The organism is Flavivirga jejuensis (assembly GCF_030540765.1).
Lineage (GTDB): Bacteria > Bacteroidota > Bacteroidia > Flavobacteriales > Flavobacteriaceae > Flavivirga > Flavivirga jejuensis.
Genome location: NZ_JAUOEL010000005.1, coordinates 115,344 through 173,014, shown reverse-complemented (window position 1 = coordinate 173,014; position 57,671 = coordinate 115,344). Strand labels below are relative to the sequence as shown.

General features: G+C 31.2%; 50 protein-coding genes and 1 tRNA gene (1 of these 51 only partly in view). 29 read left to right on the top strand and 22 right to left on the bottom strand.

The window, feature by feature from the left end:
* The 8 genes from Q4Q40_RS14695 to Q4Q40_RS14660 form a co-directional block, all read left to right on the top strand.
* Positions 1–689, top strand: the 3' portion of a protein-coding gene (locus Q4Q40_RS14695) for a universal stress protein (RefSeq protein WP_303302645.1). It extends 160 nt beyond the left edge of the window; 689 of the gene's 849 nt are visible here — the last part of the coding sequence; the start codon falls outside the window, past its left edge; it ends in the stop codon at positions 687–689.
* The gene (locus tag Q4Q40_RS14690; protein WP_303302643.1) at positions 686–2,893 is read left to right on the top strand and encodes a SulP family inorganic anion transporter; all 2,208 of its coding nucleotides are present in this window, start codon (positions 686–688) and stop codon (positions 2,891–2,893) included. Before Q4Q40_RS14695 ends, Q4Q40_RS14690 begins: the two co-directional genes overlap by 4 nt.
* Before the next feature lie 442 nt (positions 2,894–3,335).
* Complete coding sequence (locus tag Q4Q40_RS14685) at positions 3,336–4,196, top strand: MBL fold metallo-hydrolase (RefSeq protein WP_303302642.1); 861 nt, start codon at positions 3,336–3,338, stop codon at positions 4,194–4,196.
* 19 nt (positions 4,197–4,215) lie between these two features.
* Positions 4,216–5,823, top strand: a complete 1,608-nt coding sequence (locus tag Q4Q40_RS14680) for a S8 family peptidase (protein WP_303302641.1) — start codon at positions 4,216–4,218, stop codon at positions 5,821–5,823.
* A gap of 91 nt (positions 5,824–5,914) precedes the next feature.
* Complete coding sequence (locus tag Q4Q40_RS14675) at positions 5,915–7,741, top strand: M1 family metallopeptidase (RefSeq protein WP_303302640.1); 1,827 nt, start codon at positions 5,915–5,917, stop codon at positions 7,739–7,741.
* Positions 7,742–7,917: 176 nt separating this feature from the next.
* Entirely contained in the window at positions 7,918–8,313 is a 396-nt protein-coding gene (locus Q4Q40_RS14670) for a hypothetical protein (protein WP_303302639.1), read from the top strand.
* Between the two features lie 25 nt (positions 8,314–8,338).
* On the top strand, positions 8,339–8,647 hold the full coding sequence (locus tag Q4Q40_RS14665; protein ID WP_303302638.1) for a hypothetical protein: 309 nt from the start codon (positions 8,339–8,341) through the stop codon (positions 8,645–8,647).
* A 6-nt stretch (positions 8,648–8,653) separates the two neighbouring features.
* On the top strand, positions 8,654–9,103 hold the full coding sequence (locus Q4Q40_RS14660) for an HAD family hydrolase (RefSeq protein WP_303302637.1): 450 nt from the start codon (positions 8,654–8,656) through the stop codon (positions 9,101–9,103).
* A gap of 13 nt (positions 9,104–9,116) precedes the next feature.
* Here the strand turns inward: Q4Q40_RS14660 and Q4Q40_RS14655 are convergent, their stop codons facing one another.
* Positions 9,117–9,323, bottom strand: a complete 207-nt coding sequence (locus Q4Q40_RS14655; RefSeq protein ID WP_303302636.1) for a hypothetical protein — start codon at positions 9,321–9,323, stop codon at positions 9,117–9,119.
* A gap of 95 nt (positions 9,324–9,418) precedes the next feature.
* On the opposite strand from Q4Q40_RS14655, the gene Q4Q40_RS14650 reads away from it, so the two are divergent.
* From Q4Q40_RS14650 to Q4Q40_RS14635, 4 genes are all read left to right on the top strand, one after another.
* Positions 9,419–9,643 carry a helix-turn-helix domain-containing protein gene (locus Q4Q40_RS14650; protein WP_303302635.1) on the top strand — a complete coding sequence of 75 codons (225 nt, stop codon included), beginning with the start codon at positions 9,419–9,421 and terminating at the stop codon, positions 9,641–9,643.
* Positions 9,644–10,065: 422 nt separating this feature from the next.
* A complete protein-coding gene (locus Q4Q40_RS14645; protein ID WP_303302634.1) occupies positions 10,066–10,494 on the top strand; it encodes a hypothetical protein in 429 nt (142 codons plus the stop codon).
* Between the two features lie 334 nt (positions 10,495–10,828).
* The gene (locus Q4Q40_RS14640) at positions 10,829–11,173 is read left to right on the top strand and encodes a hypothetical protein (protein ID WP_303302633.1); all 345 of its coding nucleotides are present in this window, start codon (positions 10,829–10,831) and stop codon (positions 11,171–11,173) included.
* Positions 11,174–12,264: 1,091 nt separating this feature from the next.
* Positions 12,265–12,771: a hypothetical protein gene (locus Q4Q40_RS14635; RefSeq protein WP_303302632.1), complete on the top strand. Its 507-nt coding sequence runs from the start codon at positions 12,265–12,267 to the stop codon at positions 12,769–12,771.
* On the opposite strand, the gene ltrA is transcribed toward Q4Q40_RS14635, so the two are convergent.
* Positions 12,761–14,008 (bottom strand): group II intron reverse transcriptase/maturase, encoded by a 1,248-nt coding sequence (gene ltrA / locus Q4Q40_RS14630; protein WP_303302631.1) that lies wholly within the window; start codon positions 14,006–14,008, stop codon positions 12,761–12,763. The two genes, Q4Q40_RS14635 and ltrA, sit on opposite strands and share 11 nt — an antisense overlap.
* Positions 14,009–14,557: 549 nt before the next feature.
* On the opposite strand from ltrA, the gene Q4Q40_RS14625 reads away from it, so the two are divergent.
* The 4 genes from Q4Q40_RS14625 (at position 14,558) to Q4Q40_RS14610 (ending at position 18,750) form a co-directional block, all read left to right on the top strand.
* Positions 14,558–15,049 (top strand): DUF3592 domain-containing protein, encoded by a 492-nt coding sequence (locus Q4Q40_RS14625; RefSeq protein ID WP_303302630.1) that lies wholly within the window; start codon positions 14,558–14,560, stop codon positions 15,047–15,049.
* 552 nt (positions 15,050–15,601) lie between these two features.
* Complete coding sequence (locus tag Q4Q40_RS14620) at positions 15,602–16,933, top strand: leucine-rich repeat domain-containing protein (protein WP_303302629.1); 1,332 nt, start codon at positions 15,602–15,604, stop codon at positions 16,931–16,933.
* Positions 16,934–17,531: 598 nt separating this feature from the next.
* Positions 17,532–17,987, top strand: a complete 456-nt coding sequence (locus Q4Q40_RS14615; RefSeq protein WP_303302956.1) for a TlpA family protein disulfide reductase — start codon at positions 17,532–17,534, stop codon at positions 17,985–17,987.
* 13 nt (positions 17,988–18,000) lie between these two features.
* Positions 18,001–18,750, top strand: coding sequence for a thioredoxin family protein (locus Q4Q40_RS14610; protein ID WP_303302628.1), 750 nt, complete (start codon positions 18,001–18,003; stop codon positions 18,748–18,750).
* A 392-nt stretch (positions 18,751–19,142) separates the two neighbouring features.
* On the opposite strand, the gene Q4Q40_RS14605 is transcribed toward Q4Q40_RS14610, so the two are convergent.
* Positions 19,143–20,339: a succinylglutamate desuccinylase/aspartoacylase domain-containing protein gene (locus Q4Q40_RS14605; RefSeq protein ID WP_303302627.1), complete on the bottom strand. Its 1,197-nt coding sequence runs from the start codon at positions 20,337–20,339 to the stop codon at positions 19,143–19,145.
* Positions 20,336–22,192 (bottom strand): glutamate-cysteine ligase family protein, encoded by a 1,857-nt coding sequence (locus Q4Q40_RS14600; RefSeq protein WP_303302626.1) that lies wholly within the window; start codon positions 22,190–22,192, stop codon positions 20,336–20,338. Before Q4Q40_RS14600 ends, Q4Q40_RS14605 begins: the two co-directional genes overlap by 4 nt.
* A gap of 137 nt (positions 22,193–22,329) precedes the next feature.
* On the opposite strand from Q4Q40_RS14600, the gene rnpA reads away from it, so the two are divergent.
* From rnpA to Q4Q40_RS14580, 4 genes are all read left to right on the top strand, one after another.
* Complete coding sequence (rnpA, locus tag Q4Q40_RS14595) at positions 22,330–22,701, top strand: ribonuclease P protein component (protein WP_303302625.1); 372 nt, start codon at positions 22,330–22,332, stop codon at positions 22,699–22,701.
* 18 nt (positions 22,702–22,719) lie between these two features.
* Positions 22,720–24,354: a S41 family peptidase gene (locus tag Q4Q40_RS14590; protein WP_303302624.1), complete on the top strand. Its 1,635-nt coding sequence runs from the start codon at positions 22,720–22,722 to the stop codon at positions 24,352–24,354.
* A gap of 66 nt (positions 24,355–24,420) precedes the next feature.
* Positions 24,421–25,275, top strand: a complete 855-nt coding sequence (locus tag Q4Q40_RS14585) for an OmpA family protein (RefSeq protein ID WP_303302622.1) — start codon at positions 24,421–24,423, stop codon at positions 25,273–25,275.
* Positions 25,268–26,677, top strand: a complete 1,410-nt coding sequence (locus Q4Q40_RS14580) for a T9SS type B sorting domain-containing protein (RefSeq protein WP_303302620.1) — start codon at positions 25,268–25,270, stop codon at positions 26,675–26,677. The genes Q4Q40_RS14585 and Q4Q40_RS14580 overlap by 8 nt, the downstream gene beginning before the upstream one ends.
* A 173-nt stretch (positions 26,678–26,850) precedes the next feature.
* Here Q4Q40_RS14580 and Q4Q40_RS14575 read toward each other — a convergent pair whose 3' ends face one another.
* From Q4Q40_RS14575 to dinD, 9 genes are all read right to left on the bottom strand, one after another.
* Positions 26,851–27,297 carry a GNAT family N-acetyltransferase gene (locus tag Q4Q40_RS14575; protein ID WP_303302619.1) on the bottom strand — a complete coding sequence of 149 codons (447 nt, stop codon included), beginning with the start codon at positions 27,295–27,297 and terminating at the stop codon, positions 26,851–26,853.
* Between the two features lie 115 nt (positions 27,298–27,412).
* Positions 27,413–28,330, bottom strand: a complete 918-nt coding sequence (locus Q4Q40_RS14570) for a cation diffusion facilitator family transporter (RefSeq protein WP_303302618.1) — start codon at positions 28,328–28,330, stop codon at positions 27,413–27,415.
* Positions 28,331–28,765, bottom strand: a complete 435-nt coding sequence (gene rpiB / locus Q4Q40_RS14565) for a ribose 5-phosphate isomerase B (protein ID WP_303302616.1) — start codon at positions 28,763–28,765, stop codon at positions 28,331–28,333.
* Positions 28,766–30,116: 1,351 nt separating this feature from the next.
* Complete coding sequence (locus Q4Q40_RS14560) at positions 30,117–30,641, bottom strand: OmpH/Skp family outer membrane protein (protein WP_303302615.1); 525 nt, start codon at positions 30,639–30,641, stop codon at positions 30,117–30,119.
* Positions 30,642–30,869: 228 nt separating this feature from the next.
* Positions 30,870–31,724: a class I SAM-dependent methyltransferase gene (locus tag Q4Q40_RS14555; protein WP_303302614.1), complete on the bottom strand. Its 855-nt coding sequence runs from the start codon at positions 31,722–31,724 to the stop codon at positions 30,870–30,872.
* A gap of 78 nt (positions 31,725–31,802) precedes the next feature.
* Positions 31,803–33,674, bottom strand: coding sequence for a tRNA uridine-5-carboxymethylaminomethyl(34) synthesis enzyme MnmG (mnmG, locus tag Q4Q40_RS14550; RefSeq protein WP_303302613.1), 1,872 nt, complete (start codon positions 33,672–33,674; stop codon positions 31,803–31,805).
* A 342-nt stretch (positions 33,675–34,016) separates the two neighbouring features.
* Positions 34,017–34,427 carry an rRNA maturation RNase YbeY gene (gene ybeY / locus Q4Q40_RS14545; RefSeq protein WP_303302611.1) on the bottom strand — a complete coding sequence of 137 codons (411 nt, stop codon included), beginning with the start codon at positions 34,425–34,427 and terminating at the stop codon, positions 34,017–34,019.
* Positions 34,420–37,878: a DUF4175 family protein gene (locus Q4Q40_RS14540; RefSeq protein WP_303302610.1), complete on the bottom strand. Its 3,459-nt coding sequence runs from the start codon at positions 37,876–37,878 to the stop codon at positions 34,420–34,422. Before Q4Q40_RS14540 ends, ybeY begins: the two co-directional genes overlap by 8 nt.
* 56 nt (positions 37,879–37,934) lie before the next feature.
* Positions 37,935–38,774, bottom strand: a complete 840-nt coding sequence (gene dinD, locus Q4Q40_RS14535) for a DNA damage-inducible protein D (protein ID WP_303302609.1) — start codon at positions 38,772–38,774, stop codon at positions 37,935–37,937.
* 226 nt (positions 38,775–39,000) lie between these two features.
* Between dinD and gltX the strand changes: the two genes are divergently transcribed.
* The 3 genes from gltX (at position 39,001) to Q4Q40_RS14520 (ending at position 42,700) form a co-directional block, all read left to right on the top strand.
* On the top strand, positions 39,001–40,512 hold the full coding sequence (gltX, locus tag Q4Q40_RS14530; RefSeq protein ID WP_303302608.1) for a glutamate--tRNA ligase: 1,512 nt from the start codon (positions 39,001–39,003) through the stop codon (positions 40,510–40,512).
* Between the two features lie 323 nt (positions 40,513–40,835).
* Positions 40,836–41,600, top strand: a complete 765-nt coding sequence (locus Q4Q40_RS14525; protein WP_303302607.1) for a DUF6577 family protein — start codon at positions 40,836–40,838, stop codon at positions 41,598–41,600.
* A complete protein-coding gene (locus Q4Q40_RS14520) occupies positions 41,597–42,700 on the top strand; it encodes a nucleotidyl transferase AbiEii/AbiGii toxin family protein (protein ID WP_303302606.1) in 1,104 nt (367 codons plus the stop codon). The genes Q4Q40_RS14525 and Q4Q40_RS14520 overlap by 4 nt, the downstream gene beginning before the upstream one ends.
* A gap of 83 nt (positions 42,701–42,783) precedes the next feature.
* On the opposite strand, the gene Q4Q40_RS14515 is transcribed toward Q4Q40_RS14520, so the two are convergent.
* The 3 genes from Q4Q40_RS14515 to Q4Q40_RS14505 form a co-directional block, all read right to left on the bottom strand.
* Positions 42,784–42,996 (bottom strand): helix-turn-helix transcriptional regulator, encoded by a 213-nt coding sequence (locus Q4Q40_RS14515; protein ID WP_345027377.1) that lies wholly within the window; start codon positions 42,994–42,996, stop codon positions 42,784–42,786.
* A gap of 44 nt (positions 42,997–43,040) precedes the next feature.
* Positions 43,041–44,162, bottom strand: coding sequence for a glycoside hydrolase family protein (locus Q4Q40_RS14510; RefSeq protein WP_303302605.1), 1,122 nt, complete (start codon positions 44,160–44,162; stop codon positions 43,041–43,043).
* A 92-nt stretch (positions 44,163–44,254) separates the two neighbouring features.
* Positions 44,255–44,935, bottom strand: a complete 681-nt coding sequence (locus Q4Q40_RS14505; protein WP_303302604.1) for a hypothetical protein — start codon at positions 44,933–44,935, stop codon at positions 44,255–44,257.
* 78 nt (positions 44,936–45,013) lie between these two features.
* Here Q4Q40_RS14505 and Q4Q40_RS14500 point away from each other — a divergent pair, with 78 nt between their 5' ends.
* Complete coding sequence (locus Q4Q40_RS14500; RefSeq protein ID WP_303302603.1) at positions 45,014–45,943, top strand: SPFH domain-containing protein; 930 nt, start codon at positions 45,014–45,016, stop codon at positions 45,941–45,943.
* Positions 45,936–46,463, top strand: a complete 528-nt coding sequence (locus tag Q4Q40_RS14495; protein WP_303302602.1) for a hypothetical protein — start codon at positions 45,936–45,938, stop codon at positions 46,461–46,463. Before Q4Q40_RS14500 ends, Q4Q40_RS14495 begins: the two co-directional genes overlap by 8 nt.
* Positions 46,464–46,520: 57 nt before the next feature.
* On the opposite strand, the gene Q4Q40_RS14490 is transcribed toward Q4Q40_RS14495, so the two are convergent.
* The 6 genes from Q4Q40_RS14490 to Q4Q40_RS14465 all read right to left on the bottom strand — a co-directional run bounded on the left by Q4Q40_RS14490 (position 46,521) and on the right by Q4Q40_RS14465 (position 54,633).
* Complete coding sequence (locus tag Q4Q40_RS14490; protein ID WP_303302601.1) at positions 46,521–46,967, bottom strand: hypothetical protein; 447 nt, start codon at positions 46,965–46,967, stop codon at positions 46,521–46,523.
* A 144-nt stretch (positions 46,968–47,111) separates the two neighbouring features.
* Positions 47,112–48,272 carry a GNAT family N-acetyltransferase gene (locus Q4Q40_RS14485; protein WP_303302600.1) on the bottom strand — a complete coding sequence of 387 codons (1,161 nt, stop codon included), beginning with the start codon at positions 48,270–48,272 and terminating at the stop codon, positions 47,112–47,114.
* 67 nt (positions 48,273–48,339) lie between these two features.
* Positions 48,340–48,825 (bottom strand): DUF1761 domain-containing protein, encoded by a 486-nt coding sequence (locus Q4Q40_RS14480; RefSeq protein WP_303302599.1) that lies wholly within the window; start codon positions 48,823–48,825, stop codon positions 48,340–48,342.
* 84 nt (positions 48,826–48,909) lie between these two features.
* The gene (locus Q4Q40_RS14475) at positions 48,910–50,133 is read right to left on the bottom strand and encodes a hypothetical protein (RefSeq protein WP_303302598.1); all 1,224 of its coding nucleotides are present in this window, start codon (positions 50,131–50,133) and stop codon (positions 48,910–48,912) included.
* Positions 50,120–52,615, bottom strand: coding sequence for a DUF2339 domain-containing protein (locus Q4Q40_RS14470; protein ID WP_303302596.1), 2,496 nt, complete (start codon positions 52,613–52,615; stop codon positions 50,120–50,122). The genes Q4Q40_RS14475 and Q4Q40_RS14470 overlap by 14 nt, the downstream gene beginning before the upstream one ends.
* A gap of 11 nt (positions 52,616–52,626) precedes the next feature.
* Entirely contained in the window at positions 52,627–54,633 is a 2,007-nt protein-coding gene (locus tag Q4Q40_RS14465; RefSeq protein ID WP_303302595.1) for a glutamine--tRNA ligase/YqeY domain fusion protein, read from the bottom strand.
* Positions 54,634–54,801: 168 nt separating this feature from the next.
* Here Q4Q40_RS14465 and Q4Q40_RS14460 point away from each other — a divergent pair, with 168 nt between their 5' ends.
* The 4 genes from Q4Q40_RS14460 to Q4Q40_RS14445 all read left to right on the top strand — a co-directional run bounded on the left by Q4Q40_RS14460 (position 54,802) and on the right by Q4Q40_RS14445 (position 57,222).
* Positions 54,802–54,999 carry a zinc ribbon domain-containing protein gene (locus tag Q4Q40_RS14460; protein WP_303302954.1) on the top strand — a complete coding sequence of 66 codons (198 nt, stop codon included), beginning with the start codon at positions 54,802–54,804 and terminating at the stop codon, positions 54,997–54,999.
* A complete protein-coding gene (gene folB / locus Q4Q40_RS14455) occupies positions 55,000–55,362 on the top strand; it encodes a dihydroneopterin aldolase (protein ID WP_303302594.1) in 363 nt (120 codons plus the stop codon).
* A gap of 53 nt (positions 55,363–55,415) precedes the next feature.
* Positions 55,416–55,486, top strand: a tRNA-Cys gene (locus tag Q4Q40_RS14450).
* Positions 55,487–55,788: 302 nt separating this feature from the next.
* On the top strand, positions 55,789–57,222 hold the full coding sequence (locus Q4Q40_RS14445) for an RICIN domain-containing protein (protein ID WP_303302593.1): 1,434 nt from the start codon (positions 55,789–55,791) through the stop codon (positions 57,220–57,222).
* Positions 57,223–57,671: the final 449 nt, after the last annotated feature.

The following is a 57,671-nucleotide window of genomic DNA, read 5'->3' as shown; positions in this document are numbered from 1 at the left end:
GTGCCATCCTTAAAAGTTTTGAAAAAGACCATTTAGATTTTGAGGTTGTTTTTAAAACTGGTGATCCTGTTAATGTTATTTTATCTACTTCTGAAGAAAAAAAAATAGATCTATTAATTCTTGGAGCTGTTCAACGAGAGCGTTTTTTAAAATACTATGTGGGCTCTATTGCAAGAAAAATTACGCGACAAGCTAAATGCTCCATCTTACTTTTAATTAAGCCTTCGGTAGAAAGAATTCCGTGTCAACATATCGTTGTAAACGGTTTAAAAGATCCAAAAACAGAGCAAACCATTACCTCAGCATTTTACGTTGCTAAAAAGTTGAAAGCTAAAAAAATCACCATCGTAGAAGAAATTAATGAACAAGAAGTTTCTGTAAAGGTTAATGATAACAAATCACTTAGAAAGGCAACCATCATAAAAGAGCGTATCGAGCTTAGAGAAAATTCTAGAATAAAAGAAATAATAAGCCATATTCCCGAAGAATATACTAAAAACAAAACGGTTAAACTACAGCCTATTTTTGGAAAAAAAGGGTATTCCATAGGTCATTATGCACAAATTTCTCGTGCCGATTTGCTTGTCATGAATGCACCAACTAAAATGACCTTTTGGGATCGATTATTTCCTCATGATATTGAACATATTTTAACCGAGTTACCAACCGATGTGCTAATTCTACAATGAGTCCTAAAAAAAATAACATAAAAGACTTTTTTAAAGCTTTACCTAAAAACATGTTTTCTGGTTTTGTGGTAAGCCTTATTGCATTACCTCTTGGATTGGGTTTAGCTATGGCTAGTGATGCACCACCTATTGCAGGTGTTATTGCTGCTATTGTAGGTGGTATTGTCGTATCCATCTTAGGAGGGAGTTATGTAACAATTTCAGGCCCAGGCAATGGTTTGGTTGGTGTTCTTTTAGTGGCCATCGCAACCTTAGGTTTAGAGAGTGCTTATGTTGCCATTATGTGTTCTGGTGTTTTGCTTTTACTCTTAGGATTCTTTAGAATGGGTAGGCTAGCCGATTTTTTTCCATCTTCTGCCATACAAGGGATGCTTGCCGCAATAGGACTCATTATTTTAGGGAAACAGTTTCATATTATGTTTGCCCATAAGATAAAACGTGAAGAAACCATCGATTATCTTTTGGAGATTCCCTATACTATTAACGATGCTATTCACTATGAAAATAAAGGGCTCATTTTTGCCGCATTAGCAGGGGTTATTAGTTTAGCTATTATGCTGTTTTATTCAAAAATTAGAAATAAATATCTACAGCTTATTCCTGCACCTATGTGGATCGTTATTTTATCTATTGGGTTTAGTTATTATTTTGAATTAGGCATGCATGAGCCTAATCCAATTGCTCCAGAATATATGATATCGGGCATTCCAACCATTCAAGAAATTATAGCCGATCTGCCAATACCTGATTTTAGTGGTATATGGAGCTTCTCTTTTTGGGGTAGCGTTTTTGCATTAACATTAATTTCAAGTATAGAATCCCTTTTAAGCATTAAAGCGGTTGATAAATTAGATCCTGAAAAAAGACGTTCAAATGTTAATAGAGACCTTAAAGCTTTAGGATTAGCAACCATTGGCAGCGGCCTTTTAGGAGGGTTGAACGTGGTTACTGTTATAGCTCGTAGCTCTGTAAACGTAAACAACAAAGCAAGTAACAGATCCTCAAACTTTTTTCACGCCATTTTTTTAATCTTGTTTATTGGCTTATTCAGTACCCAATTAACTCGAATTCCATTACCCGCGTTAATGGCCATATTAGTATATACTGGTTATAAACTAGCATCTCCAAATATTATTACAAAAATATTTTCAATAGGTAAAGAGCAACTTGTTATCTTTTTTGTAACACTTATAGTAACCTTAAAAATAGGTTTAATTACTGGTATTATAGCTGGTGTGATCGCCACAATAGTTATTCATATTATTATTAATAAAAGTGTTGGACTATTTATAAGAAATATATTGAAACCAAATGTTTTAATGTATAAAGAAACAGAAACTCAAAATAGTTTTTACGTAAGTGTTAAACATTTTTGTAGTTTTTTAAATTATTATAGACTTAAACAGCGCTTAGAAGACGTTCCTGAAGATCAGGATGTTATTGTAGATTTCTCAATGTGTGAATTTGTAGACCATACCGTTATGGAAAACATGCACAGTTACCAAGAGTTGTTTAAAAAACGAGGCGGGCATTTTGATGTTATTGGTTTAGATATGCATGATACCGATTCTAAACATCCATTTGCTTTAAGACGTATGCTTCCTGTTCCAAAAATTATTACAAATAATTTAACTAGAAGACAGACCAGTATTGAAAGTTTAGCAAAAGATTATAATTTAAATTATAATGCACAAAAGAAAAAAGATGAGTCGTTTTTAAATGATTTCTTGTTTTTCAACACCAAAAACATCAATCATATTTACAATAAATTGTCTCACGAAAACAATGCTATTAAATTATTTGACATTGAATTTTCTGAAGGTGAATTTATAGCCAAAGAAGTTGTTCGTTCTACCATGCTTCATATTCAACTAAACTATGCTATTCCTGAGTTTACTTTAGATAGAGAAGGTTTTTTAGAAAAGGTTTACGCCTTTGCTGGCTTTAAAGATATTCCGATAGAAAATCATTCAGACTTTTCTAAGCGCTTCTATTTATTGGGAGATAATGAAACAGAAATAACCGAATTTTTTAATGATGATGTGACACATTTCTTTGAGAGCAACCCTTATTATCATGTTGAATCTAATGGTAACAGCTTGTTAGTTTTTGGAAAAGAACGCCTTGCTAGTGTAAAAGAGATAAAAGCCTTGTTCGATTTTGGTAAGCGTTTAAAAAATGTTGTTAAATCTACAAGGCAATAAAAAATTATTGAAACCGACTATCCCTGCCTTTGTCAGCAGGTAGGCTCGAGAATAGGGGTATACTTTGGCTTCGCTCAGGTTTTTGCCAGTTTCATTTTGCCTTACATAAAACTGCAAAAAAAAGCAGTTCTGACCACTCCAAAAAAGCCGTTTCGTTAGTAAAGCCTTATATGTTTGTAGCTAACTGTGTAGCCAAGTAACATTTACCATGACATTGAAGCTCTCGTGTTTTTCTTTATTAACACAATACAATAGGTTTCTATAAAATAGTCTATAATTTAATTGAAAATATGCTAAATATGTTCTCAATCAATATGTTAATTACGTACAAAACAAAAATTAATAAAAAACTTTTTCTTCTATAAACTATTTTCTAAAATATTTCTTAATAAATTCTTAACGAATTGCGGTTTTTATTACGATTTGTTTAATTTTACAGACTATGAACTTATTTCCTATAAATGCTGGTAATCTCAAACTTGATGGAGGTGCCATGTTTGGTGTTGTACCTAAATCTTTGTGGCAAAGAACAAATCCTGCCGATGCTAATAATATGATCGATCTTACAATGCGTTCTTTGCTTATTGAAGACGGTAACAGACTCATATTAATAGATACTGGTATGGGTAATAAACAATCTGAAAAATTTTTTAGTTACTATCATCCTTGGGGAGACGATACTTTAGAAGGAGCTCTTAAAGCAAATGGGTTTCATCCTGATGATATCACCGATGTCTTTATGACGCATTTACATTTTGATCATTGCGGAGGTAGTGTTCAATGGAATAAAGATAAAACTGGTTACGAACCTGCTTTTAAAAATGCACACTTTTGGAGTAATAAAGACCATTGGCAGTGGGCAACACAACCCAATAGACGGGAAAAAGCATCCTTTTTAAAAGAAAATATTATCCCTATAGAAGAAAGTGGACAACTAAAATTCACATCACTTCCAAAAGAAGACTTACTTAATAATTCAGAGCTTGGTTTCGATATCTTTTTTGCTAATGGACACACGGATAAGCAAATGATTCCGCTTATTAACTACAAGGGCAAGACCATTGCTTTTATGGCAGATTTATTACCTACTGTTGGACATTTACCAATTCCATTTGTTATGGGTTACGATACCAGACCCTTGTTAACACTTAACGAAAAAGAAAAATTTCTTGACATCGCAGCCGATAATAATTACTACTTGTTTTTAGAACACGATGCTCATAATGAAATTATCACTGTACAAAAAACAAAAAAAGGAGTCAGATTAAAAAACACATATACAACTAAAGAGATATTTAACTAAAAAACATTAAGACTAGAGTATGAGAACATTAAAAACAATAACTACTTCTGCTTTTGCAGCTTTATTAATTTCTGGATGTGGGGGTACAGCAGAAATACTATCAACACCTGTTGAAAATATTGATAATACACCATTAAAAGTGTTAGATCTAACTGAAGCAGAAAAACACAATTGGGGGCATTTAGATTTAGTAAAAGATACCATTCCAGGAATGAGTGTTGATAAGGCATATGCTGAAATTATTAAAAAGAAAAAAGGCAAAAAAGTTATCGTAGCTGTTATAGATTCTGGAATTGATATTGATCATGAAGATTTAAATGATGTGTTATGGACCAACACTGGAGAAACGCCAAATAATGGAAAAGATGATGATAACAATGGTTATGTAGACGATATCCATGGATGGAATTTTTTAGGTGATGGATACAATGAACAATTAGAGTTTATTAGAATTTTGGCCAGCGGAGATACAAGTAATCCTGATTATAAAAGGGCTGAATCTGAGTACGATAAAGAATATCAAAAATACTCAGGTTACAAAGGGAATTACGAACAGATTTTTCAGCAAATAAAATCTGCAGACGAGACTTTATCTAAACACTTCGGAAAAGAAGATTATACCAAAGCAGACGTTAATGCTATTAAAACAGAAGATGACACACTTAAACAAGCCATACAAGTAGCCAAATATATGTTTGGTAATGGTATGGAGTCTATGGCTGATGCTAAAAAAGAAATCTCTAATGGTATTGAAAGTATCAATGAAAGATTAAATTATAACCTGAATAAAACGTTTAAAGGGCGTGTTAATGGAGATAATCCAGACGATATGTCTACCACATCTTATGGTAATGGTAACGTAAAACCTATTAAGAAAACAGAAAGTCATGGTACGCACGTAGCAGGTATTATTGCTGCAGAACGTAATAATGGTAAAGGCGCAAATGGCGTAGCAAATAATGTGGCTCTTATGAGTTTAAGAACAGTGCCAAACGGAGATGAATACGATAAAGACATCGCATTGGCCATTAGATATGCTGTTGATAATGGTGCAAAAATTATAAACGGAAGTTTTGGTAAAAGTTATTCACCACATAGTGATTGGGTACGTGATGCCATTGCTTACGCAGGAAAAAAAGATGTACTTTTTGTACATGCTGCAGGAAATGACGGTAAAGATGTTGATACAGCACCTAATTTTCCTGACGATAATATAAACGGAGAAGAAGTTTCCGATACATACATAAGGGTTGGTGCTTTGGCTCCAAAATACGGTTCTGGATTGGTTGCTAGTTTTTCTAATTACGGAAAACAAAATGTAGATGTTTTTGCTCCTGGAGCTAAAGTATATTCTACTACGCCAGAAAACGAATACGATACAAAAGGAGGGACCTCTATGGCTGCTCCTGCTGTGGCTGGTGTCGCTGCATTAATTCGTTCTTATTATCCAAAATTAAGTGCCGCTCAAGTAAAGCAAATACTTATGGATTCTGGTTTAGCTGTAAAAACAAAAGTAATTGTTGGTGGAAATACTGATGATGTAAGACCTTTTGCTGATTTAACAAAGTCGGCTAAAATGGTTAATGCTTATAATGCTTTAATTATGGCTTCGAAAATGTCAAAATAAATTATTAAATTTATAATGGTAAAAAAAGGGGGCGATTATATTATATATTGCCTCTTTTTTATTTTTTTAACTTATATATTCTATCTATAGTATGAAACGACTCCTTATTTCCGTGTTAGGCTTAACTGTCCTTATTTCTTGTAACAGTTCTAAAAATATAAATGCACAAAATGCACCTGTTGCAGCAACCCCTCAAACACCAACAACACGACCAGTATCAAAAACCACTTATTGGCAACAGCATGTAGATTATAAAATGGAAATTGATATGGACGTAAACACCTATCAATACAAAGGAAATCAAACCATAGTATATACAAATAATTCGCCAGACGTTTTAAATCGTGTATATTATCATTTGTATTTTAATGCTTTTCAACCAGGAAGTGAAATGGATGTTCGTTCTCGTACCATCGCAGATCCAGACGCTAGAGTTGGAGATAGAATTAGCAAATTAAAACCTAATGAAATAGGTTATATAAAAGTCCATTCATTAAAACAAAATGGAACGACTTTAAAACATGAAACTGTTGGTACAATTTTAGAAGTTGATTTAGCAAAACCCATACAACCAGGAGAAAGTGTTACATTTAATATGATTTTTGATGCTCAAGTTCCTGCTCAAATACGTCGTTCTGGAAGAAACAATAGGGAAGGGGTCGCGTTATCTATGACGCAATGGTATCCTAAACTAGCAGAATACGATTTTGAAGGATGGCATGCCGATCCGTATATTGGACGAGAGTTTCATGGCGTTTGGGGAGATTTTGATGTAAAACTAACCATCGATAAAAATTACGTTGTTGGTGGTACAGGTTACTTACAAAACCCTAACGCAACTGCCAGTAACAACAAAATAACATGGCATTATAAGGCACCAAAAGTACACGATTTTACATGGGCCGCAGATCCAGATTATATTCACGATACGCTACAAGTTCCAGATGGTCCGCTATTACACTTCTATTATAAAAGCACCTTAGATGCTGCTAAAAAGGAAAGCTGGAAAAAACTGCAACCAAAAACAGTGGAACTTATGCAATATTTTAGTAAACATATTGGTAAATACCCTTATAAGCAATATTCTGTTATACAAGGCGGTGACGGTGGTATGGAATATGCTATGTGTACCCTAATAACTGGAAACCGTAGTTATGGAAGTTTAGTTGGTGTTACAGCACACGAAATGGCACACACATGGTTTCAATTTTTATTAGCATCTAATGAGTCAAAACACGAATGGATGGACGAAGGGTTTACTAGTTATATTAGTGATTTAGCCGAAAATGAGATTATGAATCGTAATAGAGAAAATCCTATTTCTGGTGCTTATGGAAATTATATTTACTTAGCAAAATCTGGAAAAGAACAACCCCTTACCACACATGCAGATCGTTATCATTTTAATCAGGCTTATAGTATTTCGGCATACAATAAAGGTGCTGTGTTTTTAGCGCAATTAGGGTATATTATTGGAAAAGATAACCTAAAGAAAACTATAAAACGATATTTTAACGATTTTGCTTTTAAGCACCCAACACCTAATAGTATTATTCGTTCTGCCGAAAAAGTGTCTGGTTTAGAATTAGATTGGTATTTAATGGATTTTGCACAAACCACCAATACGATTGATTATGCTGTAAAAAATATAGAAGAAAAAACCATCACTTTAGAGCGAATAGGGCAGATGCCAATGCCTATAGATCTAACGGTAACTTATACCGACGATAGTACCGAAGATTTCTATATCCCATTACAAATGATGCGTGGTGAAAAACCAACCTCAGCGACTTTAAAAGCAGATTGGGCTTGGGCGTACCCAACATACTCCTTTGAAGTTGGTAAAGCTGTTAAAAGCGTTCAAATAGACCCTAAAGGGATGATGGCAGATGTAGATAAAAAGAATAATACTAAGTAGGTTTTATTTTTTGAGTCTTTTGAAAATGGTATGTCTTTTTTGTTTTATACAATTAAGCTTGTTTTGTGATGTATAGTATAGTCTGTTAAATATTTTTAATAAACTTTCTATATAAGGAAAATAAACGCAATTGCGTTTATTTCATAGTTGGGCAACATTTGAGAAACGCAATCTAAATGGAATTAAAACGAATATCTGGACAACAAAAGAGGACATTACTTGAGTTTTATAACCCAAAAAAATGGCCTTCTCAATGGAGAAAAATGCCTGAAATGATGTGTGAATTAATTAAATCTCTGAAGTTAATTGACCACAAACCTGTTTGGGCATTTACATCTCATGCTGAACTGTTATTCACAAATAAGGATGACTATCAGTATTGGCAAGTTTTAGTAAAAATAATCGAAATTGATGACAAACAACACTATAAAATAACAGTAGCACAAGACAATCCTTGGCATCATTTAACAGGATTTACAGATAATCACAATGAAGCAGTTGAATTAGTAATATCTGGATTATCGGTTTCGGTAACTGGAAAAAATCGAAATATATTTTTGGACTCGAACTGATAAAAATCGTTACTCAACATTAAAAATGCACACTATAATTAACAGTATAAACTTTCAAAATAAAATTAAAGGAAAATATTCTTCTGAATATATTGAATCTATTTGTGAAAAATTATCAGTTAATCCAAGAATTGGGAAAAAGTTTATGGCAGTAAATAATGTATATAAATTAGATATTGGTTTAACACTTAATAAAAAAACCGAATATAGTTTGGTTTATTATTATCAAAGTAAAAACACACCTGTTTTTATAATAAATATCTTTAAAAAGAAAGAAAAAGATATCTTATCAAAAGTAATTAATAGTTTAATTGTAGAAACTGACGCAATTTAGATAATTATGAACATCAGTTTTGACCTTGACAGTACATTAATTCCAAACGGAAAGGAATTTGAAACTGAAAATAGAAGTGGAATTGCTAAACTATTTGGAATTGAGGAAATACGAAAAGGAACATCTGAATTAATTTTGGACTTACAGAATCAAGGACACAAAATTCATATTTATACAACATCATTTAGAACTAAAAGAAAAATAAGACGGACTTTAAAATATTACGGAATAAAGGTCAACCGAATTGTAAACCAAACAGAAAATCATCGAGTTTTAAAATCTAGGGATATTAACTCATCGAAATTTCCACCAGCATTTGATTTTGACTTGCATATTGATGACTTAAAAGGCGTCGGAATTGAGAGTAAGAGATTTAATTTCAAGGCAATTATTGTTGAGCCAACTGACAAAAAATGGATTGAAAAAATAAAAAATGGAATAAAAAACGTTGGATAAGGCATATAATAGCTTAACATTCCTTTTCTTTTCTTAAGGCATTGATAACTCTCCTTATTACAAAAATAACATTCTGTATATCTTTTCTATCAAAAGTATCTTCTTCTATAAAAAACAACATCTCAATTCCCATATCCAAACATTCTGCCAATTCCTCTGACGAGATACAGCTACTATCGATTAATTCAGATAAAAAGTCTTGTTTTTCTTTATTCAGCATTTGATTATAGGTAACTATTTAAAATATAGTAATTTCTTTTTAAAAACTACTAATTAGTAGTAGTTTATTAATAGCGAACTTAATTTCTTTACTCCATGGATAAACCAACAGAAATTAAGAAGCTAGCTAAACGAATAAAGTCTTTGAGAATCAAAAAAGGCTACAGTAGTTATGAAAACTTTGCATTTGACAACGGAATTCATAGAGCTCAATATGGCAGGTATGAAACTGGGACTGATATACAATATTCAAGTCTGTTAAAAATTGCCAAAGCTTTCGATATGACACTTAAAGAATTTTTTAGTGAAGGTTTTGAATAAAAAAATTCTTGAAACTGACTATATTTCTAAGCCCTTATTATTGCTTTTTAATTTTTCAATAATAATATGTTTAGGTCAAGGCAACACAAATATTATCTTAACTCAGACATTTGAACAAGACATTAATAAAGTCGAAAATATTTTTATTCAAGGCGCTAAAGTAGTCGGAGAAAATAATAAAACTGTTTTTTTGATGACGTAGACGATTTCATATTACTTGATACCTCTTACCTTAATAAGAATAATGACTTTTCCCCGCTCGGGTATAATATGTTTGTTACCGCCATTTTTCTAGCTAGTGGCGTTAGAGTAAGAAAAAAGAAGCCACCCCGTATTTTATGATAAAAACATTTGCGACATTAGTACTCTGTATAATGGAAATATAGTTACCATGGTAACTATATTCAATTGTTGTAACACATTTGAAAAAACTAATAACTTCCATATTAATATTTACGCTTTGTCTCGGTTGTTCTGATGAAAAAACTGAATGGCAAATTGAAAGAAATGCAATAATATTCTTTGGTTGTAAATTGAAAAATGAAAAATTCACGTTGAGTTTTAAACAAACTAACAAATCACTGAATTATGAATATGTTAATGAAATTGACTCATCAAAAACTATTTTCATTAAAAAGTTAAAAGATTCAAACTCTCTTCTTTTTGGAGGTGAAAAATTTATAAAAACTGACAAAGAACCATTCAGAAATCTAATGTTTCAGGGTTTAGAATTTGACTTTTATGATTTGGAAAATCCAGTATCTGATGGAACTGGACCAATCATTTTTAATTCAAAATTCGGACTTCTTGCAATAAAAAATGTTTTCGGACCGACTATCATAATTTCTTGATGATAAAAACGACAATCTGACTGAACAAATAATTACCAAATTGAATGAATAAAAAACGTGTTACAACAAAGGTGACTGTTGCTCAACTCAAAATTTTTAGGAAATCATGTGTTTTTAATTTTCAAACGATTGTTAAGTTGGTGATTATCAATATTCATTATTTTTAAAGTTCTCAGAAATGACCTAATTCAGTCAAAAAAGTAGTTGTGCAACAGCCACAATAGCTAAAAATCATAAACCTAACCAACCAAACCATTTTTACGCTTTTTAGCCGGAACGTTAGCAAATATTGAAAAATATTAATTATTTTCGCACTTCTTTTAAAAATATTTATATGAAAAAAATAGCAATTATTCTGTTCATTCTGACTTTAAGTATAACTAGCTCTTACGCTCAAACAATTAAAGACGATTTAGAAAAAGTACTTCAACATATCGACATCTCTAACCCTTCAGAAATAGAGATAGCAATATGGATAAAGACCAGTACTAACAATGAGAACAAAATAATGAAAACAAGTGAAAAATATAATAAGGGGGATATAAAAAAAATTGAGCTTTTGAGTAATGGCCTTTTTATTACAGGTGACAATAGCCGTTATTATATAGCTTACGCCAACATAAAGACTGTGGGCACATACAAAAGCAGTGGCAATATCTCTATATTTCTAGTGGACTAACACTCGCTATTTTTGAGCAATTCCTATCACACACCTACCACAACATTTTTAAAGAAACTGGCAGCTTTATAGTAAATCAATTTTGTATTAACTTCGACAAGGATGTTTTATCCAGAATCTATCTGACGGAGGCATGGTAGTCAGGTTAAATTTACCCGCCTCAATCAGATTGATAGAGAATAAAAACGATTTGCTAATAACTAAGTATATGGCGTGCCGATAGGCCAACGCTATATGCCTTGTTGACTGATCCATTACTTAGAATAAGGGGGGAAACGTTTTTTTGAGGTGTTTTTATAAAAGATTATCTATAAAAAGAGATATAAAGAAGGGCACACTTAAGGTAATAAAGCATCTGTTTTCTCACCTTTTTGTTTCTAAACACATTTAAAACAGCGTTTTAGTGTTTGTTATTTGAGTATAGGCAGTAGTAACCTCTATGGGCACATTGCCATATCTTTACTGTTTGTATTTGAGGATTTTACGTGTTACTATTTTTTTGTAATTCTTTGGAGGCCCTCGACTATCAAAAGTTAATATCGTGATTAAAGTTCCTTTTTTACAAGCTCTACAGCACCCCGCTAGCGCGGAAATGTTTTCCGTGCCCGTAAATAAATAAAAGAAGGCTTTTGTAGTGAGGTGAAAGCTTCATATAATGGGTTATGTTTAAGATAATGAATCACGGATTAAAAATCCGTGCTATTGGGCTATTTGAACCCATGGGCAACAGTACATACATTGATTGCGCCATTCATTTGCAACATAATGCATTGAAAACAACATAAATATTCGTCATTTGCAGAATATGCTAGGACATAGTTCGCCAAAAACAACAGAAATTTATACCACAACTATTGAAATTAACATAAGACCATTATATGTCCATTGGATGCTTTATTAAAAAGTAATACATTGCATGTATAAACGATATAACCACAATTGGATCACTATTTATTGTAGTTATACAATTGTTATGTGTAATGAAGAATATTATGGAAAAACTATTGCCTGAAAAAGTTGCTCAAATTATCCCAATGCTAGAAAATGCGTTAGTTGATTTATTTGAATTGCATAAAAATGAACTAGCTCCTATGGAGTATGATATCAGTGGAATCTCCTTTGATTTAATTCCATCGGCATATCAAACATATTCTGCCATTTCATTTCGACAAGATAAGGATCATAAGGATTCTGATACTTACGTTGATGATGAAAGCCTACGTTATAGTCCAGCAGACTGGGAATACTATAGCATTTTTGAACATTCAAATTGTAAATCAGTAAAGTTCAAAGAAGCCTCTGAATTCGTGTTTAAATTATTCGAAGAATTATATGAAAGTGTAGAAGATTATAACGGATTACAACAAGACATTAATCATTTGATACTCACTGCCGCAGCTACCGCTTTACTTAAACCTTCTGTTGCAGCAAAACTAAAAGAGTGCGGTATCCTTAATGCACCGACTCTAGATGCGGAACCTGACTTCTGTTTTGAATATATCGTAAAAGACGAAGACCGTCCGTTTAACTTTAACTATTGTGAATATGTCATGGCGACTAGAGCAACCAACCAAGTGATTAATAAACTCAAACTATAATACACATAATCGTGTAGACGGGTGACGACTTAAAGTCGCCACTGCGCCTCACACACCACCCAGCGTACGGGTCTCGTACTGGGCGGTTCACCAAATTGAAATAAGCTTGCCCTTCTTCTATCCCTAAGCGAATTAGGTTTTTACGTTTCCGCTCTAGTTTCTTCCAATCATGCCAAATGCAATACCGTAACCGATTTCGTAACCATTCATCTAGCTTTTTAACTTTTGCATAGATCTTGGTTAGGCGGTAATTAGTCATCCATCCTCTACAAACATCATTCAGACGTTCGAGACGCTCTAATAACGACATGGGCTTGGTTTTCTTGGTGATACTTTTGAGCTTACGCTTTAACTTTCCCCAACTTTTCTTTGCTATTACTAATTGATAGTGTCCTTTTAATCCCTTTTTATAGATGGGGACAAATCCATGTCCCAATAATTCGAAATTTACAGGACGACGTATACCGCTTTTGGCTTTGTTAATAGGTAACTTTAGTTTTTCTTTTAGAAAATGAGAAACCATAGTTTCTATCCGATTTGCCTCCCTTTTCGTTTTTGCATAAATGCTAAAATCATCTGCGTAACGCAGGTAATACAATCCTTTTCGTTTCATCTCTTTATCCAATACGTCTAACATAATATTAGATAATATTGGACTTATAGGGCTACCTTGTGGAATGCCTTTGCGACGTTTACAAAATTTCCCATTTATTAGAATGGGCGCTCGTAGCCATTTACGAAGTAACCGTAAGGTCGTTGGACATTTTACCTTATTGTAGATAAGCTGTAATAGGATACAATCGTCGACTTCATCAAAGAATCCTTTTAAGTCGATATCTACAATCTCGGCGTAACCTGAATTGATATACGCCTGAGCTTGTAATACGGCCTTCTGGATGTTCTTCTGCGGACGAAATCCATAACTAGTGGGTTCAAATTCGTACTCGAATTTAGCCATTAATTGGAGATTTACCGCCTGTTGTAACCATCGATCTACTACTGTTGGGATTCCTAATAGACGCGTTTTACCATTACCTTTTGGAATACTTACTCCTAAGATTGGTGCTGGTATATAGCTATGCTCATGGATTTCTGTGAGTATGGTCGCTAGGTGGGCTCTGATATAATCAGATAGTTCCGTGGTTTTCATACCATCAATGCCACTTGATCCCTTATTTCGCATCACATCGCGTGCTGCTTTATCTAGGTTCTCTGCTGCTAATACGTTTGTAATCATAGGTATTAATAATTTGTAATCTCCTGTTGGTTTAAGAAAAGGCTTGCTTTCGCATCCTAGTCGAATTCCAACTTAATTTAATGTTCTGTCCTTCCCTACTTGTGAGACCATCTGTGGTTTTCACAGCTCGTTTCCTGTAGGTAATATGACTTCTGCTGACTTCTCCATTATACCAACTCGTGATTATGGAGACCTCCCCAGGTAATGGCATCTTCTTTCACTCAATCACTGCCGTATCTACATATCTACCCGTTTGATACTATTTTGGGCGTTGCAATGATGTGCTTGCTTACCCGAGTAATTATGCCTCTGTATACGGTTTCTGTTCGTCAGTACCGAGCTTTGTAGTATCGCTTCCTTCAGATAAAACCTCACGATTTTCACCCTTGCGACTTACTAATGCTTCAAGACGTTACTCCTGCGCATAAGGGACTTGCACCCTCTAGATTAATTATTTACCTTTCGGTAATTAAAAGATGCCCATGCTGGGCACACACACTGTGTAAAAATGCATTGAAACGCATTTTACATTAAACATAATTTGAAAAAATGAACATTGATTTAAAAAAACATATTTTACCATTCGGAATTATGGTCTTACTTTTTTGGTTAAGCAAGACTTATAATGAATTTATTGGAGCATTTGTCTTTTTAATTGTTGGTGGCGGGTTTTTATTTGCAGGATTCTATATGCGAAATTCAAATCGCCGAATTCAAGCCAACGGAATTAAAACGAAAGCCAAAATTATTGACTTTGCCGAGGAACGCTCGAAAGACACCGATGGATATTCGCAAGTTCATCACTTTCCAATTGTCCGTTTTAAAGACAGAAACGGAATTGAAACTACTCAAAAATTAGATACGAGTGCAAACCCAAAACGAATTAACGAACGGATTGATATTATCTATTTGAAAAAAGAGAATGAATACGAAATAATGATAAACACCGAATTCTGGAAAACATATTTCCCACTAATTTTTATAATAGGTGGATTTATATTTTCTGGAGGCGGAATTATATGGTTGATAAACAAAATCTGAATAAAAAACTACCTACAACATTGGTGGCTGTTGCACAACTACTTTTTTTGACTGAATTAGGTCATTTCTGAGAACTTTAAAAACAATGAACATTGATAGTCAACAGCTTAATAATTGTTTAAAAATTAAAAACACATGATTCCCTAAAAATTTTGAGTTGTGCAACAGTCACAATGTATAAGAAAACATAGAGTTTTTATACTTAATCAAAAAGTCTGTGTTTATTTGCAAAGTCGCTAAATATAAAATTTGTCATTTATAGTAGAAAAGATAAAAGACACTTTATAAGAATAAAGTGTCTTTTCTTTTTTATTATCTGATTCCGTTTTTTAGAACGACACTTATTAGTATTGCCAAATCTTGTATCTATCCATTATTAAAAGCCCTATCAACTTTTTTAAAATAAATCCATGGATTAAGCACTTGAATTATTAGCACCATAAAACAAATTAAAAAATAGAGAGGGTTTTATGATTTACAATCGTTATTAATGCTAATGGAAACGAAACAGGTTAAACCTCAAAATATTTTGAACAAATTATTTTCTAGATTATGAAACAAATTAAAAAAAATTACAAAAAAACATTTCAGAAAACAAATCTATTAGTACTACTAATATTCATTCTTTCTAGTTGTAGTAGCGACGACGATAATGGGTCCCAACCTAACCTAAGTAGTGAAAACCTCATTACTAGCATTGTCTTTACTACTGCGAATAACACGGTACTGTCCGAAGATATTACTGCTGTTATTAATCAAGAGAACTTAACAATAACTCTTTTGTTTCCATCGGGAACAGATATCCACAACCTAATACCTACAATTGCTATTTCAAATTTTGCTACAGTAACCCCAGAATCTGATGTAAGTGTCGATTTAACTTCTCCTGTAATATATAGCGTTAAGGCAGAAGATGGAACGATTAGAAATTATACAATAAATGCTACTGTTTCCGAGCCTTTTTCAGACAGAGAGATCTTGGAAATATTTTATAAAGCCAACTTTATTAATACTTTAGACTGGAATTTAAACGCCGATTCTATGAATTCCTGGACAGGTGTTACCGTAGTTGATGATCGTGTAACAGAATTAGCTCTTTCTTCTAAAAACATAAACACTGTACCAGCTGAATTTGGTGGTCTTTCTAGTTTAAAAGCACTTGACATTTCAGAAAACAACCTTAGCAATTTTCCAATAGAATTAGGACAATTAAACAACCTAGAACGGTTAGTCGCCAATGAAAATGAAATAAGTAGTTTGCCTGCAGAAATTGGTAATTTAACAAACCTTAAGTATTTAATGGTTGAAGACAATAGATTAACAAGTCTACCAACCGAAATAGGAAACTTAAATCAAGTTACCTCTTTAAACTCATCTAATAACTTTTTGGTTCAAATTCCATCCGAAATTGGAAATATGAGTAGCTTAAAGACTTTAACTTTAAATAATAATGAAATTAATAGTTTGCCTGACGATATTGGTAATTTAAGTAATTTAGAAACACTCGCTCTCGTAAACAATCAATTGGCTTTACTTCCTGCTACTATTGGAAATTTAGACAAAATAATTACTTTAAATTTAGGCTACAATAACTTATCTATTATTCATTCTAATATAGGCTCGTTGTCTGCTGTAGAATATTTAAAATTAAATAACAATCAAATCGTAATGCTCCCTTTGGAAATTGGAAACCTCACTACCCTTAGAGAGTTAGATTTGTCAGATAATATGTTAAGAAGTATTCCTTCCTCAATAGGCGACTTAACAACAATGAGATTACTTAACCTTATTAGCAATGAATTAACTACAATTCCTAAAAAGGTTTGTAATTTAGGGAGTGTAATAAGTCTAATACTCACAGATACAAATGTTACTTGCTTATAAATACAGATATAAGTAACAGCTAAAAAATTAGATTTTATTCTATAAGATCTTTGAAAAGATAAAAGGCACTTTATGAAAATGAAGTGTCTTTTTCTTTTTTTATTATCTGATTCCGTTTTTTAGAATGACACTTATTAAAATTGTCAAATTTTGTATTCATCGGGAACAGATATTATCCACAGCTAATAGCTTCCTTACGGGGTGTTTCACGTGAAACACTTTGTTTTTATTCTGTTGTAGTTGTGATGTTTATCATTTGTAAACGATAATACCATTAAGATTTATACTACAAAAAAGCGTATTATTATACAAACTAAAGAGGCGTTTCGTAGGTTTCATTCTGCCTTTAAAGGCAAAAATCAAATTTTGTTATTTTACCTCACCCAGAACAGCAAAAGAGTGATATAATTGGAAATCCCGACACAAGTCGGATAATTTTTAGATTAAATTAAACCTTTAATAACTTAATAGGTCTAACACATTAAAACACTTTTTAACTTTGCTAGTAATTATATTTTTTAAACAACAAAAAAGACGTCTTTTATATCTTATTTTAATAATTTCTTTTTGTTTAAGTTGTAAAAACGAAAAAAAAGAAGTGTTGATAACAAATAAAAGTGTTTCTAAAATTAGCAATGATATTCCTATTTACAATTTTAATGAGCTAGAACCTCTTCTTTATACTAAAACCAATAAGACATACGTTATTAATTTCTGGGCCATGTGGTGTGCTCCATGTGTTAAAGAATTACCATATATTCAACAATATGCTAACAAAAATCCAAATGTAGAAATAATACTCGTAAGTCTTGATTTTCCAGAAGATATTGAAACAAAACTCAAACCTTTTTTAAAGCAAAAAAATATTACTTCTAAAGTCATTTTATTAGATGATCCAGATTCTAATAGTTGGATAGATAAAATAGACCCGAATTGGTCTGGCGCTATTCCTTTCACTATCATTTTTAATAATAAAAAACGAGGCTTTTTTGAACATACTTTCTCTAGTTTAGAAGATTTAGAAAACACCATAACAGAAACCTTAAAACTCTAAAAATAATCTATTTATGAAAAAATTAATTTTATGCATTGCCGTAGTTGGTCTAGTATCCAGTGTCCTTGTTTCTTGTAATAATAAAGCAAAACAAAACACAGATATTTCTGCAGAAAACAATAACCCAGAAAGAAAAGGACCTCCTCCTGGAGACCGCAAGGGACCACCACATAATGGAGAAAGAAAAGGACCTCCTGGTGGCCATGGTCCAGAGCAAACAAAAACATTAGAAGAAATTGGAGGCTATAAAATCGGAGACGTTGCTACCGATTTCAATCTTAAAAATGTGGATGGTTCTATGGTTTCATTAGCAGGTATAAACAATGCAAAAGGATACATTGTAACGTTTACTTGTAACGAATGTCCTTTTGCAAAAATGTATGAAGACCGTTTAATCGAACTACATAATAAGTATGCTACAAAAGGATATCCAGTAATTGCTATTAATCCTAATAACCCTAAAAATGAAAAAGAAGGGTATGAAGCCATGCAAAAAAGAGCCAAAGAAAAAGGATTTCCATTTGCTTATTTAGTTGACGAAGGTCAAAAATTATATCCAAAATACGGAGCTGTTAGAACGCCACATGTATTTTTATTAGATAAAGAACGTAAAGTTCAATACATTGGTACCATTGATGACAATGCAAGATCTGCCGAAAATGTAAAGGTAAAATACCTTGAAAATGCCATAGAAGCCATAGAAAAAGGAGAAAAACCGAATCCAAGTTTAACAAAAGCTATTGGATGTCCAATTAAAGCTTAATTCTACTTAGTTTTAGAATACAAAAACAGCCATCTTAGCGCAAGTTATTAAAACTTGCGCTTTTTTTATACGTTTATTCTATTCAAAAGAGTAATAGAATAGGGCAAACGCATAAAAAATTCCGTATACATTTTGAATAACTGTTTATCAAATAACTAGGATTGAATTGTCATGCAGAACGTAGTGAAGCATCTCATATTTTTGAATAATGATCAATGTATTTAAGAGATTCTTCCTCATACTTCATCAGAATGACAGAACAAGGACTTTTAAATAATAGAAAAAAATTTAATGCGTTGCCCTGAGTAATAAAATCATTATTGGCTATACCTAAGGCACTAAAAAATAATAGACTACTTAAATTTTTTCTTTTTTGAATTATAAATCCCCCTTTACTTCTTAAACCATCTTTCTTTTTTATAGATCCCTGTTTTAGCTACACGTTCACGGTTGTTGAGCCTTAAATGAGTCCTTGTAATTTGTTTATTTCTATAACCCAACAAATGAAAAAACGACTTAACAAAAAACCTGGAAACCTTTAAATTAACCTGTAAAACACCTTCATCTTTATTTAACCAGGAAACACCAGGTAATGTTACTAATAAACTATCAAATTTTGTGCGCCTTAAAAAGGTTGATAATTTTAAGTAAAAAGGGTTGATACGTCTTATAATAAAAAAGCCTTCGGCCCCTTTAGTTTGATACAACGGCATAAAAATACGTCCATTATATTTTGCTTTTAATTCTCTACTATTGCTTATAGCTATTGGGATCCCTTTATCTATGGCTTGAAAACTTTTAAACCCATTTATCATGGTAAAAGTTTCGTGAGATTGTATCTTATGAAGATAAATAACTTCAAAAATATCAATAATATTAGCAGCCTGTGTCTGTAATTGTTTATAATGATCTAAGAAATTGGTAACAGCTGCTGCTTTCAAAATACCCGAAAACACTAAAGCCAAATAAATAAATGCCCTATTATTCGTGATAGCACTTAGATCGTCATGCTGCCCAGATTCAAAACCTAAAGACACATAACCTAATTCGTTTATATAACTTAACAAGGGACCATTTAAATACTCTTCTATGCCCAACACAATGGGAACGGGAAACTGTTTAGAAAATTTTCGGTTTATTAACGCGTCATTAATCGTTATAAAAGGTAAAGTTTTACTTGATGTGGTATGTAGGTCTATAAAATAAAATGGTGGTTTTTCGGTCTCTAAAATAGTGTTTAAAATAGTTAATAGCTCCAGCAATTCTGATTCATCATCATTTAAAACCACTTTTTTCTTAATAGCTTCAATACGTTCTTTAGTCCAAAGTCGGTTTAAATCCTCATCAACATATCGTTGGTTTAATTTAAGTGCTTTTAAATTGCCCGAAATTCCATAAATAACACCTTTTACCTTTAAAGCGTCAATACCCTCTAAAACCTCTTTTAAAGCATAAATTCCAGAGGTCTCATTACCATGAATACCGCCAAAAAATACCATCGTCGATCCTGGTTTTGATCCTTCTATCTTACCAAGTATTCTTTTTACAGTTATGCTGTTATCTCGTGCTTTACTATATACATCGATCATGTATTAAAATCATTTCTAGTGATCAAGCCTACTAATTTATTTTGTTTTACCACTGGAAGACTCCCTATATTGTTATCGTTCATTAGTTTTTTTGCGACATGAATAGGTGTGTACTCATCTGTAGTTATAATAGCTGTTCTCATTATTTTACCAACCGAATCATGTTGTTGTTTAGGGGTTTCTAAAAACGATTTAACGTCTGTCCAACTTATTAAACCTAGCAATTCCCTACCATTATTTATAATTGGCACATGGTGAATGTTCTTCCATTTCATGATATTTAAGACCAATTCAATACTATCTTTTTTATCGACAGAAAAAATGTCGGAACTCATAATATGCTTTACAACTCTTTGTTCTTTAAATGGAAAATCATTGCTATCGTGTAAGATTCCCCAAGTAGAAACTGGATATCCTTTTTCTTGCTTTTCATACATTTTAGAGGTTAATATTTGCATGGCCTCAAAACGTTTATGCGTTTTTAATAATTGCCTAAAGTTTCTAACAAGCCACTCTGAACCACTATTACCCTGCACTCTATCTTTAATAATTTTTAAATAATATTCTGCATCTTTTGGTGATACCCCAGCACTATATAAGCCTTTATATGCCATAGGTAAAAGCTCATTTAAGATTAAATCGTAACTGGAAATATACGTACCATTCCAATAAAATTGGGTTGCTATCCCATATCGGGCGGCATTAAAAAAGTTTGTTTTTACATCTTTAAAATCCCATTGTTTATGTATATTTTTATACTTTTTGGGTTTGCCTAGCATAACACCCACCCAAAATGCCATGTTTGCAATTTCATCAACAGGAGTTGGACCCGAAGGGATATATCTGTTTTCAATTCTTAAATTTGGTTTGCCATCTATTGTACCATAACAAACGCGATTCCAAGGATATACAGTGCCGTTATGGAGCCCTAAAGCTCTTAGTTTTGGAATTTCGTTGTTATTTAACATATCAACACTATCCTTAATAAAACCAGTAGTAATAAAGCTTCTAAACCTGGAAATATTATCTTTAAAAATATCGATCGCAGATCCTGTTTGCCATTTGTTCCCAAAACTAACTCGCGACAATTTATCGTTTAATAGATAGGAATTAGCTCTGGTATCAATACTTTGTGTAAATAGGGCTATTCGGGTCTCTCTCCAAAGTTCTTTACCAAATAGCAATGGCGAGTTAGCACATATACTTAAAATAGGTCCAGAAATAGCTTGTGCCCAATTATAACTATCTACGAACGTTTTCGGACTTAATTGTAAATGCATCTGAAAACTGGTATTGCAGCCTTCTAACATCACAGAATCATGCCATAAATTTAATTCATCTGCACCTTTAATATGGATATCGAAATTTTGTTTTCTTATTCTTTTTATTTCATCATTTAATACAGAATACCGTTCAACATTGGTCATATTCTCCTCATTAGCATTGTTAATAGATAATGATGGTAAAATGCCTGTCAATATTATTTTAATATCTTTCTTAGACGCTACTTTCTTCCCCTTTTCCAATAGTGTTTTCAACTGCTTATGCAACCGTGAAAAACAAGTGCCTCCAAGTATTACAGGATCTAAATTTATCTCAAGATTATAGTTGCTAATCTCTGTTGTAAAATGGTCGTCATCAATATCTTTTAAAAGCTCTAACGACTTACTCTCTGGTAAAAATTGATTGTTTACCAAACAAAATTCTTGTTCTGCACCTATTCTATGAACATCTTCTTCTATCAAACCTTTTTCAATCATTAGATCAAGAGCCTTAATATCATTTAATAAATGATGAATGTAATTAGCCCTATCCTTTTTAGTCTTTAGCTTTATAATATTTAAGTCACCCATTCTATAGAATACTTTAATTATTTTTAAACTATTAAGTTACTACGATTCAATGAGTTTAAATATGATTTTTATCATGCAGATATATTGCAATTGAGGTGTTAATTGTTATTGCTATTTTTGCATTCATATATTTACATATGTCTACATCATATCCTAAGAAAGAAAAACTTAAAAGCAAAAAGCTTATCGAACAATTGTTTGAACGAGGACAATCTGTTTCGGCTTTTCCCTTACGGTTAGTCTACCTTCAAACAACTTTTGATGATGATGTTATCGCTAAAACAGGCGTATCTGTAAGTAAACGAAATTTTAAAACAGCTGTAGATAGAAACCGCATAAAACGATTATTAAGAGAGGTTTATAGACTAAACAAAGCTGTGTATTTTAACAACATTACAACACAATATGCGTTTATGATTTTGTACATTGGCAAAGACAAACCAACCTTAACCCAAATAGAATCTAAAATGAAACCTTTGTTTGAAAAATTTTCCAGCAAAGTTTCATAATAAAAAGATACTTTAACTATGAAATACTTATTAAAAAAGAAAATCATAATTCCTATACTGGCAAGTCTCCTTTTTTTTGCTGGAACTTCTTTTAAAAATGATTTTTTCGAAATAGCGAAGCAAATAGAAATATTTACAACGCTTTTTAAAGAGCTCAACATGAATTATGTTGATGAAACAAACCCAGGTGATTTAATGGATACTGCTATTAAAAGTATGCTAGCAGGTTTAGATCCATACACCAATTTTATGAACGAACAGGATGTTGAAGCTGCTAGAATTAATAATACTGGCGATTATACGGGCATAGGTGCCAGAGTAAAAACATTTAAAGATAAATTGGTTATTGTAGAGCCTTATAAAGACTATCCAGCAGATAAAGCGGGTTTAAAAGCTGGAGACGAAATTATTAAAGTTGGTGACATTAGCATAGATACTTATAAAGAAGATGCTGGCAGCTTATTAAAAGGCACTTCAGACACATCTGTAGAAGTTACTTATATACGCCAAGGTAAAACTCAAACTGCCACTATAAAAAGAGCTGAAGTTGAAATTAAGGCTGTACCACATTTTTCGATGGTTAACGATAAAACAGGTTATATTGTTTTAAGCAGATTTAATAATAAAGCACATGCAGAGACCAATTATGCTTTACGTGATTTAAAAGCTCAAGGAGCAGAACATATTATTCTGGATTTAAGAGGAAACCCAGGAGGACTGCTTAATGAGGCTATTAAAATTGTGAACCTTTTTGTGCCTAAAGGCCAATTGGTAGTCACCACAAAATCTAAAGTTAAAAAATATAATAAAACGTACTATACACAAAGTGAACCTATTGATACCAAAATACCATTAGTAGTTTTAATTGATGGAAGTAGTGCTTCGGCAAGCGAAATTGTATCGGGTTCGTTACAAGATTTAGATCGCGCTGTTATTGTAGGCGCCAGAAGCTTTGGTAAAGGTTTGGTACAGCGCCCTAAGCTACTTACTTACGGTACACAGGTTAAAATAACTATTTCAAGATATTATACCCCTTCTGGCAGATGCATTCAATCTTTAGATTATTGGAACAGGAATAAAAAAGGAGAAGCGGTTCGTGTAAAACAAGAAAATTATAACGAGTTTAAAACCAAAAACGGTCGTAAGGTATTTGATGGTGGCGGCGTATTTCCAGATGTTATTTTTAACGCTTCTAAAAATTCGGCAATCACAAATGCCATAGTAAACAGCGACTTAATATTTAATTATGCCACAGAGTATTATTATAAAAATACTCCAAACGATATTAATAGTTTAAAGCTTTCGGATGCTGACTTTTCAAATTTTAAAAATTATTTAAAAACGAATAACTTTTCTTTTGAAACAGATACAGAAAAGGCTCTATACAAAGCTTTTGAAACAGCAACTAAAGAAGAATTGAATGATAATATTGAAAAAGACTTTAAGACTTTGGTATCTAATTTAAGAGTCTCTAAAACTGGTGTTATAGACGAGAATAAAGATTATTTATTAGAATTATTAACAGAAGACATCGTAAAAAGATATGTTTACAGAGAGGGGTTGTATGAATATTATAAAGTAAACGATTCTAAAATTAAAAAAGCAACAGAAATACTTAGTAAACCCTCAACTTACTTTGATTATTTAAAGTAAGATTTACTTATTTCTATATAAAAAAAATTAAAACAGTATATTTATACCTGTTCTATTATCTTACCTATGAATAAATTTTTGTTATTAATATTAATAACACTTAATAGTGTATCTGCGTTTTCTCAAAAAGAATTAACGCACGAGGTTTACTTTGATACAGATAAATACAATCTACCGCCAACTGAAAAAAATCGTTTACTACTCTTTATTTCAACATTGACGGATATAGACATTGAAAGCATATCTATATTTGGCTTTTGTGATGATATTGGTGCCGATACTTATAATCTAAAACTTTCTCAACAACGTGCAATCGCTATAAAAACTATTTTTTCTAGTAATGAAATTAGCGATGATTTAATTACTAATGTTGATGGAAAAGGTGAAATTCTATTAAAGATTATTGAAGAAAAAAACCTACTAAAAATAAGAGGTTTAAATAGAAAAGTAGAAATTATAGTAAAGCAAAAAGTACCAAAGCCAAAACCAGTCGAAAAAAAGCCTGTTCCAAAAGTCGAAAAAAAGAAAGATGTTCCAGAATTAATTAAAGGCGATCTTAAAGTTGGTGATAAAATAATTTTTAAAAATATTTTATTTAAAACTGGTTATAGTACAGTAACCTCAGGATCTAAAAAAACACTGGAGGCTATCGCAAAGGCACTTGTTGAGCGAAAAGGGATTTATTTTACTATTCAAGGGCATGTATGCTGTACACAATACAGTAGAGATGCTGTAGATAGAAAAACTAAAAAACGAAACTTATCTGAAGCCAGGGCAAAATATGTTTATGATTATTTTGCCAAAAAAGGTGTTGACAAAAAGAGGATGCGTCATTTAGGGATGCGTCGAAAATTTCCTCTTGGTGGTGACCCAAAATTTGATAGGCGTGTTGAAATTTTAATAACCTATGTGGGTGATTAAAAAATACTTATGCTTTTTAGTATTAGTATTACTAAGTTCTATTGGTACGTCTCAAAGTACCACATTTGTTCCAGACGATAATTTTGAACAAGCTTTAATAACTTTAGGTTACGATACAGGACCTTTAGATAATTTAGTCCTAACGGCAAATATAAGCGGTCTTACGGAGTTATTTATAGAAAATGAAGGTATATTAGATCTTACCGGTATTGAAGCCTTTACGGCTTTAGAAATCCTTAATTGTGAATCAAATAATCTAACAAATCTCAACGTTACACAAAATACACGCTTAATTCATTTATTTTGCGGTAATAACCAATTAACCAATTTAGATGTTACTCAAAATAGAGATTTACAAATTTTATGGTGTGATTCTAATCAATTAACCAGTCTTGATGTTACTCTAAACACATTATTGATTTCATTAAGGTGTGAAAATAATATGCTATCTAATTTAGATGTTACGCAGAATACTCGCTTAAATGTTTTAGTATCTGAACACAACCAAATAGCTTCCTTAGATACATCCCAAAATAATACATTAAGTACATTTCAATGTGGTAATAATCTAATAAGCAGTCTTGATCTTTCTAATAATCCGAGTCTAACTTTCTTTTCTTCTGAAAACAATCAACTAACCAATTTAGACCTTTCTATAAATAATCAATTAATAACTTTAAATTGTGCATTTAATGAATTAGCAGAATTAAATCTTTCCAATAATTCTAACCTTACCCAACTGGATTGTAGTAATAACAATCTATGCAGATTGAATCTTAGAAACGGTAATAATGCTAATATTACTGCAATAGATTTTAGGGTTAATCCTGATTTAAACTGTGTTGTTGTTGATAATCCTTCAGGAAATCATTTAATTTGGGAGCCTGTTTCTTTTTCAAATTACATTACTTCTCAAAACGATTGCAGCAATTTTGTTAATGTAGATACTCTTGATAATGTTATAACGAATACGTCTTACATTTTGCCTAGTTTAATAAACGGAAATTACTTTAATCAACCTGGAGGTAATGGCATCTCGTTTAATGCAGGAGAGGCTATTACAACTTCTCAAACCATTTATATTTATAATGAAACTACTTGCGATAGCAACGAATCTAGCTTTAGCGTATTAATTATTGATGAAGATTATTATATCCCAAAATACTTTACACCAAACAACGATGGTAGCCACGATTTATGGCAAGTTTTTGATAGTAATAATTCCATAAAAATGATACATATTTTTAATAAGCACGGTAAACTTTTAAAAACATTACCTCCAAATTCTCCAGGTTGGAACGGCATTTTTAATGGAAAAGTTTTAAATAGTGATGATTATTGGTATGTAATTACTTTAAACTCTAATGAAATTATTAGAGGTCATTTTGCTTTAAAACACTAGTTTATTGGTCTCAACTATAGTTAAATCTAAGCTTTATTACATTTAGCTTCTAAAAAAATTGACACGAATTCATACTAATTAAATTTTACAATTTTTACCTTTTATTTTGGTATTTCACAAAGCAGATTTTCAGTTTCCCAAAACGACTCTATAGACTTTCAATCCATAGGAATTTACTTTTTAATCATAGCAATATGTGGAATATCATCTTCTAAATATTCCACACCAACAGCTGTAAAACCCAAATTAATATAGAATTTTTTTAAATATACTTGTGCCGATATTTTTATTAACGAGGTATTATAATTATCTGTAATAGCTTTTATTGAGGCTTTCATAATATCATAACCATACTTATAAGCACGTTCTTTTTTAGCAACCACCACTCTACCTATACTAGACTCTTTAAAATAATCTCCTGGTTTGAAAATACGGGTATAAGCCACTAATCTATCTTCTTTAAAACCTAAAACATGCAACCCTTTTTGGTCTTTTCCATCAATATCCTGATACACGCAATCTTGCTCAACTACAAATACGTCACTTCTTAATTGTAACAGACTATACAATTCTTGCTTGGTTAATGCCCCAAATGTTTTTACTTGTATTTTTAGCGTCATTTTAAAATTTTACTTAAATATGTTCTCATGGTTAACTTATAATACTCATTAAAAAGGAACTATCTATTAAATAAAAAGAAATCAATAAGTTATAATGAAAGAATAACGATTTTTATTAGTCTTGTACAATCAAATCTTTAGCATCATCCTTTCCAAATTCTGGCTGAATATTTACGTGATTAATATCGTATTTATTAAACACTAAGTTTTCTATTTCGTGTAAAATAACATCAAACTCAGATAAGGTAATATCATTATTAAAATCAATATGTGCTTCTAAATGAATTTCTTCTTCGTTTAATTGCCATACATGAACATGGTGTACATTTTTAATAGATTCGAAAGCATTTATTTCAGCAACAATTTGTTTTAAAGGAATATCGTCTGGAGTAAATAACATTAAAACTTTTGTGGAACTTTTTAATAAATCGAAACCCATCCAAATTAAATAAAGCGCTATAGCAAAAGTTAATACACTATCTACCCAATACAATTGATAATATTTCATTAACAGACCTCCTATTAGTACTGCAATACTTGCCATCATGTCTGTTAATAAATGCAAATAGGCACTTTTCATATTCATATTAGCCTTGGAGTCTTTTTTTAATAAAAGGACACTAAAGCCATTAGCTACAATGCCTAAAAGAGATAACCAAATAACTAAATTAGATGCTATTTCTTCTGGGTTTTGAAATCTTTTAATAGCTTCAATTATTAATAAAACAGCAACAATTATTAAAGTCGAAGCGTTTATAAAAGCTGCTAAAATTTCTGCACGTTTATACCCAAATGTTCTGTGAATTGAGGCTTTTTTTTTCGATAATTTATTAGCTACATAACTTACAACTAAGGAAAGAACATCGCTAAAGTTGTGTAATGCATCACTTAATAAAGCTAAACTACCAGAAACAATACCTCCTATTACTTGAGCAACTGTAATAAGAATATTTAATAAAATGGATATAAAAAGATTACGTCCTTTTAAGTCGTTATGAGTATGTGAATGGTTATGAGTATGAGAATGCCCCATTTAACAAGATAGTGGAATCTTATCTATTCTATTTTGATGTCTACCCCCTTCAAATTTAGTATTTAAAAATATTTCTACCATTTGTAAGGCCTGAGGAATAGCAGTATAGCGTGCAGGAATACATAAAATATTTGCATTATTATGTTGCCTTATAAGTTCTACAATCTCTTTGGTCCAACACAAACCAGCACGTACTTCTTGATATTTATTAGCTGTCATAGCAACACCATTGGCACTACCGCATATTAAAATACCAAAATCTACTTTTTTATTTTTTATATCCTGGGCTACTGGGTGTACAAAATCTGGATAATCTACACTATCATTTGCATCGGTTCCATAGTTATTAACAGTATACCCTTTATCTTCTAAATAGTGTTTAATTGCAAATTTATAATCTGTTCCTGCGTGATCGTTTCCTATAGAAATTGTCATGATTTTATTATCTTGTTTTAATAAAGTATAAAGGTACTAACTTAATTTTTAAAATCATTAATGTCTTTGTTACGTATAAGACTTATTCGCTATTAAAATCAAGAACAAAGGCTGGTTTCTAACTAATTAATAAACAGAATTATAAAAAAAGTATTAGTTAACATTAAAGACAAAATAGCTTAATTATCAATGCTTTATAAATATACTTGAAAAAGGTTTCAAATAAAAGACAATAATTTTAAGGAACAAAAATAGTTAACAATGTGTGTTATTATATTCATTACTTGTTAATAAGTGTTGATTACTTTCTAAAAGAAAAATATTGTTAATCCATTTATTTTTCCAATCAAAAAGTAAGATGACTTTACCAAAAATTTAATTCACTTTTTTTAGCAATGTTATTAGACTAAAAAATGATAGATGTGAACACAAAAAATAAAATAGTTATTAGAAAAAGTAGTTAACTTTAGTTGTTAACAAGTGTTCATATAAATATTAAAATACCTACAAATGAATCTATTAAGATAAATTCTATTGTTAATTAATTATTAATAGAAAGTAAATTAATTATGATCAAAGAAAAATCAAAAAAAGTTATCCTAGCTATTAACACACTATAATATGCATTATTGTTTTTTTAAATTTTAAAAATAAAATAGTATTATAATATATAATGTGGATAACTCAATTAGTTATCTGTTTTAAAATTTTAATGCTAATAAAAGAAGAGTTAAATATTAATCTTTAAATGTTTTATAATCAATAATTTAATATGATTTTACTGTTTCATTTGGCATTAGATATGATATAAATTGAAACAGTTTAGTAAATCTTTATTTATAATTTATCTTAATATCAACTAAGAATATATTTGTTTTAAAAAACATAGATATATAGTATCTATTCTGATTCATTATTTGTTTTAGTAATATAAATTTTTGATTTAAAAATAATTACAAAACAAAATATACTTTTAATAGCTTTTGTTGATTCCAATCTTAAAATATAGGTAAGATCTAATAGACTTATTTAAAGGCGTATTTAATGATCGATTAGGTTTAGGTGTTAATCTTACCTCTAAAAAAAGTATTATTGCAATTATTAGCTTTATAATTAGGTCTGATGCTATAAGTATTTACAAAAAATTAATCTATTATGTAGAAGTTGAAACAAATAGAGGAAAAGTTACTTAGAAACTAGAGATTGAGTTATTAGTAAGAAAAATATTACTTTTTATATTTGTTTGTGTAATTACAAGATAAATTGACAATCATATAAAAAAAGAGTTTTATAAAACAAAAAAAATCCTAGCGTTAACTAGGATTTAATTAATTTATAAATTTTGATTTATCTACTTTTTATAAGTCTCGTTTAAAGCATCAAGAATTGTCTTTGTTAAATCATTTTCATCAGTACCATATAACACAGTTGCAGCTGCATCGCTTGTACCTAAAATATAAGTGTAACCATTTTTCTTTCCGTAATCTTTAACAAAGTCTTTTACTTTAACAATTAAAGAATCTATTTCTATTTGAAAATCTTTTTGAAATTGTTGTTGTTCTATTTGTATTTGTTGCTCTAATTGTTGTGCCTTTTGTTGGAAAGGAGCCATTAATTGTTCGGCTTCTTTTCTTTTATTTCTTTGAAATAAATTTTGTGCTTTAGTTTGGACAGATAAGTACTCATTTTGAAATGCCTTACCAATACTATCTGCTCTTTTTTTTAGAGCTTCTTCTTTTTCTTGAAATTTAGTTTCTAGATCTTTTTTTTCTTGAAAATCATTTATAACAATTCCATTGTCTATAAAACCAATTTTTTCTTTTTGGCAAGATGTTAAAACAAATGCTACCAATAATACATAAACTATTTTATTCATTTTATTATTATTTTAAATCTGAACAAAAATAGTAAAGTACCTTAAAATTCAAGGCAGAATTTCTTTGAATTTAAATTATAATTAATTTTTATAGACTAGTTTAGTATAAATAGCTAATATCTATTAAAAATGGATCGATTTAAAGCGTTTTAAGGAACTTTAAAAATTATGACTGGTGTTTGGATATTTGGTATACTAAAGATTAAAAGAAGTTTCTGAAAATCAATTTTAACTATTTTTAATGATATAAATTAGCGAAGATGCTTCTTTAGACTTAATAGCTTTTAAATTTGAAAGAAATCCAATCCAAAACCCTTTAATAGGATTCATTTTTCCATTCTTGTATTTTTCAGAAAGTAGGCTTACATAAAACGCATCATAAAGCATGGGTTTTATTTTTATGACTTTCATAGAAACTTTAGATATTAATTTAGAAATGGATGTTTTATTAAAATGCCAAAGATGTCTCGGTACATCATAAGCAGCCCAGAATGATTTATAATATTTAGCATCGTAACATTTATAATTAGGAACAGCAATTATTATTGTACCATTAGGTTTTAGTAATTTTTTAATAATTGTAATATGTTCTTCTAAATTTGGTAAATGTTCTAACACATGCCAAAGTGTAATTACATCAAAACTTTCAGCATCAAATTTAAAAAGTTGTTCAGTTTCGAACGCAGCATTATTTGTTTTTTTATTTGTAATTTTTCTAGCTTTTTCATTTGGTTCTATTCCGAAAACTTTCCAATTGTTTTGCTGTGCAATTTGTAAAAAATCGCCAGTACCACAACCAATATCTAAAAGCTTTTTATTTGTAGAAAAAGAAAAGGAATTAATTAATTTTAATTTTTTCTTTAAAGATATGCTTCGAATTATATGATATACTTTTTCAAAGAGATTTCTTTGTGTATCTGTATGCGAAATATAATCTTCACTTTTGTAATAATCTGGTAATTTATCTAAAGATGGTTGTGGTGATGTTTCTAAAAAACCATATTCTAAATTCTGAACTAATGTAAAATTTTCACCAGAAACAGAGTGATCTTTTAAATTTAAATTATTTGAATTTTGTTCCATTTAAATAAATTATAAATTATGTTTAGAATGATGCGTTTTATAATTGGTATAAAATGTTCCACGTGGAACGTTTGAAAATTACCTACCCATATAAACTAATAATACCGAAATATCATTAGGTGAAACACCACTAATTCTTGATGCTTGAGATACGGTAGTTGGTTGTATTTTTTTTAATTTTTCTCGTGCTTCAAAACTCATAGATTTAATTTGTGAGTAGTCAAAATTCTCTGGAATTTTTACATATTCTAACCTGCTTAATTTATCTGCATTGTTTTTTTCTTTAGCTATATATCCTGAATATTTAACTTGAATTTCTGTTTGTTCAATAACTTCATTATCTAAATTATTGTCTTGAATATATTGTTCTACAGCTTCAAATTTTCGAACATCGTCAATTGATATATTAGGCCTGGAAAAAATCTTAAAGATTTTATCAGATTGTTTAACTAAAGCAGATCCTTTAGCTTCTAAAACTGGATTTGCTTCTTCTGGCTTTACACTTGTTTTAGAAAAGAATTCTACAAACTTTTCGGCATCATTGTGTTTTTGTTCCATTCTCTTTAATCGCTTTTCGCTGGCTAATCCAAGTTCAAATCCTTTAGGTGTTAATCTTAAATCTGCATTATCTTGGCGTAATAAGGTTCTGTATTCTGCTCTAGATGTAAACATCCTATAGGGCTCTTCTGTACCTTTCGTAATTAAATCATCTATCAAAACACCTATATAAGCTTCGTCTCTTCTAAGTGTAAAAGCATCTTTTTCGTTTACTTTTAAACTGGCATTTATACCTGCCATTAATCCTTGAGAAGCTGCTTCTTCGTAACCTGTGGTTCCGTTAATCTGACCTGCAAAATATAAACCATCAACAAGCTTAGTTTCTAAAGTATGTTTTAATTGTGTAGGTGGAAAATAATCATATTCTATAGCATAACCAGGTCTAAAAAACTTTACATTTTCAAAACCAACTACAGATCGTAATGCTTTAAATTGTACATCCTCTGGTAAGGATGTAGAGAACCCATTCACATAAACCTCACAAGTATTCCAACCTTCTGGTTCTATAAATAATTGGTGTCTGTCCTTATCTGCAAATCGATTAATTTTATCTTCAATCGAAGGACAATACCTTGGTCCCAAACTTTTAATTCTACCATTAAACATAGGAGACCTGTCAAAGCCTTCTCGAAGTAAATCATGAACCTCAAGACTCGTATAAGTCATATGACAAGAACGTTGATTTTCTAATGATTTGGTTATATCTAAATAGGAAAATTTTTCTGGTTTATCATCGCCTGGTTGTTCTACCATTTTTGAATAATCTAAACTACGACCATCTACTCTTGGAGGTGTTCCTGTTTTCATTCTACCAGATTCAAAACCTAAATTTACTAGCTGTTCTGTAATTCCAGTAGCTGCTTTTTCCCCTGCTCTACCACCACCAAAATTCTTATCTCCAATATGTATAAGTCCATTTAAAAAAGTACCGTTTGTTAGAACAACAGATTTCGCTTTTATCTCTAATCCTAAAGATGTTTTTACACCTGTAACTTTTCCTTTTTCTACTATTAAACCAGATACCATTTCTTGATAAAAATCAAGATTAGGTGTTCCCTCTAAAAGCAATCTCCAGTCTTCTGCAAAACGCATGCGATCACTCTGTACTCTCGGACTCCACATAGCAGGTCCTTTAGATTTGTTAAGCATTTTAAATTGTATAGCAGATGTATCTGAAACGATTCCGCTATAGCCACCAAGCGCATCAATCTCTCTAACAATTTGTCCTTTTGCTATACCTCCCATGGCGGGGTTACAAGACATTTGCGCAATGTTTTGAAGATTCATAGTAACAAGCAAAGTCTTACTACCCATATTTGCAGCAGCAGCAGCAGCTTCACTTCCTGCATGACCTGCTCCAACAACTATAACATCATATACTTCATTAAACATAATTTATGGTTTTAAAAACGTGAGTGTTCCACGTGGAACATATCAATAATTTAAGTTTGCAAATATACGGTGTTTATGTAAAACACCTTTTTAATCTAAAAACTCTCCTACTCTAGTTTGGAGTTTCCATTCCAATTTACCTTTTCTTAGAAGAGATTAGAACTTCTTTTTTTGCAGTTCTGGGTGTGATAAAATAAATAAAAAAATCTTAGATTTTTTTATTTCCTATTTCACCCATAGCTTTAATAGGTTAGTAAATGTATTTTATAAAATTATGATTTAGTATTTAAGATTATTTCAATGTAAATATTAAAGAATAGCTTTTAACTATTTGTATTTATGTTAATCTAATTGCTTCAAGTAATGGTTCTCTTTTTCTCGCATTACTGTGGCATCTTCATCTGTTTTATCTTTATAGCCACAGTAATGAAGTATACCATGAATGATAACACGATTCAATTCCTCTTTAAAAGAAACAGAGAAATCCTTTGCATTATCTTTTACTCTTTCAATAGAAATAAAAATATCTCCCTGTATTAATTTTCCAATAGAATAATCAAAGCTAATAATGTCTGTTAATGTATCATGATTTAGAAATTCTACATTCAATTTATGAAGGTATTCATCATCACAAAACACATAATTTATTTCTTCTATTTTATAGGTTTCTTCAGAAACAGTATTTAAAATCCAGTTGGAAATTTCCTCTTCACTCTCTAAAGAAAAATCAGTTTCGTAATTGAAGTTAATCATTATTCTGCTTAAAATATTCTTGCACTTTCTTTTTATAAACTTGTTGCAAAGGTAAAGCTTGTCTGTTTAATATTTCGGTAGTTTTAAAATATTGTTTTGCAGTAGGAATTTGATTGTTTGTCGTGTTACTAAAATTATTTTTATTTGTTTTAGATTCTCTTTTATTATCTTCTCCTTGTTGAAAAGTAGCGTTCTCTAGTTTCAATAACTGATGTTTTAATTGCATCATTTTTTGAAGCGTTTGGTTTGTAAATCCTTTGTTTAATAAATCCAATTCAATGTTTTCCATCTTTCTTAATAAAGCATTTCCATTACCGTTCTTTCCTTTTCCTTCTTTGGATAATCTTTTTTCTAAAGCATTTCGAAGCTGTTGTTGTTCTTGGTATATTTTATATAATAAACCATTTAGATCATCATTAGTTCCTTCACCTTCACTTCCTTTTTTCTCCCCTTCTTTTCCTTCTCCTTGCTTACCTCCTTTATTTCCTTTTTTGCCTTCTTTACCCTTCTCTCCTTCTTTTCCTTTTTTACCCTCATCGCCTTTCTTACCATCTTTTTCTCCTTTACCTTCTTCTTTAGGTTTTCCGTTTTCACTTTTCTTCATGCCTTCCTCCATCATCTTATTAAGTTCTTCTTGACTCATAATAATATCTGGTAATTGCATATCGCCTTTCCCTCCTTTTCCAGGAGACATACTCATATTTTCTTGCATGTTATCTAAAACATCACTTAAAAAATTTGCTAAATTATTAGCTGCGGTTACAGCAAATTGTTGATTAGAAACCCCCTGATATAATTGATTTTCGGCTAATGAACCTAAAGCCTTATCTATATTATAATAAACATCTGTGATTTCTTTATTTACCTTTTCAGAAAGTTTAGGTTGCCGAAGTGATAATGAAAATAGGCTATCATCAATATGTTCAAAATGCTCTTTTAAATTGCTTTGCTTACGTAAGAGAGATGCGAATTTATTATGGTTAACATCCATACTTTTAAACTGGTTCATCACAGCTTCCTGATCAAAAGAAAATAATACCAAATTATCTAAAATCTGTCGAAGCATATCAACATCTTCTTGCATCTGCTCACCGCCACCTGCTTGCATAGCACTTTGCATTTGTTTACTCATTTTTTTCATTTTCTGAGCTGCTTTTTTCTGGCTTTTCTGTGCGTTCTTTAAATTCTCTTTTTTATCTTCTTTAGGCGTTTCTTCGCTTCCCTCTTTAGGTTGTTCGTTTTCTTTTTTTCCTAATTCTTCCGAAGCATTTTTTTGTTCCTTTTTAATCTCATTTTCTTCTAATTTATCTTGAGGAATCTCAACTGGCTTTTTTAAATCTTTACTTTCCTTTTTTAAATCTTCTATTTGTTTAGAGAATTCATCAAACTTTTTATTAAGAGCTTCTTGTTTTTCTTTCGTGTTTTCTTTCTCAGATTTCTCAGATAGTTTTTCTTGTTTTTCAGCAAGTTTTTCTAAATCACTTTTTAATTTTTCTAATTTTTTTTCTACATAAAAACGTTTTGTTAATTCTAATAACTGCTCTAAACTTCGTTTTTTGTTTTTATTCTGCTTAGCAAGTTCCTCCATTTTTTTGGTTAGTACGTCTTCGTTATTGATTTTTTCAAGAAGCTTTTTTAACTCATCCAAAATCTTTTCATCTTTCTTAAGTTGTTCTTCGTTTTCTTTTAAACGTTCTTTTAAATCTTCTTTAAATGGATCTTCTTTCTGGTCTTCCTTTTGAAATTCTTCTAAGTTATCTTTTAACTTTTTGTTGAAGTTTTTCATCATATCGTCTTGTTGTTTTTGACGCTTAAAGAAGGATTCTAATTTCTTCTTATCGTTAAAATTTAAAGACACTTTTTCTTTTTGAGTTTTAGTTAGCTCTTTTAATTGTTTCTCTTGTTCATCAAATCTCTCTAAAGATTTATTTAAATCTTTGATGGTTTCACTCTGTTCTTCTAATTTTTTCTGAGCCTCTTCTTCTTTAGTGCGTTTTCTATAAGTAAATACATTGCTTTTTACCGTTTTATATTTATTGATGGCATCATTATCAAATACCTGAAAATATAATTCATACGGAATACCATCTTCTATCTTCAAATTGTTTGGAAAAGCACTTATAAATTCTGAAATATTAGAATTAGAAATTGGAATCTTTTCAAACTGCTTGTTTTTCTCATTGTCAGATGGATAATAAACAAGTTGTAGTTTACTAAAACCATAATCGTCGCTCACTTGCCCATAAAAATAGAGTGTTTGTAAATCTAAACTATCAGTTTCCACTTTTAAATCGATCTCTGGATATTCATCTTTAACAACAGCAATATTAAACGCTAAATTTTCGTAATTCTTAAGATTTTTGTTGCTTGTGCTTACACTATAATCTAGATTATTATAAACACGTTTAGAGGCTTTAAAAGCACCTAATTCATTGGAAGAGAAATTAATGGTATCGTTTGCATATAAATACACATGTTCTGTTGCTTTCGTTTTTAACTGCCAAATAATATTTGTGCCCTCAGGAACCAAAGCATTCCCAGTACTTTTTATAATTTCATCCTTCTTTTTAGTATAGTTGGGGTAATCTAAAACCATTTCTAAACTAAGTAAGGAAGGCACTTCAACAACTTTAATCTCATAAGGTTTAGACCTCACTTCGTTAGCCGATAACTCAAAATTAATATCCGATTTAAGTTGTGAAAACACATACTCAAAGGCTCCCACTCCCTTTTGTTGTAAAAAATAAGTTTCGTTATTATAAGTTATTTGAGCACTTTCTGGAGCTAGTTCTCCTGCTGTTTTTACAATTAATTTAAAGTCTTTGTTTTCAATAGCCTTTAAATGATCGTTTACAACAAAAAACTGAAACGGAGCTGGTGGTTCGTAAGCCGTTTTATAATGAATTACACGTTTGTAACTATCACTAAACCAACTAAAATTACCTGTTAAAAAAGTAAATAATAGGATTAAAACAGGAATAGCAGCATACTTTAAATAAGAGATATTTTTTTTAAGGTTAATAGCCAATTTAAAAGGAATTGGATTTAGCTCTAATGATTTCTGTTCGATGCTCGCTAAAAGTAATTCCGATTGCGATTTATTTTGATGTAACTGAAGTACATTTAGTAGTTTATCATTTACTTCTGGAAAATGGTGTCCTATAATTCTTGAAGCATCCTCATAATTAATTCCTTTTTGAAGTTTGAATAATTTAGCCAAAGGAATAACGATAAATTTTGTAATCAAGGCTATTTCTACAGCTATAAACAACCAAAACAAAATAGTTCTAGCTATGGTTTTTAGCCATAAAACATGTTCGATGAATAATGTGAATATTAAATATAATAATCCAATGGCGAAAAATAAAATGGTGCCTTTAAGCAATTCATTGGTGTAATAGCGTTTAATAAAGGCTTCTAACTTGTCTTGTATGTTTTTGAAGTTGCTCATGAAGTTATCTTAATACATTCATAACTAAAGCAAAAATTAGCTATGTGTTATAATTGTCAGTTCAATTTATCTGGATTTTTTCCGAGTTTTTTTGGTTCAGAAATAACCCTACGCTCGAGTTTCTTAAGATCTTCTTCAGCAGGAAGTTCTTCGGGTTTTATTCCTCTATTAAGTAAGATTTTTCTAACAGATTTATTATTTATAATGTGTTCAGTAGAAATTTGTCTTTCGTTTTTTAAACCTTTTTCCTTAGTATTAAATACGGTAATTTCTGTTGCAAAGTCTTTTGCTTTTATAGTTATGGTCGGTAAAAAATCAGCCAAGGATCGTCCTTTAGGGACTCCGAGCTTATTTTTCATTTGTTGCGTAGTTTTACCAAATAAAGCTTGGTCTCCTTTACTCCGTATTATTCCAAAATTTCTATCATTACCAGTTTGTTCATAAATAAGTTCAGATAATTCTTTTTCGGATAATGTTAGTTTTTGTCTTGCTTCTAACCTTTCCCAATCTTTTATTCGTTGTTCTATCTCTTCAAATCTTCTAGTTTGTATTGCGAAATAATTTTGAGCAAATGCAATTTGTTCTTTTTTCGGATCTCCATTTTGAGCAACCAAATAACAAGCATATCTTGTCAACATAATATCATCTATTTCCCGCTCACTTCCTGATCCTAATTTTACCATTTTGTTGACGTCAACAAAATGGTCTAAAATATTATTCCCAGTTACTTCACAAGAGATTTTACTTTTAGTCATTACTTTTTGAAAATTTCTCCATTCAGAATATCCTAATAAATGCTGAAGATCTCTTGCAAACCAAAATTCTATACCATTTTCAGTTGTTTGAGAGTGGTCTTCAAAATTATTTGATAATGATTTGATTATTTCTGATTTCATAAACTAAATTTCACAACTTGTTATAAGCTATATACAATTTATATATAGATTTTTGTTTTCACGGAAACAAAAATAGAACTAAAGACTAAACTACAATTTTATTTTGTACAGAGTTTATAATTAAGTGTTAATTGTATCTTTGCAAAGAAATTCCTGAAACAGGTTCAGGATGAAAACCCAATAGACTCTTAAATCTAACTATTTAAGAATTATTTTTAATTATAACATGACCAAAAACGTTCGTGTGCGTTTTGCACCAAGCCCAACAGGACCTTTACATATAGGAGGAGTTCGTACAGCTTTATTTAACTACTTATTTGCAAAAAAAAACAAAGGAACTTTTGTTCTTAGAATAGAAGATACAGATCAAAACAGATATGTTGAAGGTGCCGAAAAATATATTATTGATGCTCTTAATTGGTGTGGGATGCCTTATGATGAAGGGGTTGGAAAAAATGAAACATTTGGGCCTTACAAACAAAGTGAGCGAAAACACTTATACAAACAATATGCCGACGAATTAATTGCTTCTGGCAATGCGTATTATGCTTTTGATACTGCCGAAACATTAGATTTTCATAGAAAAGATCATGAAGCAAAAGGAAAAACATTTATTTATAATTGGCATAATCGTTTAAAACTGAGTAATTCTTTATCGCTAAGTGCAGACGAAGTAAAAGCTAAATTAGATGCTGGTGATGCTTATGTGGTTCGGTTTAAATCACCTCAAGATGAAACACTACACCTTAAAGATATAATTCGTGGTGATATTAAAATTGACACTAATATTCTGGATGATAAAGTGTTATTTAAAAGTGATGGGATGCCAACCTATCACCTAGCGAACATTGTAGACGACCATTTAATGGAAATAACCCATGTTATTCGTGGTGAAGAATGGTTACCGTCTTTAGCATTACACTATCAATTATACAAAGCTTTTGGTTGGGAATCTCCAGAATTTGCTCATTTACCTTTAATTTTAAAACCAACAGGAAAAGGAAAATTAAGTAAGCGTGACGGTGATAAATTAGGGTTTCCTGTATTCCCTTTACAATGGACAGATCCTAAAACCAACGACATTTCAAGAGGTTATAAAGAAGATGGCTATTTTCCTGAAGCTATGGTAAATTTCCTGGCTTTTTTAGGCTGGAATCCAGGTACCGAACAAGAAATTTTTAATCTGGACGAACTTATTGAAGGTTTCGATTTAAGTCGTGTTAATAAATCTGGTGCTCGTTTCGATCCAGATAAAACAAAGTGGTTTAATCATCACTATATGCAAGAGCAAAGTAATGATGATTTGGCAGAGTTATTTAAAAATCAACATTCAGAATTAAGTGATCTGGATGTGAATTATATAGCTATGGTTATTGGCTTAATAAAAGAACGCGCCACGTTTGTTTCTGATTTCTGGGAACTGAGTCATTTCTTTTTTCAAGCACCAAATACTTATGACGAAAAAGCATCAAAAAAAGCTTTTAAAGAGGGGACAAAGGAACTTATGCAGGAATTGGTTTCAATAATTAATACGATTGAAGACTTTACTGTTGAAACGCTTCAAACTAAAATTAAAGGCTGGATTACAGATAATGAAATTGGTTTTGGAAAAGTCATGATGCCATTGCGTTTAGCATTAGTAGGTGCTTTACAAGGTCCTGATGTGTTTGATATTATGTTTATGATTGGAAAACCTGAAACAGTAAAGCGCATTGAGAAGGTGATTGATTCCTTATAATTTTATTCAAAGCGAACATTTTATTGGTCTTAACTGTAGTTAAAACTATGTATTTTAGTGCTTTTAACTTCTAAAAATTTTTGACACAAATTTCACGAATTCACACTAATTCAGTATTACCACATTTCACGAAGCAGACTTTCAGCCTGCAAAAACGAACCGATGGACTGGAAGTCCATCGGAGAGTGGTTTATTTTGTAAATTTTTTTTAATTAACTTGTTTAATATTATTCAAATATTTGCCATTTATTATTTTTACTGGCATTTTTTTGATTTCTAATATTTACCAAATTTCATTATATTTGGTATAAATTAGATTTGAAATGCCGAAAATCATTGAAAATAAACTCATAGAGGAATTTAAAGACAGAGATACTTTTTCAAGAGAAGAACTATTTGACTTTTTTAGGTATTTCGAACCAGACTTGAAAGAAGGTACCTTTGGATGGAGGATTTATGACCTTAAAAATAAGAACATCATAAAATCAATACAAAGAGGCTATTACATCATTTCATACAGGCCAAAGTACAAACCCGAAATTTCTGGAGAGATTTTAAAACTAGCCAAAGTAATTTCTGAGCGATTTGAAGATGTAAAATACTGTCTATGGGACACTGATTGGATAAATGAATTTTCCCAACATCAATCAGGTAAAAAATTAATTATTATAGAAATTGAAAAAGATTTTGTTGAATCACTCTATTATGAACTAAAAGACTCTTTTCGATTTGATTTCTATCTAAATCCAGATGAAAAAACCATTGACTTTTATATTTCCGAAAGTCAAAGCCCTGTTATTATAAAAAAGCTCATCACTAGATCACCTATTTCAAAAAGTACGGAAAAGAGAACTAAATTCTACACACCTCTACTTGAAAAAATACTGGTAGACCTTTTCTCAGAACACAAACTATTCTATTTTTACCAAGGAGTTGAACTGATACATGTGTATGAAAATGCTTTAAAAAGCTATACACTTAATTACACCAAATTATTCAGTTATGCTAAACGAAGAGATCGAGAACAAGACATTAAGCAATTTATGACCAACAATATGTACCACCTAGTAAAAGATGTCATTGAATGATAAAAGAACATTGCTTTACAGAAGAATGGTTTGATACTTTTAAAAAACAGGCAGTGCATAAGCGAATAGACAAGGCTATTCTTGAAAAAATGATTTATGCTCTTCATTTGTTGGAATGTATTAAAGTTAATGGGCTCGATTTTATTTTCAAAGGAGGTACGAGTCTAGTTCTTTTACTTGAAGAAGGAAATAGATTCTCCATTGATATTGATATCATTTGCAATACAGACAGAGAAACCTTAGAAAAGATATTAAAAAAGGTTGTTAATTCGTCTAATTTCAAATCATTTGAATTGGATGAGCACCGCAGTTATAAAATAGGTGTTCCAAAAGCACATTATTCTTTTACTTTTGATTCTGTAACGAAAGGAAAATATTCTGGAACCATTTTGTTAGATGTATTAATTGAAGACTCTATTTATCCTGAATCAATCGAAAAAACTGTACAAACCAAATGGATTGAAACAGAAGGAGAAACGATCATTAAACTACCAACAATTGATGCTATTACAGGTGACAAGCTAACAGCTTTTGCTCCAAATACTGTTGGAATTCCTTATTTCAAAGGAAAAGACGAACAACCATTTTCTATGGAAATTTGCAAACAGTTATTCGATTTAAGTAAACTCTTCGAAAGAATAGAAAATATTGCAACTGTCTCTCAAAGCTTTGAAGCCTTTGCAATACGAGAAATTGAGTATCGTAAGGCAGAAGCACCAAATTTAACTCCAGAAAAAGTGCTGAAAGACACCATAGACACTTGTTTGATTCTCGCAAAAAAAGGAAATGGTTCTCCAGACGATAAATCAAAATTTACAGAGCTACAAAAAGGAATACGTGCTTTTGGTACTGGCTTCTTAATGATTGGTAATTTTAGAATTGATGATGCGATTCCTGCTGCTGCACGAATTGCATATTTAGCAACAAAACTGCTGTACAAAGAACTATCACCACTGGAATATTACAACAACCAAGACATAAAGGTATTAACTATTAAAAATCAAGATTGGAACTTCTTGAACCGATTAAAAAGACAACCAGATAAATCAGGTTTTTACTATTGGTACAAAACCCTAGAAGTAATGAATTTGATTGATTAAGAATAAAAAAGACACAATATAAAGGTTTGAACAAACCTTTTCAAGAAAGGATATATAATACCATAACCAAATCATTCAGTTAATCAATTTCCTGTCGAAACCAACAATTCCCGAATATCAATTTTTAAGAATTTAGAGATTTCAAATAAGGTCTCAATGGAAGGTTGAACTTCATTAGTATACCATCTTGAAACAGTAGATTCCGTTTTTCCTAAATGATGTGCTAATTGTTTATTGTTTGTATTCTTTTCAGCAAGAATAGATTTAATTCTATTTAAGTTTTGTTTCGACACCATGCTAATATAAGGGTTTTAAAATTGTAGCAAAAACCCTAACTAACCTAATGCTTCAAAGGAATCACCATATTCCAAGTATTTTCAAATTTCCAAGCTTTGGGTCCACTACCAACAGCCGCAAATAAATGCGTAGGCTTTCCGTCTTCAATGAGAACAAAAGGACGTTCAAAATGGTTTTGATGCGTTCGTGTACCATCATCCCATAAAATATTACGGCTATAGGCCTTTACATTATCAAATAAATGCCACTTTATACCATCTTTAGACCAAACATGAATACCACCACCCTCTTCTCCACAAATTTCTCCAGATCTATCTTTTATAACCGCTTCATACTGATCGCCTGCCCACCAAATGTATGGATCCTCTACGTCTATATGGCTATTGGTTTCTGTTTCAAAACGAAATACAGGTTCTTCACTTAATCTTTTATACTCCCCTTTTGGGCTAGATGCCATAGATACGCCTAATAATAGTGGTGGTTTTGAATTTACTGATGATTTATACATCAACAATATTTTTCCTGTTTTTGGATCTACAGCAGGAGCTGGATTAGATGTAATAGAAGCATCCCAATGTCCAGGACGTGGTTCAATTACAGGTTTGTCCACGCGTTCCCACGGTCCATAAACAGAATCACTAATAGCCAAACCAATACGTTTATTCATCCAGGCTTGATTCCAGTTTTCACCAGAAACACTTGGGTTTTCTTTTGTAGGTTGTGGGAAATCATAGGTTGTGCCAAAATGATATAATAAATATTTGTCTTTATATTTTATAACCCTTGGGTTGTGCGTACACATCCCGTCAAAAAATTCTTTTCCACGAACAGGAAGTACCACTTCTTCAAAAACATAAGGTCCTACTGGCGTATCTGATACCGCACGAACAACTTCTGAGTTTGTAACCCAATTACCGAAGCCTACATCTTTAGACCATCGGGAGGCAAACATATGGTATTTATTATCTTCCCCTTTAATAACAGACGATCCCCAAATCCAATAATCATCATCACGAAAACCACCATTTTTAGGAGCAGGTAAAATACGATCAATAAAAGCTGTTTTTGGAGGTTGATTATTATTAGACAAACATGACCACAAACCCGTTGTAGCTAAAATTGCAGACCCTTTTACAGAAGTTTCAATAAATGTTCTTCTTTTCATAAATACCTTTTAATTTAAAAATTCCCCACCTCTTGTCGGGCCTACCTGCTGGCAAAGGCAGAAGTAGTTGGTTTCAAGAAATTTTTATTAGGCTAAAATAAAAATAAAACTCCAAAAACCAACATATTTTGGTTCCCTTTAAAGCTTGAATTTCCTCCTGAAGGATCAACGTCTTGAGAATTTAATTTATTTAATATATTGGTAAAACCATAAACGTATTGAGCCTTGAGTTTTACATTTTTTATGCCTGCCGAAGCTCCTACGGCTCCATTCAAATTAAATTGGGAAATAGTAGTAATATCCTCAGCAGATAAATTTGTGTAGTTATTTACAAAGTAACCTTTTTGGTCTTTATTTTTAAATTCTAATCTGCTGTTATATTGTAGCATAGGTCCTAAATCTATAGTAAAATGATCTGGAATAATCTTTATATGCCCTAATAAAGTTACTTGAGCAGCAAATATTTTATATTCAATAAAAGCTTCTTCTGTACTCGTTATAGTAGGTCTTCCTAAAATTTCGATATTGCTTTCAGATAATTGCATCCCAAAACTTATATTATACGGCTTATGAGGAATATCTACCGTTGCAGATAAACCGCCTAAAAAGCCATCACCTTGTTTGGTAACAAAGTTATTTGTAGCAATGTCAAATTTGGTAATTGCAGCATTAATTCCAAAGCCATTAGAAATTCTAAGATTTCCTTTTTGTGCAAAATTTGTTGTAACAAAACAGGTCATAATGACTACTAATAAGACGAGTTGTTTTTTCATAAACATTTATAGGGATAAGTGTGCAAATATAACTTAAATTAGTAATTCGTTATTTTCTAACATTTTTATATAAATACCATGAACTATTTCCTTACCATTATTATCGTATTCGGATTAATAATATTAATCTCGTCATTCTTTATTGTAAAACAACAAACTGCGGCTATTATAGAACGCTTTGGTAGATTTCAAGCTATTCGTCAATCAGGCTTACAATTTAAAATTCCATTAGTAGATAGGATTGCAGGCAGATTAAGTTTAAAAATTCAACAACTAGATGTTATTGTAGAAACAAAAACTAAAGATGATGTATTTGTACGTTTAAAAGTATCTGTGCAATATAAAGTAATTAAAACCAAGGTTGCAGATGCTTTTTATAAATTGGATTACCCACATGATCAGATTACAAGTTATGTGTTTGATGTAGTACGTGCTGAAGTACCAAAAATGATTTTGGATGATGTTTTCTTAAAAAAAGATGATATTGCTATTGCTGTAAAATCTGAATTGAATGAAGCCATGCAAGATTATGGTTATGATATTATTAAAACATTAGTAACCGATATAGACCCAGATGCACAAGTAAAAGAAGCCATGAATAGAATTAATGCTGCAGATAGAGAAAAAACGGCTGCACAATATGAAGGAGATGCGGCTCGTATTTTAATTGTTGAAAAAGCAAAAGCAGAAGCAGAAAGCAAGCGTTTACAAGGTCAAGGTATTGCAGACCAACGTCGTGAAATTGCGCGAGGTTTAGAAGAGTCTGTTGAAGTACTTAACAAAGTTGGTATTAACTCGCAAGAAGCGTCTGCACTTATAGTAGTAACACAACACTATGATACATTACAAGCTATAGGGCAAGAAACCAATAGTAACTTAATTTTATTGCCTAATTCACCACAGGCAGGAAGCCAAATGTTGAATGATATGGTGGCCAGTTTTACGGCTAGTAATCAAATTGGTGAGGCTATGAAAAATAATAAAAAAGACAAGAATAAAAATGAATAAAACAACTTCAACTATTTTAATGCTACTACTTTTTTGTAGTAGCATTTCTTTTGCGCAATCTACCCAAGAATTAAAAACATCGGCTTTAAGAGACGCCAAAAGAATTTGTCAAGCGACTTTTAAAATGGATTTTAATAAGTCTATAGACTACATGCATCCAGGTTTTTTAAAAATGATGGGCGGGAACGAAATGGCGCTTGAATTACTAAAATCAAAGTTTAATACGATGAAAGAAGCTGGTTTTGTTTTTGAAAAATCTGATGCTTTAGAAGTTTCAGATGTTGTTTTAGAAGATGGTGAATATCGCTGTTATGTCGAAGCTTTCAATCAAGTGACTATGAATGGCAAGCGGATTAAAACTAAAAGCTACTTATTTGGAATTTATAATGCCGAAGCAAAATCATGGTATTTTATTGATATTAAGCAATTAAAAAATGAAGCTATGATGAATCAGGTGCTTCCAAATTTTAAAACAAGTCTGGAAATTCCAGACGACGAGGTTACTACCGAAGATATTTGATATATAAAGCGGTCTGAAAAATATTTAAATATTTTTCAGACCGCTTTACTTTTAAATCTATAACTTTCTATACTTTGTTTTTTCTTCTTTCTTTATCTCCTCCTTTTTTACGTTACTTAATTTTCCTGGAAAAGTAAGCGATGTACTGGCAAATGTTGAACCAAAATTCACATGAGCATAATACACTTGACTAACCGCATCTTTTACTTGATCTTCTGATAATTCTTTTAATGGATGAATAAATACTGACCATAAAATACCATCTGAAACGGCGTATTTAACATCTAAAGCAGTGTGAAAATTAGCAACCAAAGCAGCCTTGATCAAGGCATCATTTAAACTATTTGAATCTGCAATTGGCGAAATAATTCGCATTCTATTGTGGTTGGTATCTGTAATAGACATAAATGGAATGTCTTTTATATAAAACTGCCAAGAACCACTACGTCCTTGAATGGAATCGCTAACAGCCGAATAAATATCTTGGAGTTTTTCATTCGTCATATTTTGGGAAAAAATACAAAGAGGAAAAACTAATAAAAGAAAAAACCATTGTTTCATAAGCGTATATTTTATACTATAGTGCTGTGTTCTAACCAGACACTATATAAGTCGGAAGAATATTTAAATACTTAATGCGCCTATGTTTTATTCTTTAAAAGGATGGCGTTCTTCCCAATCTTGTTTAGGGTTCATTAAACCAAATACCTGTTTTAAAATAGCATTAATAAACCCATTGGTATGTTTTATATATACTGCCATAGCTTCGGGTTTAGCGCCTACAGAGCTTTTAATCTCCATAGCTGTTCTTGCATAAACAATATAAGGCAATGGATTATCAATGCCGTACTTAACCATGTCATATAACATATTCAAATACAATTGATTTGAATGCTGATGTTCGTTATCATAACCTAAAAAATAAGTTTCTAGATTTTTGTTGTTTACGATTAAAGTAAAAAACCCGACGAGTCTGTTGTTTAAATAATATCCAAAAACTTTAAAATTTTCTTTTAAATATAATTTTAAGCTATAAAAATGATTTTCTGGTAACAAGAAAGTATTAAACTTAGCATTGTTAGAAACATTCAAATAAAGGTTATGTAGTTTGTTAGAATTACTTTTAATTGTTTCCAAATCTAATTCATGGCATGTAATAACCCCTAGTTTCTTTTTTGCTCGCTTATACCGTGTTCGATATTTCTTGGTCATACTAGCCATATAATCATCAATAACCTGCCACTCTGGTCGTATTTTCATAATCATATTTGGCTGTACAGAAACTTTGTGTAATTTATGTGAATTAAAAAAAGATGTTTCAGCGTGAATAGTATCATCAAGAAAATAATCCTTAAACATAATAGCTCGAATTTTCTTGTTTTGCTTTTCCTTTATGTCTTTTTTAATGGTCTCTAAGGCATTAAAAACACATTCTAAGTATGCAGATTGAGAGATGTTCTCCTTGTTAAAAAACACGCCGTGTTGCCCTGTATGCGTCAAGTTTCCAACAACGAGAATGTTTCCTTTTAATATTTTTGAAACAATGTCTTGAAAAAATTCTTTTAAGCAAGAGACTTGTGTTTTTCTAAACATATCTTTTAAGTACAATTGTACGCGCTGTATGATAGCAATACCGACTAAAAGATTGTTATTGTAAACACCAATATAAAAATGTTGAATATTATCTGGAGAAGCTTCTTCCAAAGCTTTTAAATAGTCTACTTGTAAAAAAATATCGTGGTTTACTAAAGCATCCCAACCTTTAGGAAGCTTGTTAGCAGAATAATAAATATGAGATGTTTTGTTCAATAGGAAAATAAAAAGACTGAAAATTACAGTTTTCAGTCTTTAAATATGTTAAAACTTTACAAAATGATTATTTCCAGCCGCAAATAATAGCGCCCATTACAGTTAAAGTCACAATCCAATAGCCACTATTAATAAAAATATATTTGGCCCCTTTACGTTCAAATAAAGCGTTTGTACCTATAATAGGAAGTGCTATAAAAACACCTGCTAGTGAGCCATGTAAAGCACCATGTTTAAACGTTCTAAAAGCATCACCATAATCATTCATTAAAGCTTCATAAGAAGGTAAAGCAATAGATGGATCACCTCCAACTAAACTATAAACACCCATTTGATGAATAACAATGCCAGGAAGTGCTGTAGCTAATAAGAAAGCAAACAATAATGCTAAACCAAAAATTTTAGCCATGTTTCCACCTTTAACTTGCTCGTCTGTCATACCAGCTGCTTGCATCCAAGCATTTCCAAAAACTTTTGGGTTGTACCAAATAAATCCGACAACTAATGCCGAAACTGCAGCAACAATAATTGCTGGGAAGTTTAATAAATCCATAATTCTTTAGTTATAGTTAGAAGATAAATATACAAAAAAACAAAGTGATAGCTTTTAAATTGCTGAATGTAAGAACTTAAGCACTTATTCTTTTTTTAAATCTTTAACCAAATTTGATATAAAAAATAAAATAACTAATCCTGTAATAATAATACAGCTCCACATAAACCATGGCTTTTGCCATAAAGATTCTTTCTTAACAAGGTCTTGAGGTGTTTTTTGTTTTACGATTTCTTTTATTTCTACGCTTGGTAGATCTTCAGAAATATTATTTCTAAAAAAAGAAAGATCATACTCAGGAGCTTTGGCAGTCTTACTTCCTGTTTTAATACTATAATGTTCGTTCTTATTTAATGTTGTTATAATGTATAGTGGCTTTTGAAAAAAACGAATATCACTAAACGTTAAATTATTACTGTCTTTGTTTTCAATTTCAATATAAATACTGTCTTCAATAATCTCAGGAATATTAAAGATCATTTCGGTTTCTGAGTTTAATCGAAAGCGAGCTAATTCCTTATTGTAGACCTCTGTTTTATGTTTTACAACTCTTGAGGATTTTGTATATATAATAACATTTCTATTAAAAAACTCTGGCGCAATTACTTTAAATTGAATCTGGTTTATAACTTCTTTGTTCTTGAAAGTAACATGAATCTGTGTTTTTTTCTCTTGGATTAATTCTGAGGTAGTTTTGGTTTGAGGTGTTACTATTTGTAATGCTCTATGGATCGCATTATTAGAAATACTTCCAATTTTTAAAACATTTATAGGCAAGCTGTTTTTATCATTAAACACGATTTTTAAATAACGATATGCACACTGCGGAAATGTAATCGTTTTGTCTACACTTATACCCTTTGCATCATGCAAATTAGATAACGCCCCATTATTTAATATGCCAAACCATTCCTCTCGATTATTGCTTCCAGAAAGTTTAAATGTTTTAGACCCTGAATAATTAGCTACAGATAAAACAAATTGTTTAATAGTTTTAAACGGATTCTCGAAAATAATAGAAGAACTAGTGTCTTTAAGTACCGTTTTTGAAACAATCTTAAACGTAGCATATTCATTTGTTCTTAACAATTTCCCTTTCTTGCGAATAAAATAAGGGACTTCTTTTCCTTTACTATCAAAGATTCTAAAATCGCTAAGATCTTTATTAGAAAAAGAGCGGATTTCGTTTGGTAAACGAATTTCATGTAAGCCGTTTATATTAGCTTCTGTTAATTCCCCTGTTGTATTATATTGAGCAATCGCAAGATTAGCAAATAAAAGGGGTAATAAAAATCTAATCTGTTTCATTATTTATCTGTTCTTTAGTATCATCAATAACCAAAAATTTAATTTTTTGATAGACGAATGAGATGATTAAAATTAAAACACCTAATAGAATAAATGATATAATTTTACCTGTTTCAGATATGTTATTAATATCGTAAACGAACAATTTAATAATAGTGATTCCTAGCAATACCAAAGCAATTATTCGTACGCTTTTTATTTGTTTTTTAATACCAAAAACTAAAAACATAAAAGCTAGAATCCCCCATAAAACAGGAAAAGAAGTCTTAATTATTTTTCGCTTTGCCAAAGCTATATCTTCATAAGGCAATGCGTTTTGTGTGTCTTGAAGGTCTATAGGGTCTGTTAGTAATTTTAATCCGTGTAATAGAACTTCACTACTAGCTATAAAGATTAATAAGAAAGCAGCGATCCAAATAACTATTTTCTTATTGAATATATTAAAAACAGGCCTCTTCTTATTTGATTGATAGATAATAAAACCAAAAAATAAGGTTAAAGCAAACATGATATAATGCAAATAAAAAGCTGTTTGGTAGTTGCTGATAGCAGCAATAAAGTCACTATGCTCTTCGAAAACGAAACCTAAAAAGAACATGGCAAAAAGAATAATATTTCCACAAGCAATTATATTTGCTACCTGAGTATAGAGAACGGTTTTTCTTCTAAAGAAAATAAAAGCAACAACAGCAGTAAAAAGTAAATGGTAAAGTGCTGGGAGCGACAAAGCAGAACTCCAGTTTTCTATATGGTAAATGGCTTGAAAAAAGGTTTCTATAAACCCAACGATATATAAAAGTAATATGCCAGCAATTAATATGCATTTACGATATTTACCCGTATCCATTACTAATTTCCAAAAGGGTAAACGGACAGTTTCTTTTTTAAGTAAAAAATAAACCAGAAAAAGAGATGTAACTACAAAAGCACCCGTTATAAAAATGGGATTTGCTACAATATTTAAAATAGCTTCGTCATTATATTTTTGAGTCCAATCTATAACAAGACTAAAAATTGATAAAACATGTACAATCACTGATACAAAACGATAGCTACTAATACTCGATTTTTTGGCTAACCACATTAATAAAACAGCTTCTGCTGCCCAGAATAGTGTAATATAATTACCTTCAAATTGTAAAGGAACAGCTAAAGTTATAAAGGTTAATGTTAAACCTATTAACATATAAACAGCAATCTTATCCAATTTAAATGTCTTATATAAGAACCAGGCAAAAAACAAATTAAGGATGGCTAATCCCGCTGTAAATAGTCCTTTAAGTTCAGGATGGTAATTATTTAATACCACCATGCCCACAGCAAAAAAGAAAAATGTGTTTACTGCTAAAAGAGTTAGTTGTGTTTTACTAAAAATCGCTTTGGTTTTTACATTATTTATAATGTTTGCGAGTGTAAATATGACGTAAAATGCAAACGCAAAAAGTAGCGCTCCCATATAATGAGGGGTTTCGCTGTTAGTATCTTTTACAAACCAAGCACCAAATAAAAGCACCGTAAATATAAAAGCCAGTGTATTTACCAAATGCCATTTTTTATAGAATGCTAATATGGTTATTCCAATATTTAAAATGATGATGTATGTAAAGAGCACCACATAATTTCCAGAACCTGTACTCACCATAAAAGGAACAGCAAATCCGCCAATAAGTGACAATACAGCAAGTTCTATTCTATTGTATGATAAGGATACTAAACAGCTAAACAGCGTAATAATAACCATAATAGCAAAAGCTATTTGTTGATTAAAAAGCTGGTATTCATGAAAGGCAATGGCAATAGTAAAGTAAAAAATGGCAATGGCTCCCGCTACTAAAACCGAGCTAAAAGCCGCATATTTTTTACGTAATTTATTAGCAATAAGCATGACTAAAGAACCGCATAAAACACCTATTCCTACTCTTGCTGGCTCATTTATCCAATCTTTATCTATGGCATATTTTACGAAGTAACTAATACCTAAAACGAGTATTAAAACCCCTAGTTTATTAATTAGATTTTCACCAATAAACTTTTCTAAATCGGGATTTTTCTCTTTGAATTGTTCCCAAACTGATTTTTTTGGTGGTTTTAAGGCTTTGGCTTTTTTAATAACATCTTCAATACGTTCTTCTTTTTGAACGGTAAATGTTTTAATAGCGTCTGCTTTTATAGGCTCTGGTAAAGGTTTTGATTTTTCTTCATCAATAACTGGTTTTGAAATAGGCGTTTCAAGAGGCGGTTTTTTGACTTCTGGAATAGGTAAAGCCTCCTTAATTATTGGAGGAGGCATGGTTACTGGAGACTCTGTTTCTTTTTTAGCTGAAATACTGCCATTAGTAAGACCGTTGATCTTATTGTTTAGTATTTTAATATTCTCATTTAGCCTCTTATTATTTTCATTTAATTTGTGAAAACTGGAATTTATCTTATTAAGTAAAACAATTAATATAATTAGTATTACAAATAGTAAAAGATAATTCATAGGCTTTCAGTTTAGGGATTGATCACAGAAGCTTCTTGGACTAAAATATCGTTTTTGTCTTCTAAAGCTTTAGATATAAAGGCACTAATATCGTCATTTTTTATTTGTCCGTTTTCTAATAACACACCTAAAGAGAGCACAACCGCAATTCTGGTACCTACTTTTTTAACAGCAGTATTGAATAGTGGTTGTAGTTCTTCGTAAGTTACATTTTTAGCTAGTTCCCGAATCTCAGCTTTTACTTTTTGCTGCTTTATTTCTGGTAAATTAGTGTACTTTTTCCCTAGTTGCTGAATAACATCAATGGCTTTTCGCTTAGGTTGCGAATGGTTATTCTTTTGTTGCTTTTGATTGGAATTATTCTGAACAGGTTTTTGCTTAGCCCAAGAATCACGTAGCCCAACAGTTTTATTAAATATGATTTTTTCTGCAGTAGAATCATTATCTACATTAAAATAGCCCAAACGTTGAAATTGAAACTGATCTCCTTTTTTTGAATCTTTTAAGCTTGGCTCAGCAAAGGCCTCAATAACTTTTAAAGAATTCGGATTTATAAAATCCATAAAACTTTTGTCTTGATGACTATCAGGAGCCTCGTCCATAAACAAACGATCATATTCTCTAACCTCCGCCTTTATAGCATGCTTAATAGACACCCAATGTAATGTGCCTTTTACTTTTTTAGAAGTGTCCTCAGAATAAGTACACTGAATCTCAGTAATATTCCCATCAACATCTTTTTTAACACTTTCGGCTTTAATGATGTAAGCGTTTTTAAGACGCACCTCACCTCCTAATTTCAGTCTAAAAAATTTATTACCAGCTTCTTCTTTGAAATCTTCTTTTTCAATATATAACTCACGAGAAAAAGGTACTTTTCTAAAGCCTGCACTTGCATCCTCTTGATTATTCTCCGCCTCTAACCATTCTTCTTTACCCTCAGGGTAGTTTGTAATCACTAATTTTACAGGGTCTAAAACAGCCATTACGCGTGGCGCCGTTTTATTCAAATCTTCACGAATACAGAATTCTAAAAGCGACACATCAATGATATTATCTCGTTTTGCAACACCAACGGTTTCTACAAATTTTCTAATAGCACTCGGTGTATAACCGCGACGACGTAAACCTGAAATTGTTGGCATACGAGGGTCATCCCATCCATTTACCACACCATCATTAACTAATTGAAGCAATTTACGCTTACTCATAATAGTGTAACTTAAGTTTAAACGCGCAAATTCACGTTGCTTAGGTCTTATAAGAGTTGTATCTATAACCTGATCTAAAAACCAATCGTAAAGTTCTCTGTGAGGTTTAAACTCCAATGAACATAACGAATGCGATATTTGCTCTATATAATCACTTTCCCCATGCGTCCAATCATACATAGGATAAATACACCAATCGTTTGCTGTTCTATGATGGTGTTTTTTTAGAATACGATAGATTATTGGATCTCGCATTAACATGTTGGGGTGCTGCATATCTATTTTAGCACGAAGTATGTGTGAACCTTCTTCGAACTCCCCATTTTTCATGCGTTCAAATAAATCTAAATTTTCAGCAATACTCCTATTTCTAAAAGGACCATCTACGCCTGGTTGTGTTGGTGTTCCTTTTTGTTCTGCCATGGCTTCACTAGATTGCGAATCTATATAAGCTTTTCCTTCTTTTATAAGAATAATGGCCCAATCATATAGTTGTTGAAAGTAATCTGAAGAAAATAATTCTTTATCCCATTTATAACCTAACCAAGCAACGTCTTCTTTAATAGCGTCTACATATTCTTGCTCTTCTTTTGCGGGATTTGTATCATCAAAACGCAGGTTAACAGGTGCGTTATATTTTTCTCCTAAGCCGAAGCTTATACCAATGGCTTTGGTATGTCCAATATGTAAATAACCGTTTGGTTCTGGGGGAAACCTAAAACGCAATTCGCTTTTCGACATGCCATTAGATAAATCTTCTTCTATAATTTGCTCAATAAAATTGAGTGACTTTCTTTCTTCAGACATTTTTCTGATTTTTTCAACTAAATAAGCTCCAAAATTACGGAAATTCGAGTTATTTTAGCTCAATACTAAAAACATTCCCGAATGATTAATATAAACGAGTTTGTTTTTTGATCAATCAATTGAAAAAATGAAACTACTTCTGTAATTAAGAAGCTTAACAAACGGTTAATTACAAAGGCTTATCATAGTAATACTTATAAATGTAGGACAAATGAGAACAGAGCGACAGGTGGAACATTTTTTAAGATTTTTGATATACAAAATCAGAAATTCATTTCTGTAATGTGCGAACGCTGTACGTATGCAGAATTTTACAAAACTAAAACTAACGGATTAAGTAACGTTTTTGATTTCTTTACAAATTAAATGGGTATTATAAAAGTTGAAAATATTAGAGTATTTGCCTATCATGGTTGCCTTAAAGAGGAAACTAAAATAGGTAGTGATTATCGTGTTGATTTAGAGGTTAAAGCAGATTTACAAACCTCGGCGAAAACAGACAAGTTATCTCATACGGTAGATTATGTGTTTTTAAATAAGATTATTAAAGAAGAAATGGAAATCCCTTCTCATTTACTTGAAACCGTAGCAAAACGAATACTTAATAGAATCTTTAATGAAGATAAGTTGGTAAAAAAAGCAACAGTTTGGGTAAGTAAATTAAACCCGCCAATTGGTGGAGATGTTGAAAAGGTAACGATAAAAATGACCGATAAGCGTAAAAAGTAATTTAAAGTAAGAATAAGTTATATTTTTTTTTACATTTGTAGCATAATGAAAATGGCGTCGTGGCCGAGTGGCTAGGCAGAGGTCTGCAAAACCTTCTACAGCGGTTCGAATCCGCTCGACGCCTCAAAAAACCTTCAAGTTTTTCTTGAAGGTTTTTTTATGGTAATTTTTATAGAAAATTAATTAGATATTGGTAAAAATCAACCCCTTTTTTTATTAAATCCTTAATGTTGAATTCAGATTAAGAAATGTATTGTCTCAATGTTGGTGTAACTATGTTGAAAATCAAACAATTCTGATTGGATTTTCTTTATTTTCTTCTTTTTTTTTCGGTACTTCTGAAAGCATAAGTGTACAAAACTTTCATGTATAAGTTTACAAGCATTTATCTACAAACTAAATTAATAATCTTTAAACTAAAAAATTATGTTAAAAATTAAGCAAAAACGAAGTATTCATCTATTAGTTATTTTAGCACTTCTAACTTATTCTTGTTCAACTCTAACAGATAATGAAATAGATAATGAAGAGTTAGTTGAAAGCGAAGAGTCTGTTGAAAACGTATTAAATCTTACAGTTAGCAGTAGTAGCAGTCTTACTGCTTCCTCTTCATCTGGTCATCATTATGTTGGGAACTTAGAATATGTACTTGGAGATGTAAAACAAGCACAAATTACGAATGCATATAATACCACATCTAAAATTGACAATGCATTAGACGGTTTTGAAGAAATGGGAGTTAATGGAATTCGTATCGCTATTTTTGCAGATGGTGTTAACCCAAATGAAACGATGTATAATTATTTTTATAATGAAGCGAAATCAAGAGGATTCAAAATTTTTGCAAACCCTGCACAAGGTGGCGGTGGAGCAAGAATAGCTAATGGGATACTTAACGGTACAATTACATCTGTTAAGAATACAGCATCTAAAAATGCCCTAGTAGCTCGTATTAAAGCATTTGCACAACAATACGAATGTGATTGGATAAGTCCTTTTAATGAAGATGGACGCCCTGGAAATATTTGGTACTCAGGACAAATGAATAATATATATTCAGAATTATCTGGGCAATTAAATGGTGCAGATTTAGTTGGTTCATGTGATTGGGGAATCCAATCGGGACTATTATCACTTCAACAAACAACGATGAAGAATTATATATCGGTAGCTACTACACACAACTTAGGTTTTGAGCACTCCTTATGGCCTAATTATATTGCTGAAGCAGGATCTTTACCTGTTTGGGATTCTGAGACCAATAGCCACCAAAAATTTCCAAATCTATCCACTAGAATAGTTGCAGCTATAGATGCAGGTGTAGACGGAATAGTTATATACGATAGCTGGAAAACAATTAGCTTAACTACTGGAGATCTAAATGCTGATGGTCAAGAGTTTAAAGATACATTTACTCAATATTATTTTATAGAAAATAAACAAAGTGGTGATAGAATTAAGCCATATAGTAATGGAACAAGCGGCACATTAATAGTACAAGCTCCTTCAAGTTATTCTGGAAATTTTACTCAATGGGAGATTGTTCCGACAGATAATGGATACGTTAGATTTAGAAATAGAGGGTCTAAAATGTATTTTCGACCAACTAATAATAATAGTTACTCAAATATATATGGAGTAAACTCTTTTTCTGGAACTGCGGCATTTGTGCAATGGAGAATTGATGACATCGACAATACATATTCATACGTGGTGAATCGCTCATCAGGAAAAAAGATGCGCTCTATAAATGGTAATGATTTAAGTACTCATAGTAATGAATCGGATATAAGAATTAATCAAGTTCCTTCTTCCTGGACTGGGGATGCCACTCGTTGGAGATTTGTAGAAGCAAATTAATATAGTTAAGATGTATATGATTAAGGTTTATACTTTATCATAAAAAGAGGCTGTCTAAAAAGTGTCATTCAGAGACCTGTGTTAAAAATTTTAACTAGCGTATGAAATGACGTAATTGGGTGTCATCCTATGTTTGCAAAAAGTTAGTGTCATTCAGAAGGAGGTACGACTGAAGAATCTTTAGAGATTAATTATAAAGATTCTTCGCTGTGCCCTGAATGACAAACGATTGTAAATTAATCATTTATGAAATCCGTCAATGGTAGGCTATCGAAAACAAAATATATTTTGTTTGAAGATATAAGCGAAGCTTACGACTGAAGAATCTCTTAAATTTTAATGTTTTATTTTTAAGATTCTTCAACTCCGACAATTATCGGAATGTTTTGAATGACACCAATATTTTACAAACATAGGGTGACACTTTTTAGACAGCCTCTTTTTAATTT

Coding starts and splice junctions, on each gene's coding strand:
- Q4Q40_RS14690 (WP_303302643.1), top strand. CDS start 686: ATGAGTCCTAAAAAAAATAACATAAAAGACTTTTTTAAAGCTTTACCT.
- Q4Q40_RS14685 (WP_303302642.1), top strand. CDS start 3,336: ATGAACTTATTTCCTATAAATGCTGGTAATCTCAAACTTGATGGAGGT.
- Q4Q40_RS14680 (WP_303302641.1), top strand. CDS start 4,216: ATGAGAACATTAAAAACAATAACTACTTCTGCTTTTGCAGCTTTATTA.
- Q4Q40_RS14675 (WP_303302640.1), top strand. CDS start 5,915: ATGAAACGACTCCTTATTTCCGTGTTAGGCTTAACTGTCCTTATTTCT.
- Q4Q40_RS14670 (WP_303302639.1), top strand. CDS start 7,918: ATGGAATTAAAACGAATATCTGGACAACAAAAGAGGACATTACTTGAG.
- Q4Q40_RS14665 (WP_303302638.1), top strand. CDS start 8,339: ATGCACACTATAATTAACAGTATAAACTTTCAAAATAAAATTAAAGGA.
- Q4Q40_RS14660 (WP_303302637.1), top strand. CDS start 8,654: ATGAACATCAGTTTTGACCTTGACAGTACATTAATTCCAAACGGAAAG.
- Q4Q40_RS14655 (WP_303302636.1), bottom strand. CDS start 9,323: ATGCTGAATAAAGAAAAACAAGACTTTTTATCTGAATTAATCGATAGT.
- Q4Q40_RS14650 (WP_303302635.1), top strand. CDS start 9,419: ATGGATAAACCAACAGAAATTAAGAAGCTAGCTAAACGAATAAAGTCT.
- Q4Q40_RS14640 (WP_303302633.1), top strand. CDS start 10,829: ATGAAAAAAATAGCAATTATTCTGTTCATTCTGACTTTAAGTATAACT.
- Q4Q40_RS14635 (WP_303302632.1), top strand. CDS start 12,265: ATGGAGTATGATATCAGTGGAATCTCCTTTGATTTAATTCCATCGGCA.
- ltrA (WP_303302631.1), bottom strand. CDS start 14,008: ATGATTACAAACGTATTAGCAGCAGAGAACCTAGATAAAGCAGCACGC.
- Q4Q40_RS14625 (WP_303302630.1), top strand. CDS start 14,558: ATGAACATTGATTTAAAAAAACATATTTTACCATTCGGAATTATGGTC.
- Q4Q40_RS14620 (WP_303302629.1), top strand. CDS start 15,602: ATGAAACAAATTAAAAAAAATTACAAAAAAACATTTCAGAAAACAAAT.
- Q4Q40_RS14610 (WP_303302628.1), top strand. CDS start 18,001: ATGAAAAAATTAATTTTATGCATTGCCGTAGTTGGTCTAGTATCCAGT.
- Q4Q40_RS14605 (WP_303302627.1), bottom strand. CDS start 20,339: ATGATCGATGTATATAGTAAAGCACGAGATAACAGCATAACTGTAAAA.
- Q4Q40_RS14600 (WP_303302626.1), bottom strand. CDS start 22,192: ATGGGTGACTTAAATATTATAAAGCTAAAGACTAAAAAGGATAGGGCT.
- rnpA (WP_303302625.1), top strand. CDS start 22,330: ATGTCTACATCATATCCTAAGAAAGAAAAACTTAAAAGCAAAAAGCTT.
- Q4Q40_RS14590 (WP_303302624.1), top strand. CDS start 22,720: ATGAAATACTTATTAAAAAAGAAAATCATAATTCCTATACTGGCAAGT.
- Q4Q40_RS14585 (WP_303302622.1), top strand. CDS start 24,421: ATGAATAAATTTTTGTTATTAATATTAATAACACTTAATAGTGTATCT.
- Q4Q40_RS14575 (WP_303302619.1), bottom strand. CDS start 27,297: ATGACGCTAAAAATACAAGTAAAAACATTTGGGGCATTAACCAAGCAA.
- Q4Q40_RS14570 (WP_303302618.1), bottom strand. CDS start 28,330: ATGGGGCATTCTCATACTCATAACCATTCACATACTCATAACGACTTA.
- rpiB (WP_303302616.1), bottom strand. CDS start 28,765: ATGACAATTTCTATAGGAAACGATCACGCAGGAACAGATTATAAATTT.
- Q4Q40_RS14560 (WP_303302615.1), bottom strand. CDS start 30,641: ATGAATAAAATAGTTTATGTATTATTGGTAGCATTTGTTTTAACATCT.
- Q4Q40_RS14555 (WP_303302614.1), bottom strand. CDS start 31,724: ATGGAACAAAATTCAAATAATTTAAATTTAAAAGATCACTCTGTTTCT.
- mnmG (WP_303302613.1), bottom strand. CDS start 33,674: ATGTTTAATGAAGTATATGATGTTATAGTTGTTGGAGCAGGTCATGCA.
- ybeY (WP_303302611.1), bottom strand. CDS start 34,427: ATGATTAACTTCAATTACGAAACTGATTTTTCTTTAGAGAGTGAAGAG.
- Q4Q40_RS14540 (WP_303302610.1), bottom strand. CDS start 37,878: ATGAGCAACTTCAAAAACATACAAGACAAGTTAGAAGCCTTTATTAAA.
- dinD (WP_303302609.1), bottom strand. CDS start 38,774: ATGAAATCAGAAATAATCAAATCATTATCAAATAATTTTGAAGACCAC.
- gltX (WP_303302608.1), top strand. CDS start 39,001: ATGACCAAAAACGTTCGTGTGCGTTTTGCACCAAGCCCAACAGGACCT.
- Q4Q40_RS14525 (WP_303302607.1), top strand. CDS start 40,836: ATGCCGAAAATCATTGAAAATAAACTCATAGAGGAATTTAAAGACAGA.
- Q4Q40_RS14520 (WP_303302606.1), top strand. CDS start 41,597: ATGATAAAAGAACATTGCTTTACAGAAGAATGGTTTGATACTTTTAAA.
- Q4Q40_RS14515 (WP_345027377.1), bottom strand. CDS start 42,996: ATGGTGTCGAAACAAAACTTAAATAGAATTAAATCTATTCTTGCTGAA.
- Q4Q40_RS14510 (WP_303302605.1), bottom strand. CDS start 44,162: ATGAAAAGAAGAACATTTATTGAAACTTCTGTAAAAGGGTCTGCAATT.
- Q4Q40_RS14505 (WP_303302604.1), bottom strand. CDS start 44,935: ATGAAAAAACAACTCGTCTTATTAGTAGTCATTATGACCTGTTTTGTT.
- Q4Q40_RS14500 (WP_303302603.1), top strand. CDS start 45,014: ATGAACTATTTCCTTACCATTATTATCGTATTCGGATTAATAATATTA.
- Q4Q40_RS14495 (WP_303302602.1), top strand. CDS start 45,936: ATGAATAAAACAACTTCAACTATTTTAATGCTACTACTTTTTTGTAGT.
- Q4Q40_RS14490 (WP_303302601.1), bottom strand. CDS start 46,967: ATGACGAATGAAAAACTCCAAGATATTTATTCGGCTGTTAGCGATTCC.
- Q4Q40_RS14480 (WP_303302599.1), bottom strand. CDS start 48,825: ATGGATTTATTAAACTTCCCAGCAATTATTGTTGCTGCAGTTTCGGCA.
- Q4Q40_RS14475 (WP_303302598.1), bottom strand. CDS start 50,133: ATGAAACAGATTAGATTTTTATTACCCCTTTTATTTGCTAATCTTGCG.
- Q4Q40_RS14470 (WP_303302596.1), bottom strand. CDS start 52,615: ATGAATTATCTTTTACTATTTGTAATACTAATTATATTAATTGTTTTA.
- Q4Q40_RS14465 (WP_303302595.1), bottom strand. CDS start 54,633: ATGTCTGAAGAAAGAAAGTCACTCAATTTTATTGAGCAAATTATAGAA.
- folB (WP_303302594.1), top strand. CDS start 55,000: ATGGGTATTATAAAAGTTGAAAATATTAGAGTATTTGCCTATCATGGT.
- Q4Q40_RS14445 (WP_303302593.1), top strand. CDS start 55,789: ATGTTAAAAATTAAGCAAAAACGAAGTATTCATCTATTAGTTATTTTA.